Origin of the sequence: Pseudomonas sp. B21-035, assembly GCF_024748945.1 — a bacterium.
Lineage (GTDB): Bacteria > Pseudomonadota > Gammaproteobacteria > Pseudomonadales > Pseudomonadaceae > Aquipseudomonas.
Window position 1 is genome coordinate 4,708,632 of sequence record NZ_CP087179.1, and the last position, 56,237, is coordinate 4,764,868.

The window sequence follows — 56,237 nt, forward strand, 5'->3', positions numbered from 1 at the left end:
ACCGCATCCAGCGTGCCGACCTGTTCCCGGCGGTTTCGGCCAATGGCAGCGGCAGCCGCCAGCGGATGCCGGCGAACATGTCGCAAACCGGCGAATCGGGCATCACCAGCCAGTACTCGGCGACCCTCGGGGTCAGCGCCTATGAGCTGGACCTGTTCGGCCGGGTGCGCAGCCTGACCGAACAACAGCTGGAGAACTACCTGTCCAGCGAAGAAGCCCGGCGCTCGACGCAGATCAGCCTGGTGGCCAGTGTGGCCAACGCCTACTTCACCTGGCAGGCCGACCAGGCACTGCTCAAGCTGACCGAAGACACCCTCAAGACCTACGAGGAAAGCTATCAGCTGACCGCGCGTAGCAATGAAGTGGGGGTGGCCTCGGCTCTGGACCTGAGCCAGGCACGCACCTCGGTTGAGGGCGCGCGGGTCAAGCTGGCGCAGTTCCAGCGCCAGGTTGCTCAGGACCTCAACAGCCTGACCGTGCTGCTCGGCACCGGCGTGCCGGCCAACCTGCCGACCGCGCAGAAGCTCGACAGCGACCTGCTGGCCGAAGTGCCGGCGGGCCTGCCGTCCGACCTGCTGCAACGCCGGCCAGACATCCAGGAAGCCGAACACCTGCTCAAGGCCGCCAATGCCAACATTGGCGCCGCCCGCGCAGCGTTCTTCCCGAGCATCAGCCTGACCGCCAATGCCGGCACCCTGAGCCCGGACATGGGCGGCCTGTTCAAGGGTGGTTCGGGCACCTGGCTGTTCCAGCCGCAGATCAACCTGCCGATCTTCAACGCCGGTGCCCTGCGCGCCAGCCTCGACTACTCGAAGATCCAGAAGGACATCAACGTCGCGAAATACGAGAAAACCATCCAGACCGCCTTCCAGGAAGTCTCCGATGGCCTCGCCGCGCGCCAGACCTTCAACCAGCAGTTGCAGGCCCAGCGTGATCTGGTTGCCGCCAACCAGGACTACTACCGCCTGGCCGAGCGTCGCTACCGCATCGGTATCGACAGCAACCTGACCTTCCTCGACGCCCAGCGTCAGCTGTTCAACACCCAGCAGTCGTTGATCAGCGATCGCCTGTCGCAGCTGGTCAGCGAGGTCAACCTGTACAAGGCCCTCGGTGGCGGCTGGTACGAGCAGACCGGTCAGGCGCAGCAGCAGGCAGCGGTCCAGACGCCGAAAGGCTGAGTCCCTGTGCTGTAGAAGAGCCCACCCTTGGCGGTGGGCTTTTTATTATGGTTATTTGGGGAGTTCCGGGTGTAGGGTTTAGATGTGGGTTTGCGAGCTTATCCATTCGTTGTGGCGCTGCTGCTTGCCCCTTCCGCCTTTACGGCGGCCTACTTTTCTCTTGGGAAGAAGTAGGCAAAACCGCTTGCTCCTGCATACGGCCCTACGCTGCGCTTCGGGTCCCCTCGCTACGGCACCTTCCGGGGCATCGCGGCCTACGACTTGCTGCGCCAAGTCTACATCTCGCGTCTTCGGCTGCCGCCGAAGGTGCTGCGCACCGCCCCTACAGGCACCTACGCTCGGCCTCCTGAAGTCGCTTTTCGCGGCGCCTGGAAGTACGTGCATGAAGATCAAGACCAAAACCAAAACCAAGCAAGTCGTTCCTAGCTTTGGCTTCAGTATGACCGCGCCAGAATATGATTTCGCAGATACGCCAGTGCAGGCACCGCCCGTAACTTCGCGACTTCAGGAGGCTGAGCGTAGGTGTCTGGAGGGGGCTGGTGCGCAGCACCCTTCGGCCTGAGCCGAAGTCGCGAGACGTAGACTTGGCGCAGCAAGTCGTAGGCCGCGATGCCCCTGGAAGGCACCGTAGCGAAGGAACCCGGAGCGCAGCGTAGGGCCGTATGCTGGAGCGAGCGGTTTTGGTTCCTTTTGCCAAGAACAAAAGGGACCCGCCGTAAGGGCGGAAGGGGCCGGCAGCCGCGCCACATCAAATGGATAAGCTTGCAAACCCAACCACAAAAATCATAGATCTCAGGATTGCATGAAGAGCCTTTTGTAACCCCGGGCCAAGGAATTAACCAAACAGTTACCGTTCGATTATCGCCCAATTCCGCCCGTAACGAATTGATTCATCCCCGCCCTCCGCCGCACCATCGCTTCGCAGCTTTTCCAAAGCGTATCCCCAAAGATCGTAGCCCGGCCTGTGACCTCCAAGCGTCGCAGCGGATGGCTTCGGCTTACATAAAAACAAGAGACAACTGACGATGACCACACCCGCACGACACCTGCTTCCCGGCTTGCTGGCCATGACTTGCGCCCTGCCCGCCCTCGCGGCCGAAGGCGGCTTTGTCGAGGACGCCAAGGCCAGCCTCAACCTGCGCAACTTTTACATCAACCGCAACTTCGTCGACCCGGCCAACCCCCAGGGCAAGGGCGAGGAATGGACCCAGAGTTTCATCCTCGACGCCCGCTCCGGCTTTACTCAGGGCCTGGTCGGTTTTGGCGTGGATGTATTGGGCCTGTACTCGGTCAAGCTCGATGGCGGCAAGGGCACGGCGGGTACCCACCTGCTGCCGGTGCACGATGATGGCCGCCCGGCCGACGACTTCGGCCGCCTGGGGGTGGCGCTGAAGGCGAAGATCTCCAACACTGAGCTTAAGGTTGGCGAATGGATGCCGGTGCTGCCGATCCTGCGTTCCGACGACGGCCGCTCGCTGCCGCAGACCTTCCGTGGCGGCCAGCTCACCTCGCAGGAAATCGCCGGCCTGACCCTGTATGCCGGGCAGTTTCGCGGCAACAGCCCGCGTAACGATGCGAGCATGGAAGACATGTCGATGAACGGCCGCGCGGCCTTCACCTCCGACCGTTTCAACTTTGCCGGTGGCGAATACAGCTTCAACGACAAGCGCACGATGATCGGTTTGTGGAACGCCGAGCTCAAGGACATCTACAACCAGCAGTACCTCAACCTGGTGCACAGCCAGCCGCTGGGCGACTGGACCCTGGGCGCCAACCTCGGCTACTTCATCGGCAAGGAAGACGGCGCCGAACGCGCAGGCAAACTGGACAACCGCACTGCCTCGGCAATGCTCTCGGCCAAGTACGGCGCCAGTACCTTCTATGTCGGCCTGCAGAAAGTCAGCGGCGACGATGCCTGGATGCGGGTCAATGGCACCAGTGGTGGCACCCTGGCCAACGACAGCTACAACTCAAGCTTCGACAACGCCCAGGAGCGCTCCTGGCAGTTGCGTCACGACTACAACTTCGCCGCCCTCGGCGTGCCCGGGCTGACCCTGATGAACCGCTACATCAGCGGCGACAACGTGCATACCGGCGCCATCAGCGATGGCAAGGAATGGGCGCGGGAATCGGAGCTGGCTTATGTAATCCAGTCCGGGACCTTGAAGAGCCTGTCGCTGAAATGGCGCAACTCGACCATGCGCCGGGACTACAGCACCAACGCCTTTGACGAGAACCGGCTGATCATCAGTTATCCGATCGGTATTCTCTGAATCTGCTGCTACGCCAGTTCCCACAGGTATTTGGGACACCTGTGGGAGCGGCGGTGCGACGACTCGACTTGACCCGCGATGGCTTCAAGCCCCGCGAGTCGTGCGGCTGCGCTGCCCGGCAACCCCCACCGGCACATCGCCCTGCAAAGTCACCCGGCGCACCACCCGGCCCTGGGTGCCATAGTCGTCCACTGCGTAATGCTGGGTCGCGCGGTTGTCCCAGATCGCTACGTCACCGGCCTGCCAGCGCCAGCGTACGGTGTTTTCCAACCGGGTGACATGGCTTTGCAGCAGGTTGAACAAGTGCGCCGAGTCGCTCTGCGAGTAGCCCTTGATGCGTTTGACGAAGTGCCCCAGCAGCAGGTTTTTCTCGCCGCTGACCGGGTGCACGCGCACTACTGGATGCTCGGTTTCGTACACCGTCGAGGTGAAGACCTTGCGGTAGTTTTCCAGCTGCTCAAGGCTCACGTTGGGTTTGGCGGCGGCGTAGTCGTACTCGTTGCTGTGCACCGCCCAGAGCTGGTCCGCCAAGGCCTGCAGCTCAGCGGAAAGGTCCTGGTAAGCCGTGGCGGTGTTAGCCCAGACGGTATCGCCGCCGGATTCGGGTGCCACCACCGAGCGCAGGATCGACGCCTTGGGGTAGGCATCGACGAAAGTCACGTCGGTGTGCCAGGAATTGGCCCGGCGCCCTTCGCCACCATCAAGCTCAAGCAGGTAGCGGGTGCCTTCGCGCACCGGCACGGTCGGGTGGGCGATCGGCTCGCCGAGCAGGTGCGCGAAGGCCTCCTGCCCCTGGTCATCAAGGTGGGTCTGGGCGCGGAAGAACACCACCTTGTACTGCACCAGCGCAGCCTGGATGGCCTCGATCACGGCCGGTTCAAGGTCGGCGCTCAACTGGACGCCACGAATCTCGGCACCGATGCGCCCGGCCACCGGGTGAATCTCCAGGGTATGGGTGACAGGTACTACGGCGCGTGCGGCATTGCTCATGGTTTGACCCTCATCTGGCTAGGTTGCGCTAAGTGCCGATGAAAGCTCTGCTCTATTAATATGCAAATAAGCTCTAACAAATAAGCAGATGCTTCATTGACGGAATAAGAGCTTGCATTTAAAACCTGAGCCTGCGCGGCGGCAAATACCTTCGCCGTATTTTTGGAATGCCGGGAAAGCATATGGATCTTCGCCAACTGCGTTACTTCATCGCCCTCACCGAACACCGCAGTTTTGTCCGCGCCGCCGATGCCATGGGCATCACCCAACCGGCTTTCAGCCGCAGCATCCAGGGCCTGGAACAAGAGTTTGGCTGCGTGCTGATCGATCGCGGCAACAAGGACCTGCGCCCCACCCCCGAAGGCCAGGTGGTGCTGCAACACGCCCTGCGCCTGGTGCAAGGCGCGGCTCAGCTCAACAGCGAGGTGCAGCAGATGACCAAGCTCGATGCCGGCGAGCTGCGCTTTGGCTGCGGCCCGGCGCCGGCAGTGCACCTGGTGCCGCAGGCGGTGGCGCGCTTTCTCGCCGCCCACCCTAAGGTGCGCACCTGCTTCGACGTGGATAACTGGGAAAAACTCAGCCGCGCGCTAAACCGTGAAGAGATCGAATTCTTCGTCGCCGATATCCGCCACTTCGAGGCCGACCCGAACTTCCAGACCCAAGCGCTGAGCCCGCGCCGCGGCCTGTTCTTCTGCCGCCCGGGGCACCCGCTGCTGGCCAAGGACAGCCTGTCGACCAACGACATGTTCGACTACCCGCTGGCCACCACCCTGATCCCGCCGGGGGTGCGCAAGCTGCTGGCCAACCTCAGCGGCAAGACCGACTTCGCCCCACAGGTGCAAACCGAGCACCTGCCGACCCTGGTGAAAATCGTGCTGGGTACCGATGCCATTGGCATCGGCACCGAAGAAGCCTTTGCCGAGGACATCGACCACGGCCGCCTGGTGCGCCTGCACTGGCGCAACCTGCCGGCCAACCTTGATAGCCTCAACGCCCGCTGCGGCATCGTCAGCCGCAGCGGATACCGCCTCTCGCCCGCCGCCCGGGCAATGATCGAAACCCTGGTCAGCCTCGATCGGCAGCCAGAGGTGCAGGTGCTGGCCGGATAGCCTGCGGTGCCAGCCACTGATCGACCTTGAACCCTTTGCGGATCAGCCGCTGCTCGGCGGCCAGGTCCACTGACGCCTGCAACTTGCTCAGGAAGTCGGCATCCAGGGTCGAGGGGAAGATCTTGCTCAGTTGCTCATCCTGCAAGTCTTGCTGGAGGATCGCCGGCGGGTAGCTGGCCAGCCCCGAAACCAGCTGGATATAAGCGTCCTTGTTGTCGTCCTGGGTCAGCCAGTGCACGGCCTGCTGCTGGGCGGCCAGCAGTTTTTCCACCAGTTCGGGATGCTCGTCGACAAAGCGCCCGGAGCCCACCAGCACCGCCTGGACATTGCCGGCGCCGCCCAGGTCGCGGGTATTCAACGGCAGCTCGGCCAGGCCGCGTTGCTTGAGGGCGCTGATGCCGGTCGAGCCCCAAGTGGCGTCGATCTGCCTGGCGGCCAGGGCGGCAATCGCCGCGTTGAAATCCAGGTTGATGACCTTCAGGTCCTTCTCGCTCAGGCCCTGGCTGGCCAGGGCGGCGTCGAACGACAGCTGGGTGGCGGTGCCGCGGAACACCGCCACGCGCTTGCCCTTGAGGTCTTGCAGGGTCTTGATGTTGCTGCCCGGCGCCACCCCCAGGTAGTGCTTGATGCCGCGCCCGGTGGCGGCCAGCAGGCGGGTGTCGAGGCCATTGGCCTTGCCGATGATCGCCGCCAGGTCGCCAAGGTAGGCGAAGTCGACCTGGCCGTTGGCAAAGGCCTCGTTGATCACCGGACCGGCGCCCTTGAAGTAGTTCCATTGAATGTGGATGCCATCGGCGGCGAAGGCTTTTTCCAGCAGTTGCTGGTCGCGCAGCACGTCGGTCACACCGCCACCGGAATGCTGGGTGCCGGCGCTCAGGTCAGGCACGGCGATGCGGATTTCCTTGACCTCGCCAGCCAGGGCCAGCGGCGGCAGCCAGCCGACCACCGCGGCCAGGGCGGGAACGGCAAACAGGTTGAACACACGGTTGATCGACAGGTTCATGGCACGCGACTCCTGGTAATGGTGCGCCCACGCTACCGACAACCCGAACCATTAAATAAATACTAATAAATTACATTTTAATAACCTGTAAGCATAAATACCGCAGCACGTGCCTTGCAGCGTGCCATGCATCAGACACAAGAAAAATATGCTTCGAATGCATTGGCTGCGGGATATGGCAGCGGCTTTAAATGCAGGTTCTTATCACCTAAACGCATTGAAACTCACAGAATAATTCAATTTAAGAATAAGCAAATAGCCAATGTGCGGAGGTTTTCCATGGCCCGAGCTTCACTTTCCAGCCTGCCACTGGCAAGCCCCTCAGGCCGGACGCGACGGTTCGGCGGCCTGCCCCTGCGCCGCCTGCAAGCCTGGTATCTGCCGCTGTCATTGGCCGCCCTGTGGTGGCTGGCCAGTCGCAACCAGTGGATGAGCGAACAGATACTGCCAGCGCCGAGCCTGGTCTGGCAGAGCGGCCTGGAACTGGCCCAGGGCGAGCTGTGGACACACCTGGCGATCAGCCTGCAACGCCTGGCCCTGGGCCTGCTGCTGGGGGTTGCCAGTGGCGCCTTGCTCGGCGCCTGGCTGGGGTTCAGCCGTCGCGTTGAACGCCTGGTGCTGCCGACCTTCAATGCCCTGGCGCAGATCCCGACCCTGGCCTGGGTGCCGCTGTTCATGGTGCTGTTCGGTATCGGCGAGGTGCTCAAGCTGGTGGTGCTGGTCAAGGCGATCATCGTCCCGGTGACCCTGCACACCCTGGTCGGCGTGCGCGATGCCCAGCCACGCCTGCGCGAAGCGGCGACGGTACTGCGCCTGCCGCCGCACCTGTTGATCAGCCGGCTGATTTTTCCGGCGGCCCTGCCGGCCTTTCTCGCCGGCGTGCGCCTGGCCCTGGCCACAGGCTGGACTTCATTGCTGGCGGTAGAGCTGCTGGCCTCCAGTGAAGGCATCGGCTACCTGATGGTCTGGGCCCGGCAGCTGTTCATGCTCGATATCGTCTTCGTCTGCATCCTGGTCATCGGCCTGCTGGGTTTTGTCATGGACCGTGGCTTGGCTTGGCTCGACCGGCGCCTGGTGCACTGGCCGCACCCGCCCAGCGCCGAGCTGCGGGTGTCGCGCTTGCAAGGTGGCCAGCGCCTGCAGGCGTTGCTGCTACCGTTGGCGCTGCTGGTGCTGTGGCAACTGGCCAATCAGCTGGACTGGGTCGACACGCAGATCCTGGTCGCCCCGCTGCAGGTCTTGCAGACCACCTGGGACGGCCTGCTTGACGGCTCGCTCAGCGGCGCACTGGCCATCAGTGTCGGCCGGGCACTGGGCGGTTTGCTGCTCGGCGGTGGCCTGGGCTTCGCCCTGGGCCTGTGGCTGGGGCTGTCGACGCCTGCCGAACGCCTGCTCGGGCCCAGCCTGGCCGGCTTGCGGCAGATCGCAATCTTCGCCTGGGTGCCGCTGCTGACCGCCTGGTTCGGCCTTGGTGAACTGGCCAAGTGGGTGTTCGTTGGCCTGGCGGCGTTCTTCCCGCTGTTCATTGCCACCCAGCGGGCGGTGGCCAGCCGTTCGCCACAGCTGGAGGAAGCCGCCCGCGTACTGCACCTCGATCTGCCCCAGCGCTTGCGCCGGCTGGTGCTGCCGGGCGCGGCGCCGGGGATTTTCGCCGGCCTGCGCATCAGCCTGATCTACGCCTGGCTGGGCACCATCGGCGCCGAGTATTTCATGCCTTCGGGCGGCGGTATCGGCAGCTTGATGATCGGCGCCCAGCAACTGCTGCGCATGGACATCATCATGGCCGGGATGCTCCTGGTCGGCCTCACCGGCGCCCTGCTGGGCGCCCTCGGACAACACCTCGAATTGCGCGCCACGCGCTGGAGACGAGCATGAACGCCATCGCCCCTGCCCTGGTCAGTTTCAATCAGGTCGGCAAACACTTCGCCGTTGCTGGCGGCGAGCTGGAAGCCATCCGCGACTTCAACCTGCAGATCGCCGACGGTGAATTCGTCGCCATCGTCGGCGCCAGCGGCTGCGGCAAATCCACCCTGCTGCGCCTGCTGATCGGCCTGGACAACGACTACCAGGGGCAGATCCTGATCGATGGCAAGCCGCTCGATGGCATCGGCAGCGAACGCGGCATCGTCTTTCAGGAGCACCGGCTGTTCCCCTGGCTAACCGTTTCGCAAAACATCGCCCTGGGCCTGGTCAACGACCCCTTGAACAACGAGCAGCGCCAGCAACGCATCAACCAGTACATCGCCCTGGTGGGCCTTGAGGACTTCAGCCAGGCCTACCCGCACCAGCTGTCCGGTGGCATGGCCCAGCGCGTGGCGATTGCCCGCGGCCTGGTGGCCAGCCCGCGCATTCTTCTGCTCGATGAACCCTTCGGCGCCCTCGACGCGCTGACCCGCCAGCAGATGCAGGACGAGCTGCTGGCGATTCGCGAGCGCGCGCGCATCACCACCCTGCTGGTGACCCACGATGTCGAGGAAGCGCTGTTTCTTGCCGACCGCGTGGTGGTGCTGGAGCCGCGCCCGGGGCGGATCAAGCGCATCGTCGAGATCGACCTGGCGCACCCGCGCCAACGCGCAAGCCTGGCCTTCCACCGCCTGCGCGAAGACCTGCTGCACGAACTGACCGCCGACGCGCGCTACCTGCCACCGGCGCAGGAACAGATCCGCGACCTGCCCTTGACCTACCTTGCCTACTGAGAACCGACCATGAGCCAACGCCCCAACTTTCTGGTCATCGTTGCCGACGACCTGGGTTTCTCCGATATCGGCGCCTTCGGCGGCGAAATCGCCACGCCGAACCTCGACGCGCTGGCCACTGCCGGCCTGCGCCTGACCGACTTTCATACCGCGCCGACCTGCTCGCCCACCCGCTCGATGCTGCTCACCGGCACCGATCACCATATCGCCGGCATCGGCACCATGGCCGAGGCGCTGACCCCGGAGCTGATCGGCAAGCCGGGCTACGAAGGCTACCTCAACGACCGCGTGGTGGCCTTGCCGGAGCTGCTGCGCGATGCCGGATACCAGACCCTGATGAGCGGCAAATGGCACCTGGGCCTGACCGCCGAGCTGGCGCCCCAGGCCCGCGGCTTCGAGCGCTCCTTCGCCCTGCTGCCGGGCGCGGCCAACCACTATGGCTTTGAACCGACCTACGACGAACACACCCCGGGCCTGCTCAAATCAACGCCGGCGTTGTACATCGAAGACCAGACCTTCATCGACGAACTGCCCAAGGATTTCTATTCTTCCGACGCCTTCGGCGACAAGCTGCTGCAGTACCTGAAGGAGCGCGACCAGAGCCGGCCGTTCTTCGCCTACCTGCCGTTCTCGGCGCCGCACTGGCCGTTGCAGGCGCCGGCCGAAGTGGTGGCGCGCTACCAGGGCCGCTACGACGCCGGCCCCGAAGTGCTGCGCCAGGAGCGCCTGGAAAAACTGCGCACGCTCGGCCTGATCGCCGCCGACACCCAGGCCCACCCGGTCGACACCCAGGCCCACCCGGTCGACAACCACTGGCACAGCCTCAGCGACGAGCAACGCCAGCGCTCGGCGCGGGCCATGGAGGTGTACGCGGCGATGGTCGAGCGCATGGACTGGAACATCGGCCGGGTGCTCGACTACCTGCGCAACCAGGGCCTGCTCGACAACACCCTGGTGCTGTTCATGTCCGACAACGGCGCCGAAGGTGCGCTGCTCGAAGCCTTCCCCAAGTTCGGCCCGCAACTGGCCAGCTACCTCGACCAACATTATGACAACAGCCTGGACAACATCGGCCGGGCCAACTCCTATGTTTGGTATGGCCCGCACTGGGCCCAGGCGGCCACCGCACCGTCGCGGCTGTACAAGGCCTTTACCAGCGAAGGCGGGATTCGCGTACCGGCGCTGGTGCATTACCCGGCATTGGCACGCCAGGGTCAGATCAGCCAGCAGTTCAGCACGGTGATGGACATCACCCCGACCCTGCTCGATCTTGCCGGCGTGCGCCACCCCGGCAAGCGCTGGCGCGGCCGTGAGGTAGCGCCGCTGCGCGGTAAATCCTGGCTGGGTTACCTGTCGGGCGAGACCGAGCAAGTGCACGACGAAAACACCGTCACCGGCTGGGAGCTGTTCGGGCGCCGGGCCATTCGCCAGGGCCATTGGAAAGCGCTGTACATTCCCGGCCCGGTCGGCCCGGCCACCTGGCAGTTGTACGACCTGGCCAGCGACCCGGGCGAAATCAACGACCTGGCCGCAGTACAACCGGCGAAGCTGCAGGCGCTGCTGGGCGAATGGCAGAAGTATGTCGAGGAGACCGGAGTGATCCTCAGTCAGTCGCCGTTCCAGCCGGACTAGCCAGGGCCTGCAGGCGTGCCGGGTCGAGGATCTCGATCTCGCCATAGCCCAGGCGCAAGGCGCCTTCCTGCTGCAGCGACTTGAGGATCTGGTTGGTGGTCTGGCGCGACAGCGAGAGCATCAGCGCCAGTTGCTCCTGGGACAGTTGCAGCACGCGCCGGCTGCCAAGCAACTCGCCATAGCCGGCGGCGATCTGCAACAGCCTGTGGGCCACCCTCGGTGCGGCGGCCAGCAGGCTCTGCTGCTCCAGCGCAACAAACACCACGCGCAGTTTATGGCTCATCAACAAGGCCACGTCGCGCCAGTGCCGGGGCTGTTGATCGAGCAACTTCAACAGCGGCGCCTGGGGGATCCACAGCAACTGGGTCAGTCCTTCGGACTGGGCGTCGTGGGTGCGCGGCTGGCCGTCGAACAGGCTGATCTCGCCGAACCAGTGCGGCGCTTCGATCAGGGTCAGCAGCGCCTCCTTGCCATCGGTGGCCACCGCGCCCACGCGCATCGCCCCGTCGAGCACCGCATACAGCCCGCACGGCGCATCGCCGCGCTGGAACAGGTATTGCCCGGCCGCCAGCTGACGCGGCCGGGCCAGTGCCAGCAGGCTATCCTGAAAGCTGGGAGGCAATGCCTGGAACCAGTGACCTTGCAGCAGGGTTTCGCGCATAGCGCCTCGAAGCTGAACTCTGTCGGCTAGCCGACAGACAGGTGGATATCTGTAGGACATGCTCACGTTACCTACAGGAGGAACAACAATGAAAAACCTGGTCGAACACCTGAGTCAATACGCCGCCTACCACCGCGACCCGCGCAACATCGCCACCCACTTCATCGGCATACCGCTGATCGTGCTGGCGATAACGGTTTTGCTGTCACGCCCGGGCACCGAACTAGCTGGCGTCTGGCTGTCGCCAGCACTGCTGGTGGCGCTGGTTACCGGCTGGTTCTACCTGCGCCTGGACCAACGCCTGGGCCTGCTGATGGCGTTGTTGCTGGGCTTGTGCCTGTGGGCCGGGCAGGCGCTGGCGGTGCAAAGCACCCTGGTCTGGCTGAGTGCCGGGCTGGTGTTGTTCGTGATCGGCTGGGTGATCCAGTTTGTCGGCCACCACTATGAAGGCCGCAAGCCGGCGTTTGTCGATGATCTGATGGGCTTGATCATCGGGCCGTTGTTCGTGGTGGTGGAGCTGGGGTTCTTGCTGGGGTTGCGCCCGGAGCTGAAGAAGGCCATCGAGGAAAATGTCGGGCCGGTGGCGGTTCGGCAGAAGAAGGCAGCGGTCTGAGCGGGGCTGCTTTGCAGCCCTGCTCTTACACCAAACCTGTTGGAGCGGGCTTGCCCCGCGATGAGGCCCTGAGGGTCAGCCCCTGGACTCAACCCCCAACTCATCCCACACCGACTCGGCCAGGTGGAAGGTGGCATTGGCCGCCGGAATGCCGCAGTAGATCGCGCTCTGCATCAGCACTTCCTTGATCTCCTCACGGGTCACGCCATTGTTGGCCGCCGCGCGCAGGTGCAACTTCAGCTCCTCGTTGCGGTTCATGCCAATCAGCATGGCAATGGTGATCAGGCTGCGGGTATGCCGCGGCAGGCCCGGGCGGGTCCAGATGTCACCCCAGGCGTGGCGGGTGATCATTTCCTGGAACTCGCTGTTGAACTCGCTCAGGTTGCTCAGGCTACGGTCGACATGGGCATCGCCGAGCACCGCGCGGCGCACTTGCATGCCGGCGTCATAACGTTGTTTCTCGTCCATGGTCAGCCCTCTCGGCCCAGCAGAAAATCAATTACCCGGCGGCTGAACGGCGCACCGACTTCGACGTTGGAAAGGTGCGCAGCGTGGAATTCGGCGTACTGCGCGCCCGCCACGTTCTCCTGGATGAAACGCCCACCGGCCGGCGGCGTCACCGCGTCGTGGCTGCCGGAGATCACCAGCAGCGGAACCTTGATCTGGCCCAGTTGCTCACGAAAATCAGCATCGCGCACCGCCCCGCAGTTGGCCGCATAGCCTTCAGGCGAGGTGGCGGCGAGCATATCGGTAATCCGCTTGGCCTGGTCGGGATTGCCCTCGGCATAGGTTTTGGTGAACCAGCGCTCGATCGAGGCATCACGCAAGCCGACCATCGCGTCTTGACGATCACGCAATACCAGCTCGATGCGCGGGTTCCAGGTGTCCGGCGCGCCGATCTTGGCCGCGGTGTTGCACACGATCAGGCGGTTCAGCCGCTCGCCGGCGTTGATCCCCAGCCACTGGCCGATCAGCCCGCCCATCGACAGACCGCAGAAATGCGCCTGTTCGATGTGCAAGGCATCGAGCAACGCCACTACATCCTGCCCCAGTTGTTCGATGCTGTACGGCCCCGGGGTCACCAGCGAACCGCCATGGCCGCGGGTGTCGTAGCGCAGCACGCGAAAATGCGCGGTCAGGGCCGGGACCTGGGTGTCCCACATGTGCAGGTCGGTACCCAGAGAATTGGACAGCACCAGCACCGGCAGGTGTTCCGGGCCTTCGAGTTGATAGTTGAGTACGCCATCGGCGAGTTGTACCTGTGCCACTGCAGCCTCCTTCAGGCATTGACGCGGTGATGTTCAGCCAGCGCCCGCTCGACCCAGGCACGGGCCTGGCCGAGGTAGTGGGCTGGGTCGAGCAGACGATCGAGCTCGTCTGGCGAAAGTTCGGCACTGACCTGCGGCTCGTCGCCCAGCACGGCGCGCAGATGGCGCTGCTCGGCCACGGCCCGCTTGCAGCAGGTTTCCAGCAGATGGTGGGCATGGTCACGGCCCAGGCGCTGGGCCAGGACGATACTCACCGCTTCCGCCAGTACCAGGCCCTGGGTCAGGTCGAGGTTGCGGCGCATGCGCTCGGCGTCCACTTCCAGGCCATCGGCGATGATCTGTGCCTGGCGCAGCGCCCCGGAGACCAGGCAGCAGATCTCCGGCAGGGTTTCCCATTCGGCATGCCACAGGCCGAGGCTGCGCTCGTGCTCCTGGGGCATGGCGGCATACAGCGTGGCCAGCAGGCCCGGGACCCGGGTGGCGGCGCCGATCAGCACCGCAGCGCCGACCGGGTTGCGCTTGTGCGGCATGGTCGAGGAACCGCCCTTGCCCGGCGCCGAAGGCTCGAACACCTCAGCCGCTTCAGTCTGCATCAGCAGGCTGACGTCACGGCCGAGCTTGCCAAGGCTGCCGGCAATCATGCCGAGCACCGCCGCGAACTCCACCAGACGGTCGCGCTGGGTGTGCCAGGGTTGTTCAGGCAGCGTCAGCTGCAAATCTGCGGCCAAGGCTTCGGCGACCGGCAAGGCCTTGTCGCCCAACGCCGCCAGGGTCCCGGAGGCGCCGCCAAACTGCAGGGTCAGCAGGCGCGGCTTGAGTTCCTGCAGGCGCTGGCGATGGCGATTCAAGGCGCCCAGCCAGCTGGCAATCTTCATGCCCAAGGTGACCGGCGTAGCATGTTGCAGCCAGGTGCGCCCGGCCAGGGGCGTCTCGGCGTGAATCTCGGCCTGGCGCGCCAGGGCGTTGGTCAGTTGCGCCAGGTCGGCCTCGATCAAGGCCAGCGCCGCCCGCAGTTGCAACACCAGGCCGGTGTCCATGGCATCCTGGCTGGTGGCGCCCAGGTGCACATAACGCTCGGCCTCCGGTACGCCACTGGCAATCACCTTGCCCAGCGCCTTGACCAGCGGGATCGCCGAGTTGCCGGCCACGGCAATCGCCTCGGCCAGCGCGGCAAAGTCGTAGCGCTCGGCATGGCAGGCGGTTTCGATCGCCGCCACCGCCACCTGGGGGATCACCCCGGTGGCCGCTTCGGCACGAGCCAGGGCCGCTTCGAAATCAAGCATGCCCTGCACCCGGCCACGGTCAGAGAAAATCTCGCGCATTCCCTGCGCGGTGAAATAGGCATCGAACAGCTGATTGCCCGGACGCGGGTTCATTGGCAGTTCCTTGAACAGGTCAATGGTCGTGGTGCAGGTACGCAGCCTGCTTCGGCAAGCGCAGGCTGAACAGGAAGGCAATCGCCATCATCGCCGTAACGTACCAGTAAAAGGTGTTTTCCATGCCCATGGATTTCAGCCCCAAGGCGACGTACTCGGCCGAGCCGCCAAACAGCGCGTTGGCCACCGCATACGCCAGGCCGACGCCCAGGGCGCGTACCTGCGGCGGGAACATTTCGGCTTTGACCAGACCGCTGATCGAGGTGTAGAAGCTGACGATGCACAGCGCCAGGGTAATCAGCACGAAGGCCAGGAACGGGCTGGTGACGGTTTTCAGCGCCAGCAGGATCGGCACGGTGAACAGCGTGCCCAACGCGCCGAACAGCAGCATCGAATTACGCCGGCCGATACGGTCCGAGAGCATGCCGAACAACGGCTGCATGCACATGTACAAAAACAATGCGCCGGTCATGATGAAGCTTGCGGTCTTGGCGCTCATGCCGGCGGTGTTGACCAGGTACTTCTGCATGTAAGTGGTGAAGGTGTAGAAGATCAGCGAGCCGCCGGCGGTGTAGCCGAGCACGGTGATGAACGCCGCCTTGTGGTTGCGAAACAGCCCGGCGATGCTGCCGGCGTCCTTGTCGTTGCGGGTTTCGGCGCTGCTGGTTTCTTCCAGCGAGCGGCGCAGAAACAACGAGATCAGCGCAGCAATCGCACCGACCACAAACGGGATGCGCCAGCCCCAGGCGCGCAGTTCGTCTTCACTGAGCAACTGCTGGAGGATCACCACCACCAGCACCGCCAGCAACTGCCCGCCGATCAGGGTCACGTACTGGAACGAGGCAAAAAAACCGCGCTGGCCGCGCAGCGCCACTTCACTCATGTAGGTGGCGGTAGTGCCATATTCACCGCCCACCGACAGGCCCTGGAACAGCCGCGCCAGCAACAGCAGCGCCGGCGCCCAGGCGCCGATCGAGGCATAGGTGGGCAGGCAGGCGATGACCAGCGATCCGGCGCACATCATCAGCACCGAGATCATCATCGAATTCTTGCGGCCATGACGGTCGGCGACGCGGCCGAACAGCCAGCCGCCAATCGGTCGCATCAGAAAGCCGGCGGCGAACACTCCGGCGGTGTTGAGCAACTGTACCGTCGGATCGTCGGAGGGGAAAAAGGCCGGGGCGAAATAGATGGCGCAGAAGGCATAGACGTAAAAGTCGAACCATTCGACCAGGTTGCCCGAGGACGCACCGACAATGGCAAAGATGCGTTTACTACGCTCCTCACCGGTGTAATAGGCTGAAGTCATGGCTGCTTACTCTTGGTGGGTTCTGAGAGTCTAGACACACTCAGTAACACTCACGTTCCACAGAACAATCACGCCGGCCGCGCCGCCTTGCGTGGAGGCGGCGCGGCCGGGCCATTGGTTTACACCCGCTCGATGGCCAGGGCCAGGCCCTGGCCGACGCCGACACACATGGTCGCCAGGCCTTTGCGTCCGCCGGATTTCTCCAGGTGGTGCAAAGCGGTAAGGACCAGGCGCGCGCCGCTCATACCCAGCGGATGGCCAAGGGCAATGGCGCCGCCGTTGGGATTGACCTGCGGCGCATCGTCGGCCAGGCCGAGTTCGCGCAGCACGGCCAGGCCCTGGCTGGCAAAGGCTTCGTTGAGTTCGATGACATCAAAATCAGCCACCGCCACGCCCAGGCGCTCGGTCAGTTTGCGCACCGCCGGCACCGGGCCGATGCCCATTACCCGCGGCGCCACACCGGCACTGGCCATGCCCAGCACCCGCGCCCGCGGGGTCAGGCCATGCTTTTTCACTGCGTCTGCCGAGGCCAGGATCAGCGCCGCAGCACCGTCGTTGACCCCCGAGGCATTGCCGGCGGTGACGGTCTTGTCCGCGCCGTTGACTGGCTTGAGCCGGGCCAGGGCTTCGAGGGTGGTGTCGGCGCGCGGGTGCTCGTCGTGCTCAACGACCGTCTCGCCCTTTTTATGGGCGATGCGCACCGGCACGATCTCTTCGGCAAAGAAGCCCGCAGCCTGGGCGGCAGCCGTGCGTTGCTGGCTGCGCAGGGCAAAGGCGTCCTGGTCGGCACGCGAGACCTGGTAATCGTCGGCAACGTTTTCGGCGGTCTGCGGCATGGCATCGACGCCGTACTGGGCCTTCACCAGCGGGTTGATGAAGCGCCAGCCGATGGTGGTGTCTTCCAGCTTCATGTTGCGCGAGTAGGCGTTGTCGGCCTTGCCCATGACGAACGGCGCCCGGGACATCGACTCGACGCCGCCGGCAATCGCCAGCTCCATCTCGCCGCTGGCGATGGCGCGAAAGGCCGTGCCCACCGCGTCCATGCCCGAGGCGCAGAGGCGGTTGAGGGTCACCCCCGGCACGCTGTCCGGCAAGCCGGCCAGCAGCAGCGCCATGCGCGCGACGTTACGGTTGTCTTCACCGGCCTGGTTGGCGCAGCCGAGGAACACCTCGTCGAGCTGATCCCACTGTACCTGCGGGTTACGCTCGATCAATGCCTTGAGCGGCACTGCCGCCAGGTCGTCGGCGCGCACGCTGGCCAGGGCGCCGCCAAAGCGGCCAATGGGGGTGCGAATGGCATCGCAGATAAATACGTCACGCATCAGGCTTCTCCTGGCGCTTGGCCGTGGGCGGCGGCGGTGCGCGCTTCAAGGTCGCGCAGGGCGTTGAGCTCGACATCGCTCGGTGCGACGGTGGTTTGCACGTTGTCGGCAAAACGGATGGCCCAGCCGGTGGCAGCGATGATCTGCTCGCGGGTCACACCCGGGTGGATCGAGGTCACCACGAACTCATGAGTACCGGCTTCCGGCTCCATGATGCACAGGTCGGTAATAATGCCTACCGGCCCCTCGCCTGGCAGGCCCAGGCGCTTGCGTGAATCACCGCCTTCGCCGTGGCCGACCGAGGTAATGAAGTCGAGCTTGTCGACAAAGGCACGGTTCGACTGCTTGAGGATGATCAGCACCTGCTTGGCGGAACCGGCGATCTCCGGCGCGCCACCGGCACCTGGCAGGCGAACTTTGGGCTGGTGATAGTCACCGACCACGGTGGTGTTGATGTTGCCGAAGCGGTCGACCTGGGCCGCGCCGAGAAAGCCCACATCGATGCGCCCGCCCTGCAGCCAGTAGCGAAAGATCTCGCCGGTCGGCACCACGGTGTCGGCGGTTTCCGCTAGCTCACCGTCACCGATCGACAGCGGCAGCACGCTTGGCTTGGCGCCGATCGGGCCGGACTCGTAAATCAGCACGACATCGGGCGACGAGGTCAGGCGCGCCAGGTTGGCGGCCTTGGACGGCAGGCCGATGCCGACGAAGCAGACGGCGCCATTGCGCAGGCGACGGGCTGCGGCAACGGTCATCATTTCATTGGTGGAGTAGCTCATTGTGCAGCCTCCGCGCTGGCCAGTTTTGCCTTGAATTCAGTGAAGTCGGCGGTGCCGCGAATGTACTGGTCGACCCACGCCGTGAAGCTTTCGCGGCTGCGGGCAATCGGGTCCCAGGCCTGGTAGAAGCGATTGTCCCGCTCGTAGTAACCATGGGCGTAGGACGGATGCGCGCCGCCCGGCACCAGGCACACCGCAGACAGCGCCCAGGTCGGCAGCACGCAGGCGTTCATCGGCGCCTGGAGGTCGTCGACAATTTCCTCGACGGTGACGATGCAGCGCTTGGCCGCCAGGGCTGCTTCCTTCTGCACACCGAGAATGCCCCAGAGCAGCACGTTGCCCTTGCGGTCGGCCTTTTGCGCGTGAATCACGGTGACGTCCGGGCGTACCGAAGGCACGGCGGCGAGAACTTCACCGGTGAACGGGCAAGTGACGCTCTTGATCAGTGGGTTGACATTCGGCAGGTCGGAACCTGCGTAGGCACGCAGCACCGCGAAGGGCAGGCCCGAGGCGCCGGCGACGTAGGCGTTGGCCAGGTCGGCGTGGCTGTGTTCTTCGATCTCGATAGCGTGCGGCCAGTGTTTTTCAACCGCGTCGCGCAGGCGATGGAGGGAGCCGACACCCGGGTTGCCGCCCCAGGAGAAAATCAGCTTGCGGGCGCAACCGGCGCCGATCAGCTGGTCGTAGATCAGGTCAGGCGTCATGCGTACCAGGGTCAGATCTTTCTTGCCCTGACGAATGATTTCATGCCCGGCGGCAGTCGGAATCAAGTGCGTGAAGCCTTCGAGGGCGACGCTGTCTCCGTCGTTGACGAACTGCTTCACGGCGTCGTGGAGCGAGAGGATTTCAGCCATTGCAGACTCCTGGATATGCTGAGTCGGGGTCGGTTTCAAGGCGCCTCGGGCGGCGCCGGTCATGGGTTCAGATTAAGATGGGCTGGGGGGCTGTTCAATCCGATAATCGACTAACTGTTCGATTATCGAACTGATTGTTATCTTGCTAACAACACGTGCGAGGGCTGTCAGGTCGCATCTGCGTGACTGACCATGCCCTTGATAATCACCGCCGTGGTGGCCAGTGCCGCCGGGATCACCAGCGCGGTCAGCACTTGTTCGAAATTCCAGCCCAGGCCCAACAGGGTTGCGCCCATCCACGCCCCGAGAATCGCCCCGAAACGGCCGATACCGAGCATCCACGACACCCCGGTGGCGCGCCCCTGGGTCGGGTAGAAGCGGGCCGCCAGCGACGGCATCGCCGACTGCGCACCGTTGACGCACATACCGGCAATCAGCACCAGGGTCGCGAGTAGGGTGATGTTGCCCAGGCTCTGCCCTACCGCGTAGGCAAACACCCCGGCCAGCAAGTAGAAGGTGCCGATAACCTTGTGCGGGTTGTAACGGTCCATGGCCCAGCCCACCGCCACGGCGCTGAGCACCCCGCCAAACTGGAACAGCGCACCGATGAAGGCGGCCTGCTCCATGCTCGCGCCACTGTCGCGCATCAGGGTTGGTAGCCAGCTGGTCAGCAGGTAGACGATCACCAGGCCCATGAAATAGGTCAGCCACAAGAGCAGAGTGCCGACGCTGTAAGTCCCGGAGAAGATCACCGCAAACACGTTGCGGGCTTTGACTGTCTTTTGCTCCGGCACGCTGAAGCTCGATGCCTGGCCGACGATGGCCGGCTCGATCGGCGCCAGGGTCTTGCGTACCTTGTCGGTGCCGCGGTTGCGCACTACCAGGTAACGCGCCGACTCCGGCAGCCAGAACACCAGCACCACCGCCAGCACCAGTGGCAGAACCCCGCCGATCAGCAGCAGGCTGTGCCAGCCGAACGCCGGGATCAGCTTGGCAGAAATGAAGCCACCCCCGGCCATGCCCAGGTTGAAGCCGCAGAACATGCTGGTCACCAGCAGCGACTTGTGCCGCTCCGGGGTGTATTCGGACAGCAGCGTCGTGGCATTGGGCATGCCCGCGCCCAGGCCCAGCCCGGTGAGAAAACGCAGCACCAGCAACTGGTCAACATTGGTGCTGTAGGCCGACGCCAGGCTGAACGCGCCGAACAGCAGCACTGCCCCCACCAGTACGACTTTGCGCCCGAAACGATCGGCCAGCGGCCCGGACCCCAGCGCACCGAAGACCATGCCGATCAACGCAGCGCTCATCACCGGGCCGAGGCTGGCCCGGTCAATGCCCCAGTCCTGGGACAGGGCCGGGGCGATAAAGCCCATGGCCGCCGTATCGAGGCCGTCGAGGAAGACGATCAGAAAGCACAGGATCACCACCCGCCATTGGTAGCGCGACAGCGGTTGGCTATTGATAAAGGACTGCACATCAAGGCAGTTTCCGACAGCAGCTTGAGGACTATTCATTATTTTTATCCAGAAGAAGCGCGCGCGTGTGCGGGTGCGCGCGTGAACGGCACGGACGAACAGGGACGGGATCGAAAAACTGGATCAGCTGCCGCGCAGTCCCGCGTAGGACAGGTGCAAACCGTGCAGGGACAGGAAGTCGGTCATGGGGCGTTTGCCTCTCGCTCATTATTATGGGCGGCCAGGGCAGGCTGACCGCTGCGAGGGACATTAATAAGCAGGCGGGCGCGGCGCAATTCGATAAACGCATCTCTGTGCGTTTATCGAACAGGAACGTTCAGGCGAACAATTGCGCGCTGAGGTCACGACTGGCGGCAAGCATGATCGGCAGGAAGCGCTGTTCAAGCTCGGTGCGGCTGACCCGTCCGGCATGGGTACTGACGTTGAGCGCCGCCAGCACCTGGCCGGAGGCGTCGTAAACCGGAACGGCAATCGAGCGCAAGCCCTGCTCCAGCTCCTGGTCGACCACGCACCAGCCCTGCTGGCGAACCAGCTGCAGGCACTCGAGCAAGGCCACCGGGTCATGGAGGGTGCGGCTGGTCTTGGCCTGCAGGTCGGCGTGCTCGAGGTATTCGTGCAGGGTTGCGTCGTCCAGCGCCGCCAACAGGATACGGCCCATGGAGGTGCAATAAGCCGGCAGGCGCCCGCCAACCGACAGGTCGACCGAAATCAGGCGCTGCACCGTGGCCGAGCGGGCGATGTAGAGAATGTCGTCGCCCTCCAGGGTGGCCATGTTGCAAGCCTCGTGCAACTGGTCGCTCATGCGGTCCAGATAAGGCTGCGCTGATACCGCCAGCGGCGTCGACGACAAGTAGGCGTGACCCAGGGTCAGCACCTTGGGCAGCAGCGAATAGGTGCGCCCGTCGGTGGTGGCGTAGCCGAGCTTGATCAGCGTATGCAGGCAGCGGCGTACCGCGGCGCGGGGGATTTCCGTGCGGTGGCTGATCTGGGCGATGGTCAGGTGGCGCTTGCGCTCCTGGAACGCCTGAACTACCGCCAGGCCCCGGGCCAGCGAGGTCATGAAATCGGGGTCACCGGTAAAGGCCTGGATACGCTTGGCCGGCGAGGCAACGATAGGCGGCGCCAGGGACGCAAACGAGCTACGCACGTTGTCGTTCAATCCTGGCCCTTTGGGCGTGGTTTCTTCTGTCATGGCTAGCCTCGGCAACACGGTCACTGGGGCGATTATCGAACCATCGACCGATAATCGCAATTGACCGCTACCCTCAATTGCTTATACCTTTCTCCCGCCACCATGTGGCTTCTTGGAGAGACTGGTCAGGTACCCACCGTAGAAGTCCCAGGCACGGCCTTGCCCACGAAGCGAGGCCGTTTTTCCTTCCTCCGTAAAAGACGGGGTCGGTGGCCAGAGAACTTTTTCTCGGCGCCCGGTTCAAATTTCATACTCGGCGGACTGAGCGCATTCATAACTTCGTAACAAAACCGCCGCTCTATTGTTCTTATCAACAATAGAGAGTACTAGTGTCAGACAATCTGCTTGCTATAATAAAACTTCGTATCCACGCCCTTGGGCGGGGATAGTGCGGATCCAATCCGCTGCTGCCCCCAGGCAGACACAACCGGATCGCTGCAAGTGCCATTAACGTGAACACCTCGATGTTCACTTTCGCTTGCACCACCACAACCTACTGTTGCTGCGACAGTTATGCCGCTCTGGCCGCGTAGCCGTGTGCATGTTGTGCCCCGCGCACTCAATTGCCCGCGTAAACGCCAGGGTTTATATCCATACAGGTAATACTGTGACCAAAGATGAACTGCGCGCCGAACTAGAGCGCCAGGAACAACGTTACAAGGACGTCTATGGCGGTGAAGTCACCACTTATGCCGCGCAACCCGACCCGGAACGCAAGCCATGGCGCAAACGCGCAAGCGTGCTAGACCAGGCCTTCGCCCAGGAACTGGAAAAAATCCAGAAAGAACTCAAGGACCAGGCGCCCTGAGCCACGCCTGATGGCGATCGCAACACGCCGCGCCACGGCGTGCGGGGATGCTTTTAGCTGAGCACGATGCAGCTGATTTTTGCGCCGTCATACGCATGCGGTAACGGAATTTCACAAATTTCATACGGCCGTTTGATTTTTTTCTGATACGCATGAAATCATGCAAATGTTTAATTTTTCTCGATTTTTTTCGATTTTAGCCGACGATCACCGAAGCATCGCCGACTCAGCGGCTTGGGCAATGGGGTAGAAAAGTCGTCGAGCGGTCCGTCGCAGGGGCATCGATTACCGGGGATTTCTGGCATAATCGCGCCCCCTTATGACCGGGTCAGAATTCCTTCATGATCGATTTATTCAGCGGACTTGATGCCTGGGTACTGGTGAGCTTGCTGCTCGCTCTGACCTTCGTACTCGCCTTCGAGTTCATCAATGGCTTTCATGACACCGCTAACGCGGTAGCTACAGTCATCTATACCAAAGCCATGCCGCCGCACCTGGCCGTGTTCTTCTCCGGCGTGTTCAACTTCCTCGGGGTTCTGCTCGGCGGTGTCGGCGTGGCGTATGCCATCGTTCACCTGCTGCCGGTCGAACTGCTGATCAACGTGAACACCGGCCACGGCCTGGCGATGGTCTTCTCTCTATTGGCTGCCGCCATCACCTGGAACCTGGGTACCTGGTACTTCGGGATCCCGGCGTCCAGTTCGCACACGTTGATCGGCTCGATCCTCGGCGTGGGCCTGGCCAACGCCCTGATCAGCGACATTCCGCTGGGTGACGGGGTCAACTGGCAGAAGGCAATCGATATCGGCATGTCGCTGGTACTGTCGCCGATGGCCGGTTTCGCTGTCGCCGCGCTGGTGCTGCTGGGCCTGAAATGGTGGCGACCACTGTCGAAGATGCACAAGACGCCGGAACAGCGCCGCAAACTCGACGACAAGAAGCACCCGCCATTCTGGAACCGCCTGGTGCTGGTAATTTCGGCGATGGGTGTGAGCTTCGTGCACGGTTCCAACGACGGTCAGAAAGGTATCGGCCTGATCATGCTGGTACTGATCGGTATCGTTCCATCGGCGTTCGTTCTCGACCTCAACAGCACCACCTACCAGATCGAGCGGACCCGCGACGCCACGCTGCACCTGAACCAGTTCTACCAGCGCAACGAAGCGACCCTGGGCGAATTCCTGGCCCTGGGCAAAGCCAAAGAAGGCGACCTGCCAGAACAGTTCAGTTGCAACCCGCAGCAGACCGAGCCGACCATCAATGCCTTGCTCGATTCGCTCAAAGGCGTGGCCGACTACCGTTCGCTGACGCCGGAAAAACGCATTGAAGTACGTCGTTACCTGCTCTGCCTGGACGACACGGCCAAGAAGGTCGGCAAGCTGCCAGGCCTGCAGGCACGCGAGAAGGCGGACCTGGACAAACTGCGCAAGGACCTCACCGCCACCACCGAGTACGCACCGTTCTGGGTGATTCTCGCGGTCGCCCTGGCCCTGGGCCTGGGTACCATGGTCGGCTGGAAACGCGTAGTGCTGACCATCGGCGAGAAGATCGGCAAGCAGGGCATGACCTATGCCCAGGGCATGTCGGCGCAGATCACCGCAGCCTGCGCCATCGGCATGGCCAACATCTTCAGCCTGCCGGTCTCGACCACCCACGTACTGTCCTCGGGTGTGGCCGGTACCATGGTGGCGAACAAGAGCGGCCTGCAAGGTGGCACCGTGCGCACCATCCTGCTGGCCTGGGTACTGACCCTTCCGGCTACCGTGGGCTTGTCGGCAGCTTTGTTCTGGCTGGCGACCAAAGCCATCGGCTAACCCCCCCGCAGTAAAAAGGCGCCCCGAGGGGCGCCTTTTTTATGCCTGATGCAATCAGCGGCGCTTGCTGCCGCCGAGCAACGAACCCATCAGGCCCCGTACCAACTGGCGCCCGAACTGGTTGGCCGCCTGGCGTACCGCCGACTTGATCGCCTGCCCTGCTGCGCTTTGCAGGAACTCGCCGGCTTTGTCGGCCAAGCTCTCTTCAGCCGCAGCCGGCGCCTGCTCAGGCTCAGCGGCGCCGCCTTTACGGGCATTGAGCATTTCATAGGCCGATTCACGGTCGATCGGTTTGTCATAACGCCCGACCAAGGGCGAAGCGGCAATCAGCGCTGCCCGTTCGGCGGCGCTCAGCGGCCCGATGCGCGACTGCGGCGGGGCAATCAGTACACGCTGGACCATACCCGGCGTGCCCTTTTCCTGCAGGGTACCGACCAGGGCCTCACCGATGCCCAGCTCGGTTAGCACGCTCAAGGTGTCGAATTGCGGGTTGGGGCGGAAACCATCGGCCACGGCCTTGAGGGATTTCTGCTCCTTGGCGGTGAATGCCCGCAGGCCGTGCTGGACGCGCAGGCCCAACTGCGCGAGGACATCATCCGGCAGATCGCCCGGCGACTGGGTGACGAAGTACACACCTACGCCCTTGGAACGGATCAGCCGCACCACCTGCTCCAGCCGGTCCTGCAGGGCCTTGGGGGTGCCATTGAACAGCAAGTGGGCCTCATCAAAGAACAGCGCCAGCAACGGTTTTTCGGCATCGCCACGCTCGGGCAATTGCTCGAACAGTTCGGCCAACAGCCACAGCAGGAAGGTCGCATAGACCTTCGGCGCCTCATGCACCAGGCGGCTGGCGTCGAGCAGGTGAATGCGTCCGCGACCATCGACATCCGGCTGCAGAATGTCTTCCAGTTGCAAGGCCGGCTCGCCAAACAGCGCCTCAGCGCCCTGCTGCTCGAGGGTTGCCAGGCGCCGCAACAGGGCCTGGCTGGAGCCGGTGGTCATCAGCGCACTGTCTTCACCGAGCAGTTGCGGGTTGTCCTTCAGGTGCGCCAGCAGCGCCTTGAGGTCCTTGATGTCGAGTAGCAACAGGCCTTCGCGGTCGGCGACCTTGAACGCGGCATACAACGCCGCCTGCTGGCTGTCGGTCAGCTCCAGCAAATTGCCCAACAACAACGGGCCCATTTCGCTGAGGGTGGTGCGCAGCGGATGACCAGACTGACCGTGAATATCCCACAAGCTGACCGGATAAGCCTGAGGCCGATGGTTCAGCCAGGGCATGCCGGCAATGCGCTCGGCCACCTTGCCCTGGGGGTTGCCCGCCGCGCCCAGGCCGCACAGATCGCCTTTGACGTCAGCGGCAAACACCGCCACGCCAGCGTCACTGAAGGCTTCGGCCATGTGTTGCAGGGTCACGGTCTTGCCGGTACCGGTCGCCCCGGCCACCAGGCCGTGACGGTTGGCCAGGCGCATGGCCTGGGCCACCGGCTGCCCGGCGAGGTCGGCGCCGAGCACGAATTGCGAAGAGTCAGGCATGTTTTTTCACCCTCTGTTTAAAGCTTTGGCTTGAAACGGCCGATATTAAATAGCGATAGACCACCAGGAAGACAGGAATAGCCCGACAAGGAATTGGGACCTGCACTGCTTTCACGCTGTTCTTTGTGCGAACGACCCGGATAACAAGACCTTAGCGGACCGACACGTTATGAACAAAAGCCTCCGATTCAGCCACAAGATCCTATTGGCCGCCTCGCTGATCGTCATGATCGCCTTTACCCTGTTTACCTTGTACAACGATTTCTTGCAGCGTAATGCCATTCGCGAGGATCTGGAAAACTATCTTGAAGAAATGGGCGAAACCACTTCGACCAATATCAAGAACCTGTTTGACGGTCGTATTCTGCTGGTACAAAACGTTGCACAAAACATTGCCGCGTTTCCCGAGGCTGACAAAGTCGGCACGCTGCTCGGCCAACAAGCGCTGGTCTCAAGTTTCCTGACCATTTACCTGGGTGACGTCAACGGCGGTTTCACCATCCGCCCACAGACCAAGATGCCCGACGGCTACGACCCGCGCGTACGCCCCTGGTATAAAGACGGCATGGCCGCCAACGGGCCGATCCTGACCGAACCTTATATTGATGTCAGCACCGGCAAGATGGTCATTTCGGTGGTGGCGACCGCTGCGCGCAACGTTGGCGTGGTCGGTGGCGACCTGGCCCTCGACGGCCTGACCGAGATCATCAACTCGCTGAACTTCGGCGGCATGGGCTACGCCTTCCTGATCAACGATCAAGGCAAGATCCTCGTGCACCCGGATAAAAACCTGGTGATGAAGTCGCTGTCGGACCTGTTCCCACAGAACACCCCGCGCATCAGCAAGGAGCCGAGCGAGGTCGAACTTGACGGCAAGACCCGGATCCTCAGCTTCGCCCCGGTCAAGGGCCTGCCTTCAGCCAACTGGTACATCGGCCTGTCGGTAGACAAGGACGAGGCCTACTCGATGCTGAGCAAATTCCGCACCTCGGCGGTGATTGCCACCCTGGTCGCCGTGGTCATCATCATTGCCCTGCTCGGCCTGCTGATCCGCGTACTGATGCAACCGCTGCACACCATGACCCGGGCCATGGAGGACATCGCCGAAGGTGAGGGCGACCTGACCAAGCGTCTGGCGATCCATAACCACGACGAATTCGGCATCCTCGGCACCGCCTTCAACCGCTTCGTCGAGCGCATCCACGGCTCGATCCGCGAAGTGTCCTCGGCCACCGAGCAGGTCAACGAAGTGGCCCTGCGGGTCGTCAGCGCCTCCAACTCGTCGATGGTCAACTCCGACGAGCAGTCCAACCGCACCAACAGCGTTGCCGCGGCGATCAACCAGTTGGGCGCCGCCGCCCAGGAAATCGCCCACAACGCCGCGCAAGCCTCGCAACAGGCAAGCTCGGCACGGCATCTGGCTGAAGAAGGCCAGCAGGTGGTCGATCGCAGCATCCAGGCGATGAACCGTCTGTCGGACCTGATCTGCACTTCCAGCGCACACATCGAGACGCTCAACAGCAAGACGGTGAACATCGGCCAGATCCTCGAAGTGATCACCAGCATCTCGCAGCAGACCAACCTGCTGGCGCTCAACGCCGCCATCGAGGCGGCACGCGCAGGGGAAGCCGGTCGCGGTTTTGCCGTGGTCGCCGATGAAGTACGCAACCTGGCGCACCGCACCCAGGAGTCGGCGCAGCAAGTGCAGAACATGATCGAAGAGCTGCAGGTCGGCGCCCGTGAATCGGTCGACACCATGGGCCAAAGCCAGCGCCACAGCCAGGACAGCGTCGAGATCGCCAACCAGGCCGGTGAGCGCCTGGGCAGCGTAACCCTGCGCATCGGCGAGATCGACGGCATGAACCAGTCGGTGGCCACCGCCACCGAAGAACAAACCGCCGTGGTCGATTCGATCAACATGGACATCAACGAAATCAACATGCTCAACCAGGAAGGGGTCGAGAACCTGCAGTCGACCCTGCGCGCCTGCGCCGACCTGGAGCAACAAGCCAGCCGCCTGAAACAACTGGTGGGCAGCTTCCGTATTTGAGCTTGAGCGGCAAGCTACAAGTTGTAAGGTGCAAGAAGAAACAGAGCCTCGTGCGCTTGGCTTTTTCTTGCAGCTTGTAGCTTGCCGCTAGCCGCTACCGAACCCAATCGAACAAACTATCCTTCATAGAGGTCAACCTTAGGGCGCGTCTCCAGCGGCGAAAAGCCGCCTGGTGACACACTCTGGAGACGATCTCGGAGGGATGCTGATCGTGCACATCGCTGACATCACCATGTTCTACGCGCCCGCCAGCGGCGGCGTGCGTACCTATCTTGATGCCAAACACCGCCGCCTGGGCCTTACCCCGGTGTTCGTCACAGCCTGTTGATTCCCGGCGCCAGCGCCAGCCACGATAACGGCATCTACAAGGTGCCGGCCCCGGCCCTGCCATTCGGCAACGGCTATCGCTTCCCCCTGCGCCTGGCACCTTGGCGCAATGTCCTGCACGATCTTCAGCCGGACCTGATCGAGGTCGGTGACCCCTACCTGACCGCCTGGGCGGCGCTGGATGCCCGGCGCCAGCTGGATGTGCCGGTGATCGGCTTCTATCACTCCGACCTGCCGTTGCTGGTGAGCAACCGCATGGGCAACTGGTTCACGCCCAACGTCGAAGCCTATGTCAGCAAACTCTATGGCAATTTCGACCGGGTGCTGGCGCCGAGTCAGGTAATGGCCGACAAGTTGCGCGGCCTGGGTATCGACAATGTCCATGTGCAGCGCCTGGGCGTCGACCTGGCAACCTTCCACCCGCAGCACCGTGACCTGTCGCTGCGCCGGCAACTGGGTCTCGCCGATACCACGCGCCTGCTGGTGTTCGCCGGACGCGGCTCGCGGGAGAAGAACCTGCCGGTGCTGCTCGACTGCATGAAACGTCTGGGCAAGCACTATCACCTGCTGCTGGTGGGCTCGCACATGCCGGCCACCGTGCCGGCCAACGTCAGCGTCATCGATCACTTCTGCCCGGCCGCTGAAGTCGCCCGCCTGCTGGCCAGCGCCGATGCCCTGCTGCACGCAGGCGACCAGGAGACCTTCGGCCTGGTGATTCTCGAAGCCATGGCCAGTGCCATTCCGGTCATTGCCGTGGCCGCCGGGGCCTTCAGCGAAATCGTCAACGAGCACTGCGGGCGCCTGTGCCCGCCCAACGATGGCCAGGCCATGGCCCGCACGGTGCGCGAGGTGATCGAGGCCGGTGCCCGGCAAATGGGCCTGCAGGCCCGCGCCCATGTCGAGCAGCACTACGGATGGGACAGCGTAGTCAATGGCCTGCTCGAGCATTACCGGGCGGTGCTCGGCCACCCGATGCCGGTACGCGCTCATGCCTGAGCCTGCCGATCGCCCGAGCCTGCTGCTGGTGCTGCATGATGTTGCGCCGGAAACCTGGCCGGACTACCAACCCTTCGTCGAAGCCATCGACGCTCTGGGCAACATTCCCATGACCTGGCTGGTGGTGCCGGACTTTCACAAGCGCAATGCCCTGGAGCAGGCCCCCGGATTTCGCCTGATGCTCGACCGGCGCTTGCAGCGTGGCGACGAAATGGCCCTGCATGGCTACTTTCATGCCGATGACAGCCCGCCACCGCGCTCGCCGCGGGACTACTTCATGCGCCGCATCTATACCTGGGAAGGCGAGTTCTACAGCCTCGACCAGCCCCAGGCGCGGCAACGCCTTGAAGCCGGTATCGACCTGTTCCGCCGCTATGACTGGCCCCTGGCGGGTTTTGTCGCCCCGGCCTGGCTGATGAGCGACGGCACCCGCCAGGCCTTGCGCCAACTCCCGCTGCGTTACACCAGCGACCCGCAGCACATCTTTCAATTGCCCGACTTCAGCCCGATCGCGGCCCCCGGCCTGGTCTGGAGCGCCCGCAGCCGTTGGCGCCGCGGGCTGTCGAAAGTGTTGTGCGACGTACGTGAGGCGCGCCTGCGCCAAGCGCCGGTGATCCGCCTGGGCCTGCACCCGGTGGACATGCGCCATGGCTTTTCCCGCCGCTACTGGCTGCAAACGGTCCAGCGCTTGCTGCGCCAGGGCCGCGAGCCGATGACCAAATCCGCCTGGCTGGCCAGCAGGCACCCTCGGTGAACCGCCTGCCCTGGCTGCTGATGGCGCTGATCGGGGCGCTGCTGGTGCCAGCCCTGCTCGGAGGCAGCGAGCTGTTGCCGCGCCTGCGTGGTTTTGCCCCGCAACTGCTGCTGGGCCTGTTCGCCATGATTGTAGTGTGCTGGATCATCAACGCCATGCGCCTGCGTCTGCTGCTCGGCAGCCAGGGCGCGGCGCTGGGGCGCTTGCGCAGCCTGGGGGTGATCATGGCCACCGAGTTTGCCATCTGTACAACGCCGGGCGGCAGCGGCGGGCCGCTGGCACTGATGGCCTTGCTGGCCCGCGATCGCATCGGGCCGGCGCGCAGCAGCGCGGTATTTGCTGCCGACCAGCTCAATGATCTGCTGTTCTTTTTCTGCGCCATGCTGGGGATCGCCGGCTACGCGCTGTTCCACAGTCTCAACCGCAGCCTGGAGGGCCTGCTGCTCAGCAGCGCGCTGTTGATGTTCACCGCCTTCGCCACCCTGCTCGGCTTGCTGCGATACCGTCGCGCGCTACTGCGCCTCAATGGCCGGTTGCTGCACAGGCTCAAGGTGTCCGCCCGCAGGCGCCGACGCTGGACGCGCAAGCTGCTGCACTTCTTTCGCGCCCTGGGCGAAACCTGGCGGCTACCCAAACGCACCCTGGCGCTGGTGTTTGCCCTGACCTGCGTGCACTGGGGGCTGCGCTACAGCGTGCTGTACCTGGCGTTGCGCGGGCTTGGGGTCGATCTGCAGTGGATACCGAGCTTCCTGGTGCAGATGCTGTCGCTCAGCGCCGGGCAATTCAGCCTGCTGCCGGGCGGTGCAGGCGCGGCTGAAATGACCTCGGCCGCATTGCTTTCGCCTTTGGTGGGCACATCGACCGCGGCGGCGGCCATCCTGATCTGGCGGCTGGTGACCTACTATTTCTACCTGGTCGCCGGTGGCCCGGTGTTCCTCTGCCTGCTGGGTCGGCCGCTGCTGGAGCGCTGGCGGCTCAGTCAGGCGCGGGTTCGTCGCTAGCCGGCTTGAGCTGCTCCCAGAGCTCGGCGGCACCGGGAAAATCGGTGCCGTCTTCGCTGTCCAGCGCATCCGGGTCGTAGCGGCTCAGGCAGCCCTCGCCGAGGGTCGGCGGGGCCTTGGAGGTAGCCTTGTCGAGTGGATCGGCCATTGGCCAACCTCCGGCACTGAGGCTTAGTTGAACACCACGGTCTTGTTGCCGTGGACCAGCACGCGGTCTTCCAGGTGATAACGCAGGCCGCGGGCCAGGACCATTTTCTCGACGTCACGGCCGAAACGCACCATGTCTTCGATGCTGTCGCTATGGCTGACGCGAACCACGTCCTGCTCGATGATCGGGCCGGCATCGAGTTCTTCGGTGACGTAGTGGCAGGTCGCGCCGATCAGCTTGACGCCGCGCAGCGACGCCTGGTGGTACGGTTTGGCGCCGACGAACGAAGGCAGGAAGCTGTGGTGGATGTTGATCACCTGCTGGGCGTATTCCTGGCACAGTTGCGGCGGCAGGATCTGCATGTAGCGCGCCAGTACCACCACGTCGGCACCGTGCTCCTTGACCAGGCGCGAGACTTCGGCAAAGGCCGGCTGCTTGTTCTGCGGATCGACCGGCACATGGAAGAACGGGATGCCGTGCCACTCGACCATGCTGCGCAGGTCGTTGTGGTTGGAAATCACACAGGGAATGTCGCAGTCCAGTTCCTTGGCATGCCAGCGGTGCAGCAGGTCGGCCAGGCAGTGGGACTCGCGGCTGGCCATCAATACTACGCGCTTCTTCTGGTCGGTATCGGTGATGCGCCAGACCATCGAGAACTCTTCGGCGATCGGTGCGAAGGCTTCACGAAATTCCTCGATACCGAACGGCAGGGTTTCGGCGCGGATTTCGTGGCGCATGAAGAACCAGCCGCTCTGCTCGTCGGAGTGGTGGTTGGCTTCGTTGATCCAGCCGTTATAGGACGCCAGGAAATTACTGACTTTGGCGACGATGCCAACGCGGTCGGGGCAGGCAATCACCAGCCGGTAGGTGCGCATGAAATGGACTCCAGAAACTTTCGCAAAGGCGCACATTCTAGCGAGTGCCCGGCAAAACTGCAGTACTCATTGCACGCGCCCTGTCGCCTGCCCGGGTGGCGCGGTAGAGGGCACTGCCGTGTAGCGCTGCGGGCTGGCGATCAAGTTAACTATTGGAAAAACCACTTAGTTTGTAAATTTTTCTTAACCTAATCCCTCAAGGTGTTTAAGCATTCATTGAGCTAATTGCCTGCTTAAATGTTTACTTGGGGGTACTGTCTGATTATTATTGCCGCACTGTCTGTCCAAAATCCTTCATTTCCAAGGAACGCCTCATGTCCCTGATCAACGAATATCGCGCTACCGAAGAAGCCATCAAAGAACTGCAAGCGCGTCTGCAGAACCTGTCGCAAGACGACAAGCTGCAAACCGAGCTGGAATTCGAAGGCAAACTGCGTGCACTGATGGGCGAATATTCGAAGTCCCTGCGTGACATCATTGCGCTGCTGGATCCAGAAGCCAAACTGAACAAAGCCCCGCGCGGCGCGGTTAAAACCACCGGCACCAAACGTGCGCGCAAGGTCAAGCAATACAAAAACCCGCACAACGGTGAAGTCATCGAAACCAAAGGCGGCAACCACAAAACCCTGAAAGAATGGAAAGCCAAATGGGGTGGTGACGTGGTTGAAGGCTGGGCAACCCTGCTGGGTTAATAAGCCCGCTGGTAACCTTGTGTTACTCGCTAAAAACGCCAGCCTTGCTGGCGTTTTTTATTTTCAACGTTTGCTTACATTCCCAATTGCAACTTAAGCGCCTGCAGATGGTTACGCCACTGGCCGAGCAACAGCTGTTGCTGGGCGTCGGCGTCCAGCCAGCATTCCTGCAGGGCCCGCTCGAAATCCCCAAGGGTATTGGGCGCGCCCATCAACGGGTCGCTCAGGCGTTGCTGGCAGAAGGTTTGCCAACGCTGGCGTTCCTCGGCATTCAAGGTTTCGCTGAAATTGCGTGCGCGATAACGAAACAACAATTCTGGCAAACGTTCATCATCGAACATCCACTGCCCCTGCCCTAGTTGCTGCGGATCGACACTGCGCACTTGCTCGCACAAACGCCGATCACGATCGCCAAGAAAGCCATCATACAACTGCTGTTCCGGGTCTTCGCTGGGAGCAAACTCCTCGGCGCTATAAACCAGCGGCAATTTCTCCTGCCATTGCCCGGCGGCGGCAATCAGACTCGCCGCGCGCGCCTGATAAACAGCCATATCCAGTTGCAAACGCTGCTGATCTTCGCCACGCAATACACTCAACGGGGCGACCACCGGGCAGCGATTGATATGGATTAATTTCAACGGCACCGGCAATTGTCCGTCAGGCATTTCCTCACGACGAGTGTATAAACGCTGACGCAGTGAATCAGCATCCTCATCTATCAAGGGCTGAACATCCAGGTGCAGGTCACAGACAATCAAGGCATTGCGATTGCGCGGGTGCCAGGCCAGAGGTAATACCACCCCCAGATAATTGCGTGCCGCAGAGAAACGGCCAGAGATATGCACCATCGGTTGTAATAATCGAATCTGGTCGAGGACTTTCTGCTTGCTGCGCAGTTGAAACAACCAGTCATAAAGCTTGGGCTGTTTCTGTCGGATCAATCGCGCAAGTGCAATGGTGGCGCGCACGTCAGACAACGCTTCATGGGCCTGGCCATGGTCGATGCCATTGGCGGCAGTGAGCAACTCCAGGCGCAAACTGGTGCGCCCGTCCTGTTGTGGCCACTCGATACCGTCCGGGCGCAGGGCATAAGCAGTGCGTACGATGTCGATCAAGTCCCAGCGGCTGTTGCCGCCCTGCCACTCGCGGGCATAGGGATCAAAAAAGTTGCGATACAGGCTGTAGCGGGTGACTTCGTCGTCGAACCGCAAGCTGTTGTAGCCGGCGCCACAGGTGCCGGGGCGGGCCAGTTCGGCATGCACCCGGGTCATGAACTCGGCTTCGCTCAAGCCGTTGGCGGCCAGTTGCTGCGGAGTGATGCCGGTGACCAGGCAAGCCTTGGGATGCGGCAGGATATCGGCGCTGGGCTGGCAATAGAAGTTGATCGGCGCCTCGATCTCGTTGAGGTCAAGGTCGGTGCGCACCCCGGCGACCTGCAAGGGCCGGTCGTTGCGCGGGTTGATACCGGTGGTTTCGTAGTCGTGCCAGAAAATGCTGGAGCTCACGGGGTCGTCCTGAACAGAAGGTCGCCCAGAGTCTAGGGCCAGCAGCCCGTCACGGCCAGCGTCAGGCCGAAGCGTTCAACGGATGGAAGCTGAAATAGTTGCGCAGGGCACGCACCAGTTGCTCGTAGTCACGTGGCGCCTGCAGCAGCATGAAACCCGAGTCGTAATGCCCGGGCGTCTGGTCTTCATGGCTCCACAGGCAACTGGCGGTGAGGTTGATCAGGTGCACTGCGCCATCGCGGCCCGGGACTTTGAGCTGCAACTCGAAATCCGGGCCGACCAGCATCGGCAGCTGGCTGATCAGCATCAGGCCGTCTTCGGACACATTTCCCAGGTAGCCGATGGGCTGGTCGGTGAAGCGGTTGAAGACTTTGAGAAAATAAGGGAGCTGGTGACGCTCGATGCGGCGCTCGTCAAACATGGTCGGGATCGCTGTCGAAGACCCTTTTAGCAGGGCCGCGCTAGGGCTGCTGTTTTTCATTCATTTCAGCAACAAGATTAGCGCACCCTGACCCGCGCGTCACAATCAGACCTGCTGACTTTAGTATTAACGCCAAGGCGTGGTGGTTGCCGGGCGGGCAATCGCCGCTTCGCCGCTGCGGTAGTGGCCCAGTTGTTCGAGGGTCTGCAGCCGGGCACGGGCACGGAACGCGTACTCGCTCTGCGGGTAGCGCTGAAGAATGAACTGGTAGGTCTGCGCCGCATCGACGAACAATTTCTGCCGTTCCAGGCACTGGCCACGCAGCAGCGACACTTCCGGCTGGATGAACGGTCGGGCACGGCTGGTGCGCTCGACCTGGGACAGCTCGAGCATGACCTTCTCGCAGTTGCCCCGGTCATAGGCGCGGTAGGCGTTGTTCAAATGATGGTCCATCGACCAGCGGGTGCAACCGACGACGCTGGTGGCCAGGGCTAAAACGATCAAGGCTCGCATGGGGGATCTCCTGTATTGAGCAGTGTATCGGCTTTGTGCGGAAAATCTGTAGACATGGCTGGCTGCACTGGCCTCATCGCGGGTCAAGCCCGCTCCCACACCAGCGGCCGTTCAAATGCCACTCGCGCTAACCGCCAGGTAGTGCAAAGGAACAATGACTACAGCGATTTTCCGGAGTAGCCTTTCGCTGCGCTTCACTATAGGAGTCTGTGCATGACCATCCGCCGTACCAAAATCGTCGCCACCCTTGGCCCCGCCAGCAACTCGCCGGAAGTGATCGAGCAACTGATCCTCGCCGGCCTGGATGTCGCTCGCCTGAACTTCTCCCACGGCACGCCTGACGAGCACAAGGCTCGCGCGCGCCTGATCCGCGATATCGCTGCCCGCCTGGGCCGCCACGTGGCGCTGCTCGGTGACCTGCAAGGGCCGAAGATCCGTATCGCCAAGTTCAGCAACAAGCGTATCGAACTCAAGGTCGGTGACCGCTTCACCTTCTCCACCGCCCATCCGCTGACCGAAGGCACCCAGGATATCGTCGGCATCGACTATCCGGACCTGGTCAAGGACTGCGGCGTCGGTGATGAACTGCTGCTCGACGACGGCCGCGTGGTCATGCGCGTAACCAGCGCCACCGCCGACGCCCTGCACTGCGAAGTGCTGATCGGCGGCCCGCTGTCCGACCATAAAGGCATCAACCGTCGCGGCGGCGGCCTGACAGCTCCGGCGCTGACCGAAAAAGACAAGGCCGACATCAAGCTGGCAGCCGAAATGGACCTGGACTACCTGGCCGTTTCCTTCCCGCGCGACGCCTGCGACATGGAATACGCCCGTCGCCTGCGCGACGAAGCCGGCGGTAGCGCCTGGCTGGTGGCCAAGATCGAGCGCGCCGAAGCGGTCGCCGATGACGAGACCCTCGACGGCCTGATCGCCGCCAGTGACGCGGTCATGGTTGCCCGTGGCGACCTGGGCGTGGAAATCGGCGATGCCGAGCTGATCGCGATCCAGAAGAAGATCATCCAGCACGCCCGCCGCAACAACAAGGCGGTGATCGTGGCGACCCAGATGATGGAGTCGATGATCCAGAACCCGATGCCGACCCGCGCCGAAGTGTCCGACGTGGCCAACGCCGTGCTGGACAACACCGATGCGGTGATGCTCTCGGCCGAAAGCGCCGCCGGCGCCTACCCGATCGAAGCAGTACAGGCCATGGCACGCATCTGCCTGGGCGCGGAAAAGCACCCGACCAGCCAGAAGTCCAGCCACCGTCTGCACACCCGCTTCGAGCGCTGCGACGAAAGCATCGCCCTGGCGGCCATGTACACCGCCAACCACTTCCCCGGCGTCAAGGCGATCATCGCCCTCACCGAAAGTGGCTACACCCCGCTGATCATGTCGCGCCTGCGTTCCTCGGTGCCGATCTACGCGTTCTCGCCGCACCGCGCCACCCTGGCTCGCGCTGCGATGTTCCGTGGCGTGTACCCGGTGGCTTTCGATCCGGCAGCCCTGCCGGCGGAGAAAGTCAGCCAGGCGGCAGTCGACGAGTTGCTGCAGCGCGGCGCGGTCGAGCCAGGTGACTGGGCGATCCTGACCAAAGGCGACAGCTACCACACCATCGGTGGTACCAACGGCATGAAGATCCTGCACGTCGGTGATTCGCTGGTCTGATGCTCAGGCCCTGCTGAACAAAGCCCCGTAGCCTGTGCTGCGGGGCTTTTTTTTGCCTGCTGGAATCAGGCGTGGCCGGTGAACACATCGGCAAGCAACTGATTGCGCGGCAGGCCGGCGAGAAACATGCGCCGGGCAAACTGCTCGACACTGGCCGCCGAGCCACAGGCCAGGGTCACAGTCTGGCGTGACGGCAGGCGTAGCGCCGCCAGAGCCTGGGGCAACTGCGGCGGGGTCAGCAGCTCGACCTGCAACTGCGGGTGCCGGCTGGCAAGCGCCATCAATGCCTGCGCCAGATAGTGCTCCTGCTGGTCATGGGCCAGGTGCAGCAGGCGAATCGGGCCGTGGTGTTCCTGGCGCAAGGCTTCGCGCACAATCCCCCATAACGGCGCCAGGCCAGTGCCGGCGGCCAGCAGCCACAACGGGCGCTCCTGCCAGTCCGGATCGTAATGCAAGGCGCCGCCGCGCAACTCGCCCAAGCGCAACGTCGAACCGATAGTCAGTTGCCGGGCGGCATCGCAGAAGGCACCGGGTCGCCGGCAATCGAGGTGAAACTCGAGAAAGCCGTCCTCCCCCGGCAGGCTCGCCAGCGAATAAGGTCGGGCGACCCCGTTCGGGCTCCACAACACCAGGTGCTGGCCGGCCTGGTAGCGTAGTGCCCTTTGCGGCTCAAGCCGCAGGCGCAGCACCGTCGGGCTTAGCCAGTCGAGGCCGCTGACCTCGGCCGGCAGGCCATCTGCGAGCGGGTCGAACAAGGCCACCTGCAAATCTTCTTCGACACTGCATTGGCACGCCAGGCGCCAACCTTGCTGGCGTTTGTCCGCCGCCAGGGCATCGGGCCGGGCATCCCCCGGCCGGCCTTGCAGGCAGCGCACCAGGCAGGCGTGGCAGCTGCCGGCACGGCAACTGTAGGGCACCGCCAGCCCGGCATCATTAAGGGCATCGAGCAGGTTGCTGCCCGCGGCCACCTGCCATTGTCGCTCAGCGACCCGCAACTCAGGCATCGACGGCCTCCCAGGCGGCCAGGCAGCGGTTGCGCCCACAGTGTTTGGCCCGGTACAAGGCCTGATCGGCACGTTGCAAGGCGTCATCGAGATCATCGCCAGGCGCCAACAGGGTCAGCCCGGCCGACAGGCTTAACGGTTCGACGCGCAAGCCGACCGCTGGCGGCTGGGCCAGGGCAAAGGCCTTGCGCAAGCGTTCACAACAGCTGAACAGCTGCGCTTGGCTGCAATCGGGCAGCAACAGCACGAACTCTTCGCCACCGTAACGGGCCAGCACCGCAGTGTCGCCCAGGCAATCGCTGGCGATCGAGGCGAAGGCTTGCAGCACCTGGTCGCCGGCGGCATGCCCATAGACATCGTTGATGCGCTTGAAATGATCGAGGTCGATCAACGCCAGGCCGTGGCTGCTGTCTGCGCGCATGTGCGCAAGCTCGCGGCTGGCCAGACTGAGAAAATGCCGACGGTTGAACAGCCCGGTCAGTTCGTCGGTGGCCACCAGGTCTTCAAGCTGGCGCATCATGCCGCGCAAGGTGTCCTGATGGGCTTGCAAGGCATAGCGGCGTTGGCGCATGCGCTGGCGAGCGGCCTGCACATAGCGGGCATACAGGCACAACCAGCACAGCACCACCAGCAAGGCACTGGCCTGCAACGCCAGCAGCGAACCGGCGAAATGCGGCACCTGCCAGGCCTCCCAGGCAATCAGGCCGAAGAAGCTGCACAGCACCAGCAGCGCGCAGCGCACGAACACCCGCCCCCTCAGGTGAAACAGGCCGAACATCAGAATCAACGGATAAAACATCAGAAAAGTACCGCGGCCCTGGTCAAGCTGGGCCAGCAGCCAGGTTTGCCAGGCAATCGCCAGCAACACCTGGAATTCGGTCAGGCTCGGGTCGCCAAAGCGCAGGTTGCGGCCACTGGCAAACACCCAGCCGAGCAGCAACTGGCTCATCAGCAACAAGCCGCTGCCCAGCAACAAGACATCCAGGGAGGCTTGCAGATGGCCATTCAACAGCGCAACCCAGACCAGCGCCAGCACCAACAGATAGGTGCCGGCCGCCATGAGAAAACGTTTGAGGAGAAGCTTCTGCAGCGCTGTTTCGGTCACAGGTGGCTCACCGTGCTCTGGCCAGGGCAGAGGAATAAGGCATGGCCAACCGCCACTTTAGGGTGTGTGAAGAATAATTGCCATGTTTGCACATATCGGCCCTGACAGGCATTCAAGCAAGAACAGTGCCCGGCCACTGCCGACCTTGGTGGGGACCTTTGGTACGTGTGCCAACCGCGGATGCGCGCTATACTGCCGCGCCTTTTTTGCGCCGACAGCCTTGCGTTGGCGCCTGTTGAAGGTCGTTTCGACACCTCGGCCAGTCCGCGTCGGAATACCTTAATGAATGTTCCCGTCTTTAAGAGGAGCGCGCTGCATGACCGTGATCAAGCAAGACGACCTGATTCAGAGCGTTGCCGACGCCCTGCAGTTCATTTCGTACTACCACCCCGTTGATTTCATCCAGGCCATGCATGAGGCCTATCTGCGTGAAGAGTCGCCGGCTGCGCGCGATTCCATCGCCCAGATCCTGATCAACTCGCGCATGTGCGCCACCGGCCACCGGCCGATCTGCCAGGACACCGGTATCGTTACCGTGTTCGTGCGCGTCGGTATGGATGTGCGCTGGGACGGCGCGACCATGAGCCTGGACGACATGATCAACGAAGGCGTGCGCCGCGCCTATAACCTGCCGGAAAACGTCCTGCGTGCATCCATCCTGGCCGACCCGGCCGGCGCGCGTAAGAACACCAAGGACAACACCCCGGCGGTCATCCACTACTCCATCGTCCCGGGCAACACCGTGGAAGTGGACGTAGCGGCCAAGGGCGGCGGCTCCGAGAACAAGTCGAAGATGGCCATGCTCAACCCGTCCGACTCGATTGTCGACTGGGTACTCAAGACCGTTCCGACCATGGGTGCCGGCTGGTGCCCACCGGGCATGCTCGGTATCGGCATCGGCGGTACCGCCGAGAAAGCCGCGGTGATGGCCAAGGAAGTCTTGATGGAGTCCATCGACATCCACGAGCTCAAGGCCCGTGGCCCGCAGAACCGCATCGAAGAGATCCGCCTGGAACTGTTCGACAAGGTCAACCAGCTGGGTATCGGCGCCCAGGGCCTGGGCGGCCTGACCACCGTGCTCGACGTCAAGATCATGGATTACCCGACCCACGCCGCCTCGTTGCCGGTGTGCATGATCCCCAACTGCGCCGCCACCCGTCACGCCCATTTCGTGCTCGACGGTTCCGGCCCGGCCGACCTGGAAGCGCCATCGCTGGACGCCTACCCGGAGATCGTCTGGGAAGCCGGCCCATCGGCCCGCCGCGTCAACCTCGACACCCTGACCCCGGAAGACGTGCAGAGCTGGAAGCCGGGCGAGACCATCCTGCTCAACGGCAAGATGCTCACCGGTCGCGACGCTGCGCACAAGCGCATGGTCGAGATGCTCAACAAGGGTGAAGAACTGCCGGTCGACCTCAAGGGTCGCTTCATCTACTACGTCGGCCCGGTTGATCCGGTCGGTGACGAAGTGGTTGGCCCGGCCGGCCCGACCACCGCAACGCGGATGGACAAGTTCACCCGGCAGATCCTCGAGCAGACCGGCCTGTTGGGCATGATCGGCAAATCCGAGCGCGGCCCGACCGCCATCGAAGCGATCAAGGACAACAAGGCCGTGTACCTGATGGCCGTCGGCGGCGCTGCCTACCTGGTGGCCCAGGCGATCAAGAAGTCCAAGGTCCTGGCCTTTGCCGAACTGGGCATGGAAGCGATCTACGAGTTCGAGGTCAAGGACATGCCGGTCACCGTCGCGGTCGACAGCAACGGCGAGTCGGTACACATCACCGGCCCTGCGATCTGGCAGCACAAGATCGCTGAAAGCCTGGCGGTGGAAGTGAAGTAAGCCTCAGGGTTTGCTGGTACAAGAAAGCGGCAGGTGGATTACTCCCCTGCCGCTTTTTTATTGCCTGTACGGGCCTCATCGCTGGCGAACAAGGTCACCATAGACCGCCAACCGGCCTCAGGCTCAATCGCGCCGATCGAGCAGGTTGACCACCAGCCGGTCGAGCCAGCCCCACAAGCGTTGCTGCACCCGCTTCCACAACGGTCGCGCATGCCAGTGGGCAAGGTCCACGGCCAGGCTCTGGGCAAAGTCGCGCTCAAAGCTCGCCGCCACGTCGGCGGTCAGGGGTGGGTCGATGGCTTCGACGTTGGCTTCGAGGTTGAAGCGCAGGTTCCAGTGGTCGAAGTTGCACGAGCCGATGCTCACCCAGTCATCCACCAGCACCATCTTCAGGTGCAGGAAGCACGGCTGGTACTCGAAGATCTTCACCCCGGCGCGCAACAGCCGCGGGTAATAGCGATGGCCGGCATACCGCACCGACGGGTGATCGGTACGCGGCCCGGTCAGCAGCAAACGCACATCGACGCCGCGGGAAGCAGCACGGCGCAGGGAACGGCGCACTTTCCAGGTCGGCAAGAAGTACGGCGTGGCCAGCCAGATGCGCCGCTGGCCGCTGTTCAGCGCACGCACCAGCGACTGCAGAATGTCCCGGTGCTGGCGGGCGTCGGCATAGGCCACGCGGCCCAGGCCGGCGCCACTGAGCGGGATCGGCGGCAAACGCGGCAGGCCGAAGTGGGTTGGCGGCCGCCAGGCGGTGCGGCGCAGGTTGGCCCGCCACTGGCGGTCGAAGAGCATCTGCCAGTCGGCCACCAACGGGCCTTGCATCTGCACCATCACTTCGTGCCATTCGCTGACGTCTTCAGTGGGCGTCCAGAACTGGTCGGTAACGCCGGTGCCGCCGACCACCGCCCAGCGCTGGTCGACCAGCAGCAGCTTGCGGTGATCGCGATACAGGTTGCGCAAGCCCCGGCGCCAGCGCAAGCGGTTGTACCAGCGCAGCTCGACGCCAGCGGCCAGCAAGCGCTGGCGCAGGCTCAGGGTAAAAGCCAGCGAGCCGTAGTCATCGAACAGGCAACGCACTTGCACACCGCGCTCGGCGGCCTGCACCAGGGCCTGGACCATGGTTTCGGCGCAGGCGCCCGCCTCCACCAGGTACAGCTCTAGGTCCACCTGGTGCTCGGCGCGCACGATTGCGGTAAGCATGCGCGGGAAAAACTCGGGACCGTCGATCAATAGCTCGAACTGATTGCCATCGCGCCAGGGAAAGACCGGTCCGGCCATATCAGCGCGCCGTAAAGATCAGCACCGCAGCCACCGGCACCGACGGGCTGATGGACTTGAGCCCGGCCAGCTTGCGCAGGGTGGCAAGGCCTGGGAGCAGATCGAAATCATCGGCGCGCAGCATCAACGGCTCCAGGGTGACCACCTGAAAGCGCCGCTCATCCAGGCGGGTCGCCAGCAACAGGGCGCTGTAGCTGTGCTGCTTGCCATGCAGGCTGACCGTCACCGGCAGGCGCAGTTCGACCTGGGCGCCATTGGCCAGGTCGTTGATCGGACGCAGGTCGATCTGTGCGTTGACCTTGGCCTCGGGAAATTTGCTGAACTCGAACAGTTCCTTGCGCATGCGCTCGTCACGCAGCGGCACACTGCTGCTGTTGGAGTCCATCTCGATCAGCAGCTCGGCGGCGCCCTTGCGATCGACTTTGCCATGCAGGACGAGGAAGCGATGCACCTCGGCGGTGTCGCCATTCTTGCTGGAGACGAACGACAGGCGCGACGATTCGCCGTCCAGGTGCCAGTTGGCCTGGGCAGGGAGACTCAAGACGACCAGCAGGGCAAGCAGAAGACGCGGCAGACTGAACATGTGAAATCCTGTAACACAATGGTCGTCAACCTTACCCGGCTGTCTTCACGGCAGCAAGCGACAGCCCTCGCGCGGCCCCAGCCACTGCGCATGATTCTCCACCCCCAGGCCGGCAGCGCTGATCAGCCGCTGCTGCGCGTCTTCGTCCAGGCGGCTGAGCGGCAGGTACTGCTGCACGTAGCTGCGACAGTACTGCGGATCGAAACCCATGACATAACGGCACGAGCAGTACTCCTTGGCCGAGTAGGCACTGAGAATGCCTGGGAAATCCATCAGTGCCTGGCGCTCATACCAGGCCCAGGCGCCAGCCAGCAGCACCAGCACCAGCAACACGCGCTTCATGGCCGCACCTCATCGACCGCAGCCAGTACCCGCTTGAGCAGTTCGTTGTGGGCGTAACTGGCATCGCGATCATCGGCGTAGCGCACGATCACCAGCTTCTGCGCCGGCAGCACATACAGCGCCTGCCCCCAGTGCCCGAGGGCTGCGTAGGTATCGGCCGGCGCATCCGGCCAGGGTCGCGGACTGCCGGGCAGCGGCTGGTTGAGCCACCAGTGCCCACCCGGGTTGGCTTCACCCGGCTGGGCGGTGGCCGGCAGGAACGGCTGGCGATTGAACGCCACCCAGTCGCTGGACAGTAGCTGGCGCGACTGCCAGCGACCTTCGCGCAGCATCAACAGGCCGATACGGGCCAGGTCGCGGGCGCTCATGTACAGGTAGGAGGAACCCACCAGGGTGTTTTTAGCGTCACGCTCCCAGACCGCACTGCTGATGCCCAGGGGCTCGAACAAGGCGTGCCAGGGATAATTCGCATAGTCAGCTTCGCCGAGCATGCCGCGCAAGGCCGCCGCCAGCACATTGCTGTCGCCACTGGAGTAAAGAAAACGCTGCCCGGCGCTGGCCGCTTCGGGTCTGGCTGCGGTGTAGCCGGCCATGTCGCCGCGCCCGCGGGTATAGAGCATTGCCACCACCGACGACTTGAGCGGCGCGTACTCGTAAACTTCCTGCCAGTCCAGGCCGCTGGCCCAGTGCAGCAGGTCTTCGATGCGCACCTGGGGATGGGCGCGCATCGGCGGGTAGAAACGCGCCAGCGGATCGTGCAGGTCAAAGCGGCCTTCGCCGTGGGCGACGCCGAGCAGGGTCGCCAGCACGCTCTTGCTGATCGACCAGGTCAGGTGCGCGGTTGCAGCGCTGCTGGGCGCGGCATAGCGTTCATAGACAATGCGCCCGTCGGCGATCACCAGCAGCGCGTCGGTGCGTACGCCCTGGCGCTGCTGATCATCGCGAGGGGCGAAGGCATAACGCTCCACCGCCTGCCAGGCGCTACGGTTGGCCACGGGCGCAACGGTCCAGTCAGGTACAGGCCACAACTCCTGCGCTGGCACGGCCTTGCTCAAGGCCAACAGCGCCAGCATCCACCACGCCACGTTGCTCATGCCGCTTACTCAAGGCCAGGGTTTGCACAGCCTGCCAGCGTTTCATGACAGTCCGGCGGCAGCCCAGGCCTTGGCCAAACGCTTGGCCCGGGCGGCGCTGGCGATTTCCAGCAGGCCCTGGTCGCGCTGCCACAGGCTTGCCCATTCACCAGGGCTGGCCAGCAGCGCCTGGTTGATCTCCTCCTTCATGGCGTTGAACTGCGCGAACAGGCCGCCCAGCAATAAATGGCTGGCTGAAGCCTCCGCGCATTGGCGGGTGCTTTCGGCACAGGCGCCGAGCAAGCCGATCAGGCGCAGTTGCAGGTTTTGCGCCCAGCCCGATTCCTGGCCGACGCCATACAGCCAGGCGCACAGGGCACTGAGCACGTAGAGGTCTTCCAAGGAGCGGAAGGGTTTGACGTAGGCATCCCAACCATCGCCCGCCAGCCGTTCGCACAACGCCCCTTGCAGGTGCAGGCGGGCATGGCCGACCTCCGGCATCAATGGCAAGGCCGGCAGCGGTTCGAGGCGCACCCCGGGCTCGCCGGCATAAACCACCGCCAGGCTCAGCTCAGGCGCCTGCCCTTGTGGCTCGCAGCGCGCCGCCACCAGCAGCCATTCGGCATCCAGCCCGGCGGTGACGAAGTCCTTGCTGCCGCTCAGGCGCAGGTCATCCAGGCGCACCTGCATGTCGGCCGGACGCACGCTGCGCCGCTCGCTGGCGCACAGGGCGCCGAGGCTCGGCGGCGCGCTCGGCCACAGTACCCGCAGGGCCGCCTGGTAGCCGAGCAGAAACGCCAGGCCCGGGGTGGCCATGGCGCGTGCGCCGAGCACCGCCAGCTCGAACGGGCTGACCGTGCCCAGGCGTGCCAGCAAGGTGGAATAGGTATCGGCCAGCGTGGCCGCCTGGGGGTGTCGCTGTCGGTCGTTGAGTCGTTGCAGCCAGGCCATCGAAGCGCTCCTTGGGGGCTGTCATACAAGCATCACCAATTGTTCACGGGGGTGACACCGCATCTACCTAGGCTGACTTTGCACAACAAAGTCGACCGGCCGCAACCCCATGGCTGGCTTATGGAGACACGCAATGACTCGGATCGCTCGCTCTGGCGACAACAGCACTGAACGCCGTCTGCAAGCCGAACGCCTGGTCGGCCCGGCAGCCCTGCAGGAAGCCCAGGCCCTGAGGTTCAGCGTATTCAGCGGTGAATTCAAGGCCAAGCTCAAAGGCGCCGAACTGGGCCTGGACATGGATGACTACGACATTCATTGCCGCCACATCGGCGTGCGCGACTTGACCAGCGGGCGCCTGGTCGCCACCACCCGCCTGCTCGACCATCAGGCTGCCAGCAGCCTGGGGCGCTTCTACAGCGAAGAGGAATTCAGCCTGCACGGCCTCGGCCACCTGCAAGGGCCAATCCTCGAACTGGGGCGCACCTGCGTCGACCCGGCCTACCGCAACGGCGGCACCATCGCCGTGCTCTGGGCGGAACTCGCCGAAGTGCTCAACGAGGGCCGCTACAGCTACCTCATGGGTTGCGCCAGCATCCCCATGCAGGATGGCGGCGTGCAGGCCCATGCGATCATGCAACGCCTGCGCGAACGTTACCTGTGCACCGAGCACCTGCGCGCCGAACCGAAAAACCCGCTGCCAAGCCTGGCCCTGCCGGGTAACGTCATCGCCGAGATGCCGCCGCTGCTCAAGGCGTATATGCGCCTGGGGGCGAAGATCTGCGGCGAGCCGTGCTGGGACGAAGACTTCCAGGTCGCCGACGTGTTCATCCTGCTCAAGCGCGACGAGCTGTGCCCGCGCTATGCCCGGCACTTCAAGGCGGCGGTCTGATGCAGCGCCTGCGCGTCTATGGGCGCGTGGTCCGGGTGCTGCTGGTGGTGCTGTTCGGCCTGGCCATGGCCGCGCTGTTCACCCTCTACGAGCGCCTGCGCGTACCGGCCTCGACCGAGCGTCGGCAGCGCTGGTCGCAGCTGTTCATGGGCAGGCTGAGCAACGCCCTGCCGTTCAAGGTGCGGGTGGTGGGCCAGGTGCCGCAGCAACCGATGCTGTGGGTCAGCAACCATGTGTCCTGGACCGACATCCCGTTGCTGGGCATGCTTGCGCCGCTGTCGTTCCTGTCCAAGGCCGAAGTGCGCACCTGGCCGATTGCCGGCTGGCTGGCGCTCAAGGCCGGCACTCTATTTATCCGCCGCGGTGGTAACGACAGCCAGCTGCTGCGCCAGCAGATCAGCCAGCACCTGCAACAAGGCAGCGCATTGTTGATTTTCCCCGAAGGCACCACCACCGACGGGCGCAGCCTGCGCACCTTTCATGGGCGCCTGCTGGCCAGTGCCATCGATACACAAACCCCGTTGCAGCCGGTCGCCCTGCGCTACCTGCGCAACGGCCAGAGCGATGCGATCGCACCGTTTATCGGTAATGACGATTTGCTCTCGCACCTGTTCCGGCTGTTTGCCAATGATTGCGCCGAGGTCGAGATCCATCTGCTCGCGCCAATTGCCAGCGCCGGCGAAGAACGCGCCGCCCTGGCGTTCAAGGCGCAGCAGGTAATCCAGCAGGCACTGTTCGGCAGCGAACCGGTTGCCCATCCACAACGCCGGGCCAGGGCCGCCTAGGTATTGGCCCTGGCAAAGCGCTGAAGCTCTGGGTAGAAATTGCGAAAGTCATTCAGCAATGGCTGGTACAGCGCCGTCACCTCCTCTATCGCACCGTCCATGCCTTCGGGCCGTGACAGGCGCCGGGCAATGCCGCGAAACACTTGTTCGAGCACCGCGAATTCGCGGTAAGACCCCAGCCAGTCATCGGCGGCCATGTACGGCGCGATTTGCGCCAGGCGCCCGGGCAAGGCCGGCTCGGCGGCGAGGACCTGGTACACGCGGTCGGTGAACTGGCCCAATGGCTGCTCAGCGTAGTCCTGCCAGTGCAAGGCCAGGCAGTGGTCGAAAAACACATCGAGGATGATCCCGGCATAACGCCGCCGCTGCCGCGGAAAACGCGCCAGCGCCGCCAGCACCAGTGGATGGCTGTCGGTGTAGACGTCGATCTGCCGGTGCAAACGAATCGCCGCTTCCAGCGACGGGGCAAAGCGCCCCTGCAACGGCCCTTTGACGAAATCGCCATAGAGGCTGCCGAGCAATTGCTCGGGCTGCTGACCGCCGAGGTGAAGGTGTGCGAGGTAGTTCATGGACTGGGATTCTAGCACCCCGGCATCTATATCGTTATAACCCGATATAGCGATTTACGCTGAACTCAGAACCACATCATATTTGTATATCGCGAAATACCGATTTATATTTCGCCACATCGCGATATACCGCTACACAACCACGAGCCCAACCATGCCTCTCGATCTCGACGAAATAATAAAAGCCCTGGCCCACCCAGTACGGCGAGAAATCCTCAACTGGCTGAAGGACCCCGACGCGCAGTTCCCCGACCAGCACCACAGCACCGAACACGGTGTGTGTGCCGGGCAAATCGATCAACGCTGCGGCCTGTCGCAGTCGACCGTTTCTGCCCACCTGGCGACCCTGCAGCGCGCGGGCCTGATCAGCAGCCAGAAGATTGGCCAGTGGCATTTTTTCAAACGCAACGAGGAAACCATCCAGGCCTTCCTCCAGCAGATGAGCCAAGAGCTCTGACAAGGACCTTGCAATGCCCCTTTCGCTGATAATCCTGGCGCTCAGCGCCTTCGCCATCGGTACCACCGAGTTCGTCATCATGGGTCTGCTGCCCGACGTGGCGGCAGACCTGGGTGTGTCGATTCCCGGGGCCGGCTGGCTGGTCACCGGTTACGCCCTGGGCGTGGCCATCGGTGCGCCGTTCATGGCTCTGGCCACCTCGCGCCTGCCGCGTAAAGCGGCGCTGATTGCGCTGATGGGCGTGTTCATCGTCGGCAACCTGCTGTGTGCGGTGGCCAGCGACTACAACCTGCTGATGTTCGCCCGGGTGGTGACCGCCCTGTGCCACGGTGCCTTCTTCGGAATCGGCTCGGTGGTCGCGGCCAGCCTGGTGCCGGCCAACCGCCGCGCCTCGGCCGTGGCCTTGATGTTCACCGGCCTGACCCTGGCCAACGTGCTGGGTGTGCCGCTGGGCACCGCGCTGGGCCAGGAATACGGCTGGCGCTCGACTTTCTGGGCGGTAACCGTGATCGGCGTGATTGCCTTGATCGGCCTGATCCGCTTCCTGCCGTTTCGCCATGACGAAGAAAAACTCGACATGCGCGCCGAACTGGCTGCGCTCAAAGGCGCCGGCATCTGGCTGTCGCTGTCGATGACCGTACTGTTCTCAGCCTCGATGTTCGCCTTGTTCACCTATGTCGCGCCGCTGCTTGGCGACGTCACCGGCGTTTCGCCACGGGGCGTGACCTGGACCCTGCTGCTGATCGGCGTCGGCCTGACCCTGGGCAATATCGTCGGCGGCAAGCTGGCCGACAAGCGCCTGGGCGCCACCCTGGTCGGCGTGTTCGCCAGCATGGCGGTGGTCTCCACCGTGCTGAGCTGGACCAGCGTCGCGCTGATTCCGGCCGAAATCACCCTGTTCCTCTGGGCCACCGCCGCCTTTGCCGCCGTGCCTGCCCTGCAAGTCAACGTGGTGACCTTCGGCAAGGCCGCGCCGAACCTGGTCTCGACCCTGAACATCGGCGCCTTCAACCTGGGCAACGCCCTTGGCGCCTGGGTCGGCGGCACCGTCATCGCCCAGGGCCTGGGCCTGACCCGCGTGCCCCTGGCCGCCGCAGCGCTGGCGGTACTGGCGCTGATCGTCACCCTGATCACCTTCAGCCAGAGCGGCAAAAAAGCCGAACTGGCACCTGCCACTCACTGATAAGCCTTGAGGTATTTATGACGACGCTTTTTGATCCGATCACCCTCGGCGACCTCGTGCTGCCGAACCGCATCATCATGGCCCCACTGACCCGCTGCCGCGCCGATGAAGGCCGGGTGCCCAACGCACTGATGGCCGAGTACTACGTGCAGCGCGCCAGCGCCGGGCTGATTCTCAGCGAAGCGACCTCGGTGACGCCCATGGGCGTCGGCTACCCGGACACCCCGGGCATCTGGTCCAACGACCAGGTGCGCGGCTGGACCAACGTGACCAAGGCCGTGCATGGCGCCGGCGGGCGGATTTTCCTGCAGCTGTGGCACGTAGGGCGGATCTCTCACCCCAGCTACCTCAATGGTGAAACCCCGGTCGCGCCGAGCGCCATCCAGCCCAAAGGCCATGTCAGCCTGGTGCGTCCACTGGCCGATTACCCGACCCCGCGGGCACTGGAAACCGCAGAAATCGCCGACATTGTCGAGGCTTACCGTACCGGCGCCGAGAATGCCAAGGCGGCCGGTTTCGATGGCGTTGAAGTGCACGCGGCCAACGGCTACCTGATCGACCAGTTCCTGCAGAGCAGCACCAACCAGCGCGATGACCAGTACGGCGGTTCGCTGGAGAACCGTGCTCGGCTGTTGCTGGAAGTGACTGACGCGGTGAGCGAAGTCTGGGGTGCGCAACGGGTGGGTGTACACCTGGCACCGCGCGCCGACTCCCATGACATGGGCGACGCCAACCGCGCCGAGACTTTCACTTATGTGGCGCGCGAACTGGGCAAGCGCGGCATCGCCTTCATCTGCTCGCGGGAGAAGGAAGCCGACGACAGCATCGGCGCACTGATCAAAGAAGCCTTTGGCGGCCCGTATATCGTCAACGAGCGCTTCACCAAGGCCAGCGCCAACACAGCGCTGGCCAGCGGTAAAGCCGATGCGGTGGCCTTCGGCATTCCGTTCATTGCCAACCCGGACCTGCCGGCGCGGCTGGCGGCGGATGCGCCACTGAACGAAGCGCATCCGGAGACCTTCTATGGCAAGGGGCCAGTGGGTTACATCGATTATCCGCGGCTGTAGGTGCTGAACGCGATGAGGCCCTCAAGGCCGGGCGTTGATCTGCTGCTGCAGGTTCTGCACCTGGCTTTGCAGGGTATTGATATTGCGCGTCACCTGGCCACGAAACGCATCAAACTCCGCCGTCGAGGCACCGCTGCTGGCCGCCGGCGCCGGGCGGTTCTCCTGCTCGCTCTTGAGCACGATCAGGTCCTGCTCCAGGCGCTGAATCGCCGCTGAAGGGTTGCCCTGCTTCTTCAAGGCTGCCACATCAGCGTTCAGGCTCTTGAGCTCACCTTCAAGCTTGCCGCCATCCACCTGGGCCGTCTTCAATGCGGCCAGCTCCTCGTTCACACGCTTGAGCTGGGCCTGCAACTGCTCCTGCAATTTGGCATTGGCCGCTTGCTGTTCGCTGGCCTGCGCCAGCACTTGCTCCAGGCGTTTACCCAGGTCACCGGTCTGCCCGGCTACACCCTGCTGTTGCTTGCCCTGCTCGGTCAGGCTCGCCTGCAACTGCCTGATCTGCAGCTTCAGGGCTTCGCTGTCGGTGCTGACACTGCTCTCGCTGGCCGCCACCTTGCCGCTGATCGCCTGCAGGCGCCCCGCCGCTTCTTCACTGATGCGGGCAAAGCTCTCCTGGGTGGCAACCAGTTGCTGCTCCATCAGCGAAATCTGCTGAAAGCTCCACCAACCAAGGCCCGCCAGGGCAATGAACGAGGCGCCGAGCAACGCCCACAACGGGCCGCTGCTGGCCACCTTGGGCTGGGCATGCGCGGCCGCCGCACCGCCACGACGCACGCCGGCAACCGGGACAACATCATCGTCGTCACGGCTACCGGCACTCAAGGTCGGTACGTTATCGAAATCATCTGGGGCATTGTTACGCATGGGATCCCTTCAACCACGGTGATAGCAAATGGTCATTAGTATAAAGCCTGATCTGCGCACTGATCGACCGCAAAGCCGTGATCGGGTTCAGTGCTGGCCGGACGCAAGGTCCTGGGCTTTCCACCAGCCGCAGAACTCATCCAGTGCCGACCACAGGCTGACGCTGGGGCGGTAATCAAGAAACTGCCGGGCGCGGCTGATGTCGAGGGTGAAGTCCTTGCTCATCACCTGCATCCCCAAGCGTGACAGGGTCGGCTGCGGGCGGCCCGGCCAGAGCAGGCAGGCGCCTTCGTTCAAGGCTGCAAGGCTGTAGGCCAGGCCGTAGGAACGGTAGCGGGTGACTTGCGGCAGGTGCATTTGCCGCATCACATAATTGACCACATCCCACAGCGGCAAGGGATGACCGTTGCTGATGTTGTAGGCCTGGCCAAGCGCCGCGTTATCGGCGAGCAAGGCACTGATCAGCGCTTCGTTGAGGTTCTGCACGCTGGTGAAGTCGACCTTGTTCAGGCCATTGCCGATGATCGCCAGGCGCCGCTTGCGTTGCATCTGCAGCAAGCGCGGGAAGATGCTCACATCACCCGCGCCGGTGACAAAGCGCGGACGCAGGGCCAGCACTTCGAGGCCAAACTCCTGGGCGCCGAAGACCTTCTGTTCGGCCAGGTGCTTGGTGGCCCCGTAATGGTCATGAAAGCGCCGTGGCACCTGGTCTTCAGTAATGCCCAGCTGCGAGCGGCCATTGAAATAGATCGACGGCGAAGACAGGTGCACCAAGCGCCGTACATGCTCCTTCAGGCAAGCCTCGACAACGTTTTCAGTGACCACCACGTTGCCTTGGTAAAAGTCCTGGTAACGCCCCCAGTTGCCCACCGCACCGGCGCAATGCACCACCGCCTCGACGCCCTGGCACAGGCGTCGGGCCAGGTCCGGATCGCCAAGGTCACCCGGGATGAACTGCGCGCCGCGTCGCACCAGGTGCTCGACGCCTTCGGCGCGGCGGCCGTTGACCCGAACGTCAAAGCCCTGCTCCAGGGCAAAGCGCGCAAAGCGCCCGCCTGTGAAGCCGCTCGCGCCGGTGACCAGAATTTGCATGTAACACTCCGCCTAAAACAGGTTTTTCAGATACTGCTGACGCCGCCAATGCCTACAAGGGCACCAGCCACTGCCCGGCCGTCAGGCGCAGGTGATCCGTCAGTTGGCCGAGCAACTGCCCGCCATTGCGCCAATGATGCCAGTACAAGGGCACGTCGATGGGTTTATCCGCGGATATTTCTACCAGGCGCCCGCTGGCCAGCTGATCGCGCACCTGCAGTTCCGGCACCAGGCCCCAGCCCAGGCCCGCTTCGGTCATGCGCAAGAAGCCTTCGGATGACGGGCACAGGTGATGGAGGAAACCGTCCTGAATACCTAACGAGGCCAGGTAACGGTGCTGAAGAAAGTCATCCGGCCCGAACACCAGCGCCGGCGTGCGCGACAGCCGCGCGGCAGCGAAACCGGCTGGAAAGTAGCGGGCCATGAACGCCGGGCTGGCCAGCGCCCGGTAGCGCATGGCGCCGAGCAACAGGCTGCGTGCGCCGGCCACCGGCCGCTCGCTGCCGCACAGGCAGGCTGCCACTTCGCCGGCACGCATGCGTTTGAGGCCGACTTCCTGGTCTTCGACCACCAGGTCGAGCAACACCTGCTGATCGGCACAGAATTCGCCCACAGCGCCTGCCCACCAGGTCGCCAGGCTGTCGGCATTGAGGGCGATGCGCAGGCGCTCGGGCATGCCCTCTGCATCCAGCGCTGGCACCTGGCTCTGCAGATCGCGCTCAAGCAGGCGCACCTGTTGCACATGGTTGAGCAGGCGCCGGCCGACATCGGTGGGGCTCGGCGGATTGGCGCGCACCAGCACCGGCTGGCCAACGCGCGCCTCGAGCAACTTGATGCGCTGGGAAATCGCCGACTGCGACAAGCCCAGCACCTGGGCGGCGCGCTCGAAACCGGCCTGTTCAATCACGGCGGCGAGGGCAGACAGCAGTTTGTAATCGAACATTATTTTTCCTAATGCCAGATCAGCTTTATTTGTTTTTCTTATACAGAGGAAATCCCCACAATGGCCAGCATCTTCTTTGTATTTGCGCCCGCGCCCTGCGGGTGTCTTGTGGAGTTCCCCTTATGTGGCAAAGCTACCTGAACGGCCTGTTGGTCGCCTTCGGCCTGATCATGGCGATCGGCACGCAAAACGCCTTTGTCCTGGCACAGAGCCTGCGCCGCGAACATCACCTGCCGGTGGCGGCGCTGTGCGTGGTCTGCGATGCCATCCTGGTGGCCGCGGGCGTGTTTGGCCTGGCCACGGTGCTGGCGCAAAACCCGACCCTGCTGGCGGTGGCGCGCTGGGGTGGCGCGGTGTTTCTGATCTGGTACGGCGCCAAGGCGCTGCTGCGCGCCTGCTCGCAACAAAGCCTGCAACAGGGCGAAGGCCAGGGCTTGCGTTCGCGTCGGGCGGTGCTGCTCAGCGCCCTGGCGGTAACCCTGCTCAACCCCCATGTGTACCTCGACACGGTATTGCTGATCGGCTCGCTGGGCGCCCAGCAGACCGTGCCCGGTGCTTACGTGGCCGGCGCCGCCAGCGCCTCGCTGCTGTGGTTTTTCACCCTCGCCCTGGGCGCCGCCTGGCTGGCCCCGTGGCTGGCGCGCCCAGGCACCTGGCGGCTGCTCGACCTGATGGTGGCGGTGATGATGTTTGCCGTGGCGGCGCAGCTGATCTTTACCTGAGGCGCCGCTCGTCCGGCACCGGCAAAGGCTCTGGAACCTCTTTCCCGTACACTTGTTGCGTGGTTATGCACCGGGCCCGGTGCTATGATCCAGCCCTTGCGTCGCAAAGAGTACAAACTCGCCGACGCACACCGGCCGCCCGTGATCGGCCTTGCGCTCACCGCAACAGACCTGATTAGGAGAATCACCATGGCTTTTGAATTGCCGCCGCTGCCTTACGCCCACGACGCCCTGCAGCCGCACATTTCCAAGGAAACCCTGGAATACCACCACGACAAGCACCACAACACCTATGTCGTGAACCTGAACAACCTGGTGCCAGGCACCGAGTTCGAAGGCAAGACCCTGGAAGAGATCGTCAAGACTTCCTCGGGCGGTATCTTCAACAACGCCGCTCAGGTCTGGAACCACACCTTCTACTGGAACTGCCTGGCGCCAAACGCCGGCGGCCAACCAACCGGCGCCCTGGCTGAAGCCATCAACGCCGCGTTCGGTTCGTTCGACAAGTTCAAGGAAGAGTTCACCAAGACTTCGGTCGGCACCTTCGGTTCCGGTTGGGGCTGGCTGGTGAAAAAATCCGACGGTTCCCTGGCCCTGGCCAGCACCATCGGCGCCGGCAACCCGCTGACCAACGGCGACACCCCGCTGCTGACCTGCGACGTCTGGGAACACGCCTACTACATCGACTACCGTAACGTGCGTCCGAAGTACGTCGAGGCGTTCTGGAACCTGGTCAACTGGAAGTTCGTCGCCGAGCAGTTCGAAGGCAAAACCTTCACTGCCTGAGCCGGCTGCTGAGCAATACCTTGCACAAGGTATTGAGCGCGCGAAAAGCCCACCCTAGCGGTGGGCTTTTTTATGCGCGTCTGCGCTGCAACATTTTTCATCCTATTCAGGCGCCGTGCATCTTGCCGCGCACGCAGAGCACGCTAACATCAAACGTTGGGAAACTCGTTGCCACGGATTAAAGTCGCGAGGCCGGGCAACCGATACAGTGACGGCAGGCAGCCAACCTGCTCCTGGTGCAAAATGCACCGTCAAGGAGCTGGAGAAGTCCTGTTGACGGCCGATAGTGGATTGCCAAGTTTGATGGCAAAATGATGCCATGCGCATGGATTAAGGAAACCCCATTGAAGCTGGAACTCAAGAACAGCTTATCGGTCAAGTTGCTCAGGGTAGTACTGCTCTCGGCGTTGGTCGTCGGTGTAGTTCTCAGTTGTGCGCAGATCGTCTTTGATGCCTACAAGACCCGCCAGGCCGTCGCCAATGACGCCCAACGGATCCTCGACATGTTCCGCGACCCTTCGACCCAGGCGGTGTACAGCCTGGACAAGGAAATGGGCATGCAGGTCATGGAGGGCTTGTTCCAGGACGAGTCCGTGCGCATGGCCTCCATCGGCCATCCCAACGAGACCATGCTGGCGGAAAAATCCCGCCCGCTGCAGGAGGTTTCCAGCCGCTGGCTGACCGACCTGATTCTCGGCCAGGAGCGCAACTTCACCACCCAGCTGGTCGGCCGTGGCCCCTATAGCGAATATTACGGCGACCTGAGCATCACCCTCGACACCGCCTCCTACGGCGAGGGCTTCCTGGTCAGTTCAGTGATCATCTTCATTTCCGGCGTGCTGCGCGCCCTGGCCATGGGCCTGGTGCTGTACCTGGTCTATCACTGGATGCTGACCAAGCCGCTGTCGAAGATCATCGAGCACCTCACCCAGATCAACCCCGACCGTCCCAGCCAGCACCAGTTGCCGCTGATCAAGGGCCACGAAAAGAACGAGCTGGGCCTGTGGGTCAATACCGCCAACCAGTTGCTGGCCTCGATCGAGCGCAATACCCACCTGCGCCATGAAGCCGAGAACAGCCTGTTGCGCATGGCCCAGTACGACTTTCTCACCGGCCTGCCGAACCGCCAGCAACTGCAGCAGCAACTGGACAAGATCCTCGTCGACGCCGGGCGCCTGCAACGCCGGGTGGCGGTACTGTGCGTGGGCCTTGACGACTTCAAGGGCATCAACGAGCAGTTCAGCTACCAGGCCGGCGACCAGTTGCTGCTGGCCCTGGCCGACCGCCTGCGCGCCCACAGTGGCCGCCTCGGTGCCCTGGCCCGCCTGGGCGGCGACCAGTTCGCCCTGGTCCAGGCCGATATCGAGCAGCCCTACGAAGCGGCGGAGCTGGCCCAGAGCATTCTCGATGACCTCGAAGCACCGTTCGCCCTCGACCATCAGGAAATCCGCCTGCGCGCGACCATCGGCATCACCCTGTTCCCCGAAGACGGCGACAGCACCGAGAAGCTGCTGCAAAAGGCCGAGCAGACCATGACCCTGGCCAAGGCCCGCTCGCGCAACCGCTACCAGTTCTACATCGCCAGTGTCGACAGCGAGATGCGCCGGCGCCGCGAGCTGGAAAAAGACCTGCGCGAAGCGCTGCCGCGCAACCAGCTGTTCCTGGTCTACCAGCCACAGATCAGCTACCGCGACCATCGCGTGGTCGGTGTCGAGGCGCTGCTGCGCTGGCAGCATCCGGAACTGGGCATGGTCCCGCCGGACCAGTTCATCCCCCTGGCCGAGCAGAACGGCAACATCATCAGCATCGGCGAATGGGTGCTCGACCAGGCTTGCCGGCAACTACGCGACTGGCACGATCAGGGCTTCA

Annotated in this window: 51 protein-coding genes and 3 pseudogenes (2 of these 54 cut by a window edge); 25 read left to right on the top strand and 29 right to left on the bottom strand. The window is 63.5% G+C overall.

Going from position 1 to position 56,237, the window contains the following annotated elements:
* Positions 1 to 1,178 carry the 3' portion of an AdeC/AdeK/OprM family multidrug efflux complex outer membrane factor gene (locus LOY22_RS21430; protein WP_045197503.1) on the top strand. Its footprint begins 277 nt before the window's first position, so the window shows 1,178 of its 1,455 coding nt (coding positions 278-1,455); the start codon falls outside the window, past its left edge; its stop codon occupies positions 1,176 to 1,178.
* Between the two features lie 1,025 nt (positions 1,179 to 2,203).
* Positions 2,204 to 3,451, top strand: a complete 1,248-nt coding sequence (locus LOY22_RS21435) for an OprD family porin (RefSeq protein ID WP_408980534.1) — start codon at positions 2,204 to 2,206, stop codon at positions 3,449 to 3,451.
* A gap of 84 nt (positions 3,452 to 3,535) precedes the next feature.
* Here LOY22_RS21435 and LOY22_RS21440 read toward each other — a convergent pair whose 3' ends face one another.
* Positions 3,536 to 4,441 (bottom strand): TauD/TfdA family dioxygenase, encoded by a 906-nt coding sequence (locus LOY22_RS21440; protein ID WP_093379944.1) that lies wholly within the window; start codon positions 4,439 to 4,441, stop codon positions 3,536 to 3,538.
* Positions 4,442 to 4,623: 182 nt separating this feature from the next.
* On the opposite strand from LOY22_RS21440, the gene LOY22_RS21445 reads away from it, so the two are divergent.
* On the top strand, positions 4,624 to 5,550 hold the full coding sequence (locus tag LOY22_RS21445) for a LysR family transcriptional regulator (protein WP_093379941.1): 927 nt from the start codon (positions 4,624 to 4,626) through the stop codon (positions 5,548 to 5,550).
* Here the strand turns inward: LOY22_RS21445 and LOY22_RS21450 are convergent.
* Complete coding sequence (locus tag LOY22_RS21450; RefSeq protein WP_093379938.1) at positions 5,507 to 6,553, bottom strand: ABC transporter substrate-binding protein; 1,047 nt, start codon at positions 6,551 to 6,553, stop codon at positions 5,507 to 5,509. The genes LOY22_RS21445 and LOY22_RS21450 overlap by 44 nt on opposite strands.
* A gap of 279 nt (positions 6,554 to 6,832) precedes the next feature.
* On the opposite strand from LOY22_RS21450, the gene LOY22_RS21455 reads away from it, so the two are divergent.
* The 3 genes from LOY22_RS21455 to LOY22_RS21465 are packed head-to-tail and all read left to right on the top strand — an operon-like array spanning position 6,833 to position 10,881.
* Positions 6,833 to 8,428, top strand: a complete 1,596-nt coding sequence (locus LOY22_RS21455) for an ABC transporter permease (protein ID WP_258594737.1) — start codon at positions 6,833 to 6,835, stop codon at positions 8,426 to 8,428.
* Entirely contained in the window at positions 8,425 to 9,249 is an 825-nt protein-coding gene (locus LOY22_RS21460; protein ID WP_045197491.1) for an ABC transporter ATP-binding protein, read from the top strand. Before LOY22_RS21455 ends, LOY22_RS21460 begins: the two co-directional genes overlap by 4 nt.
* 9 nt (positions 9,250 to 9,258) lie before the next feature.
* The gene (locus tag LOY22_RS21465; RefSeq protein WP_258594739.1) at positions 9,259 to 10,881 is read left to right on the top strand and encodes an arylsulfatase; all 1,623 of its coding nucleotides are present in this window, start codon (positions 9,259 to 9,261) and stop codon (positions 10,879 to 10,881) included.
* Here LOY22_RS21465 and LOY22_RS21470 read toward each other — a convergent pair.
* Complete coding sequence (locus LOY22_RS21470) at positions 10,853 to 11,542, bottom strand: Crp/Fnr family transcriptional regulator (RefSeq protein ID WP_258594741.1); 690 nt, start codon at positions 11,540 to 11,542, stop codon at positions 10,853 to 10,855. The two genes, LOY22_RS21465 and LOY22_RS21470, sit on opposite strands and share 29 nt — an antisense overlap.
* A gap of 88 nt (positions 11,543 to 11,630) precedes the next feature.
* Here LOY22_RS21470 and LOY22_RS21475 point away from each other — a divergent pair, with 88 nt between their 5' ends.
* Complete coding sequence (locus LOY22_RS21475) at positions 11,631 to 12,155, top strand: DUF962 domain-containing protein (RefSeq protein WP_258594743.1); 525 nt, start codon at positions 11,631 to 11,633, stop codon at positions 12,153 to 12,155.
* A gap of 75 nt (positions 12,156 to 12,230) precedes the next feature.
* On the opposite strand, the gene pcaC is transcribed toward LOY22_RS21475, so the two are convergent.
* The 9 genes from pcaC to pcaR form a co-directional block, all read right to left on the bottom strand.
* Positions 12,231 to 12,623, bottom strand: a complete 393-nt coding sequence (gene pcaC, locus LOY22_RS21480) for a 4-carboxymuconolactone decarboxylase (protein ID WP_045197482.1) — start codon at positions 12,621 to 12,623, stop codon at positions 12,231 to 12,233.
* A gap of 2 nt (positions 12,624 to 12,625) precedes the next feature.
* Positions 12,626 to 13,423, bottom strand: coding sequence for a 3-oxoadipate enol-lactonase (gene pcaD, locus LOY22_RS21485; RefSeq protein WP_213603363.1), 798 nt, complete (start codon positions 13,421 to 13,423; stop codon positions 12,626 to 12,628).
* An 11-nt stretch (positions 13,424 to 13,434) separates the two neighbouring features.
* Positions 13,435 to 14,799 (bottom strand): 3-carboxy-cis,cis-muconate cycloisomerase, encoded by a 1,365-nt coding sequence (locus LOY22_RS21490; protein ID WP_045197477.1) that lies wholly within the window; start codon positions 14,797 to 14,799, stop codon positions 13,435 to 13,437.
* A gap of 19 nt (positions 14,800 to 14,818) precedes the next feature.
* Complete coding sequence (locus LOY22_RS21495; protein ID WP_045197475.1) at positions 14,819 to 16,108, bottom strand: MFS family transporter; 1,290 nt, start codon at positions 16,106 to 16,108, stop codon at positions 14,819 to 14,821.
* A 119-nt stretch (positions 16,109 to 16,227) separates the two neighbouring features.
* Positions 16,228 to 17,433: a 3-oxoadipyl-CoA thiolase gene (gene pcaF, locus LOY22_RS21500; protein WP_258597836.1), complete on the bottom strand. Its 1,206-nt coding sequence runs from the start codon at positions 17,431 to 17,433 to the stop codon at positions 16,228 to 16,230.
* Entirely contained in the window at positions 17,430 to 18,209 is a 780-nt protein-coding gene (locus LOY22_RS21505; protein WP_045197471.1) for a CoA-transferase subunit beta, read from the bottom strand. The genes pcaF and LOY22_RS21505 overlap by 4 nt, the downstream gene beginning before the upstream one ends.
* Entirely contained in the window at positions 18,206 to 19,063 is an 858-nt protein-coding gene (locus LOY22_RS21510; RefSeq protein WP_258594747.1) for a CoA transferase subunit A, read from the bottom strand. The genes LOY22_RS21505 and LOY22_RS21510 overlap by 4 nt, the downstream gene beginning before the upstream one ends.
* 167 nt (positions 19,064 to 19,230) lie before the next feature.
* Positions 19,231 to 20,577, bottom strand: a complete 1,347-nt coding sequence (locus LOY22_RS21515; RefSeq protein ID WP_093379926.1) for an MFS transporter — start codon at positions 20,575 to 20,577, stop codon at positions 19,231 to 19,233.
* Positions 20,578 to 20,854: 277 nt separating this feature from the next.
* Positions 20,855 to 21,730: a pca regulon transcriptional regulator PcaR gene (gene pcaR / locus LOY22_RS21520; protein ID WP_176794222.1), complete on the bottom strand. Its 876-nt coding sequence runs from the start codon at positions 21,728 to 21,730 to the stop codon at positions 20,855 to 20,857.
* Positions 21,731 to 22,337: 607 nt separating this feature from the next.
* Between pcaR and LOY22_RS21525 the strand changes: the two genes are divergently transcribed.
* Entirely contained in the window at positions 22,338 to 22,538 is a 201-nt protein-coding gene (locus LOY22_RS21525; protein ID WP_258594750.1) for a hypothetical protein, read from the top strand.
* A 341-nt stretch (positions 22,539 to 22,879) separates the two neighbouring features.
* Positions 22,880 to 24,352, top strand: coding sequence for an inorganic phosphate transporter (locus LOY22_RS21530; RefSeq protein ID WP_045197461.1), 1,473 nt, complete (start codon positions 22,880 to 22,882; stop codon positions 24,350 to 24,352).
* Positions 24,353 to 24,406: 54 nt separating this feature from the next.
* Here the strand turns inward: LOY22_RS21530 and LOY22_RS21535 are convergent, their stop codons facing one another.
* Positions 24,407 to 25,885, bottom strand: coding sequence for a helicase HerA-like domain-containing protein (locus tag LOY22_RS21535; protein WP_093379920.1), 1,479 nt, complete (start codon positions 25,883 to 25,885; stop codon positions 24,407 to 24,409).
* 313 nt (positions 25,886 to 26,198) lie between these two features.
* Between LOY22_RS21535 and LOY22_RS27145 the strand changes: the two are divergent.
* The 5 genes and pseudogenes from LOY22_RS27145 to LOY22_RS21555 all read left to right on the top strand — a co-directional run.
* Positions 26,199 to 27,077, top strand: a pseudogene (locus tag LOY22_RS27145) (cache domain-containing protein); the annotation flags it as partial.
* A gap of 261 nt (positions 27,078 to 27,338) precedes the next feature.
* A pseudogene (locus LOY22_RS27150) lies at positions 27,339 to 27,935 on the top strand (methyl-accepting chemotaxis protein); the annotation flags it as partial.
* Positions 27,936 to 28,137: 202 nt separating this feature from the next.
* Positions 28,138 to 29,258 (top strand): annotated as a pseudogene (locus tag LOY22_RS21545) (glycosyltransferase family 4 protein).
* The gene (locus tag LOY22_RS21550; RefSeq protein WP_045197453.1) at positions 29,251 to 30,012 is read left to right on the top strand and encodes a DUF2334 domain-containing protein; all 762 of its coding nucleotides are present in this window, start codon (positions 29,251 to 29,253) and stop codon (positions 30,010 to 30,012) included. Before LOY22_RS21545 ends, LOY22_RS21550 begins: the two are co-directional and overlap by 8 nt.
* Positions 30,009 to 31,013, top strand: coding sequence for a lysylphosphatidylglycerol synthase transmembrane domain-containing protein (locus tag LOY22_RS21555; protein WP_093379914.1), 1,005 nt, complete (start codon positions 30,009 to 30,011; stop codon positions 31,011 to 31,013). The genes LOY22_RS21550 and LOY22_RS21555 overlap by 4 nt, the downstream gene beginning before the upstream one ends.
* Here the strand turns inward: LOY22_RS21555 and LOY22_RS21560 are convergent.
* Positions 30,988 to 31,161, bottom strand: a complete 174-nt coding sequence (locus LOY22_RS21560) for a hypothetical protein (protein WP_176794221.1) — start codon at positions 31,159 to 31,161, stop codon at positions 30,988 to 30,990. The genes LOY22_RS21555 and LOY22_RS21560 overlap by 26 nt on opposite strands.
* A 23-nt stretch (positions 31,162 to 31,184) precedes the next feature.
* On the bottom strand, positions 31,185 to 32,036 hold the full coding sequence (gene purU, locus LOY22_RS21565) for a formyltetrahydrofolate deformylase (RefSeq protein ID WP_045197450.1): 852 nt from the start codon (positions 32,034 to 32,036) through the stop codon (positions 31,185 to 31,187).
* A 314-nt stretch (positions 32,037 to 32,350) separates the two neighbouring features.
* Here purU and mvaT point away from each other — a divergent pair, with 314 nt between their 5' ends.
* Complete coding sequence (mvaT, locus tag LOY22_RS21570; protein ID WP_045197447.1) at positions 32,351 to 32,728, top strand: histone-like nucleoid-structuring protein MvaT; 378 nt, start codon at positions 32,351 to 32,353, stop codon at positions 32,726 to 32,728.
* A gap of 74 nt (positions 32,729 to 32,802) precedes the next feature.
* Here mvaT and sbcB read toward each other — a convergent pair whose 3' ends face one another.
* The 3 genes from sbcB to LOY22_RS21585 all read right to left on the bottom strand — a co-directional run bounded on the left by sbcB (position 32,803) and on the right by LOY22_RS21585 (position 35,167).
* Entirely contained in the window at positions 32,803 to 34,233 is a 1,431-nt protein-coding gene (gene sbcB / locus LOY22_RS21575) for an exodeoxyribonuclease I (RefSeq protein ID WP_258594755.1), read from the bottom strand.
* 61 nt (positions 34,234 to 34,294) lie between these two features.
* Entirely contained in the window at positions 34,295 to 34,654 is a 360-nt protein-coding gene (locus LOY22_RS21580) for a PilZ domain-containing protein (RefSeq protein ID WP_045197442.1), read from the bottom strand.
* Positions 34,655 to 34,780: 126 nt separating this feature from the next.
* Positions 34,781 to 35,167 (bottom strand): tol-pal system YbgF family protein, encoded by a 387-nt coding sequence (locus LOY22_RS21585; RefSeq protein ID WP_045197440.1) that lies wholly within the window; start codon positions 35,165 to 35,167, stop codon positions 34,781 to 34,783.
* 213 nt (positions 35,168 to 35,380) lie between these two features.
* Between LOY22_RS21585 and pyk the strand changes: the two genes are divergently transcribed.
* Positions 35,381 to 36,832, top strand: coding sequence for a pyruvate kinase (gene pyk, locus LOY22_RS21590; RefSeq protein WP_045197438.1), 1,452 nt, complete (start codon positions 35,381 to 35,383; stop codon positions 36,830 to 36,832).
* A 65-nt stretch (positions 36,833 to 36,897) separates the two neighbouring features.
* On the opposite strand, the gene LOY22_RS21595 is transcribed toward pyk, so the two are convergent.
* The gene (locus LOY22_RS21595) at positions 36,898 to 37,836 is read right to left on the bottom strand and encodes an iron-sulfur-binding ferredoxin reductase (protein ID WP_258594757.1); all 939 of its coding nucleotides are present in this window, start codon (positions 37,834 to 37,836) and stop codon (positions 36,898 to 36,900) included.
* Positions 37,829 to 38,941 (bottom strand): diguanylate cyclase, encoded by a 1,113-nt coding sequence (locus LOY22_RS21600; RefSeq protein ID WP_045197434.1) that lies wholly within the window; start codon positions 38,939 to 38,941, stop codon positions 37,829 to 37,831. The genes LOY22_RS21595 and LOY22_RS21600 overlap by 8 nt, the downstream gene beginning before the upstream one ends.
* A 316-nt stretch (positions 38,942 to 39,257) precedes the next feature.
* Here LOY22_RS21600 and LOY22_RS21605 point away from each other — a divergent pair, with 316 nt between their 5' ends.
* Positions 39,258 to 40,781, top strand: coding sequence for a fumarate hydratase (locus LOY22_RS21605; protein WP_045197431.1), 1,524 nt, complete (start codon positions 39,258 to 39,260; stop codon positions 40,779 to 40,781).
* Between the two features lie 123 nt (positions 40,782 to 40,904).
* Here LOY22_RS21605 and LOY22_RS21610 read toward each other — a convergent pair whose 3' ends face one another.
* The 5 genes from LOY22_RS21610 to LOY22_RS21630 all read right to left on the bottom strand — a co-directional run bounded on the left by LOY22_RS21610 (position 40,905) and on the right by LOY22_RS21630 (position 45,011).
* Complete coding sequence (locus tag LOY22_RS21610) at positions 40,905 to 42,062, bottom strand: phosphatidylserine/phosphatidylglycerophosphate/cardiolipin synthase family protein (protein WP_213603354.1); 1,158 nt, start codon at positions 42,060 to 42,062, stop codon at positions 40,905 to 40,907.
* Position 42,063: 1 nt separating this feature from the next.
* On the bottom strand, positions 42,064 to 42,645 hold the full coding sequence (locus LOY22_RS21615; protein WP_045197427.1) for a YceI family protein: 582 nt from the start codon (positions 42,643 to 42,645) through the stop codon (positions 42,064 to 42,066).
* 45 nt (positions 42,646 to 42,690) lie between these two features.
* A complete protein-coding gene (locus LOY22_RS21620) occupies positions 42,691 to 42,987 on the bottom strand; it encodes a hypothetical protein (RefSeq protein WP_045197425.1) in 297 nt (98 codons plus the stop codon).
* A complete protein-coding gene (locus LOY22_RS21625; protein WP_408980604.1) occupies positions 42,984 to 44,060 on the bottom strand; it encodes a serine hydrolase domain-containing protein in 1,077 nt (358 codons plus the stop codon). The genes LOY22_RS21620 and LOY22_RS21625 overlap by 4 nt, the downstream gene beginning before the upstream one ends.
* A gap of 63 nt (positions 44,061 to 44,123) precedes the next feature.
* Positions 44,124 to 45,011 carry an acyl-CoA dehydrogenase gene (locus LOY22_RS21630; RefSeq protein WP_093379897.1) on the bottom strand — a complete coding sequence of 296 codons (888 nt, stop codon included), beginning with the start codon at positions 45,009 to 45,011 and terminating at the stop codon, positions 44,124 to 44,126.
* Positions 45,012 to 45,144: 133 nt separating this feature from the next.
* Between LOY22_RS21630 and olsB the strand changes: the two genes are divergently transcribed.
* Both olsB and LOY22_RS21640 read left to right on the top strand, forming a co-directional pair.
* Positions 45,145 to 45,900, top strand: a complete 756-nt coding sequence (gene olsB / locus LOY22_RS21635; RefSeq protein WP_093379894.1) for an L-ornithine N(alpha)-acyltransferase — start codon at positions 45,145 to 45,147, stop codon at positions 45,898 to 45,900.
* Positions 45,900 to 46,685, top strand: coding sequence for a 1-acyl-sn-glycerol-3-phosphate acyltransferase (locus LOY22_RS21640; protein ID WP_258594763.1), 786 nt, complete (start codon positions 45,900 to 45,902; stop codon positions 46,683 to 46,685). The genes olsB and LOY22_RS21640 overlap by 1 nt, the downstream gene beginning before the upstream one ends.
* Here LOY22_RS21640 and LOY22_RS21645 read toward each other — a convergent pair.
* The gene (locus LOY22_RS21645) at positions 46,682 to 47,254 is read right to left on the bottom strand and encodes an ACP phosphodiesterase (protein ID WP_093379886.1); all 573 of its coding nucleotides are present in this window, start codon (positions 47,252 to 47,254) and stop codon (positions 46,682 to 46,684) included. The genes LOY22_RS21640 and LOY22_RS21645 overlap by 4 nt on opposite strands.
* Before the next feature lie 154 nt (positions 47,255 to 47,408).
* On the opposite strand from LOY22_RS21645, the gene LOY22_RS21650 reads away from it, so the two are divergent.
* From LOY22_RS21650 to LOY22_RS21660, 3 genes are read left to right on the top strand one after another with little or no spacing between them, the layout of a single operon-like run.
* A complete protein-coding gene (locus LOY22_RS21650) occupies positions 47,409 to 47,711 on the top strand; it encodes a helix-turn-helix transcriptional regulator (protein ID WP_038998919.1) in 303 nt (100 codons plus the stop codon).
* A 13-nt stretch (positions 47,712 to 47,724) separates the two neighbouring features.
* Positions 47,725 to 48,894: an MFS transporter gene (locus LOY22_RS21655; protein WP_093379882.1), complete on the top strand. Its 1,170-nt coding sequence runs from the start codon at positions 47,725 to 47,727 to the stop codon at positions 48,892 to 48,894.
* A gap of 17 nt (positions 48,895 to 48,911) precedes the next feature.
* Complete coding sequence (locus tag LOY22_RS21660; protein WP_093379878.1) at positions 48,912 to 49,961, top strand: alkene reductase; 1,050 nt, start codon at positions 48,912 to 48,914, stop codon at positions 49,959 to 49,961.
* 21 nt (positions 49,962 to 49,982) lie between these two features.
* On the opposite strand, the gene LOY22_RS21665 is transcribed toward LOY22_RS21660, so the two are convergent.
* From LOY22_RS21665 to LOY22_RS21675, 3 genes are all read right to left on the bottom strand, one after another.
* Complete coding sequence (locus LOY22_RS21665; protein ID WP_045197411.1) at positions 49,983 to 50,825, bottom strand: hypothetical protein; 843 nt, start codon at positions 50,823 to 50,825, stop codon at positions 49,983 to 49,985.
* A gap of 87 nt (positions 50,826 to 50,912) precedes the next feature.
* Complete coding sequence (locus LOY22_RS21670; RefSeq protein ID WP_258594766.1) at positions 50,913 to 51,917, bottom strand: NAD(P)-dependent oxidoreductase; 1,005 nt, start codon at positions 51,915 to 51,917, stop codon at positions 50,913 to 50,915.
* Positions 51,918 to 51,969: 52 nt separating this feature from the next.
* The gene (locus LOY22_RS21675) at positions 51,970 to 52,860 is read right to left on the bottom strand and encodes a LysR family transcriptional regulator ArgP (RefSeq protein WP_045197407.1); all 891 of its coding nucleotides are present in this window, start codon (positions 52,858 to 52,860) and stop codon (positions 51,970 to 51,972) included.
* A gap of 122 nt (positions 52,861 to 52,982) precedes the next feature.
* Between LOY22_RS21675 and LOY22_RS21680 the strand changes: the two genes are divergently transcribed.
* The 3 genes from LOY22_RS21680 to LOY22_RS21690 form a co-directional block, all read left to right on the top strand.
* Positions 52,983 to 53,582, top strand: a complete 600-nt coding sequence (locus LOY22_RS21680) for a LysE/ArgO family amino acid transporter (RefSeq protein ID WP_045197405.1) — start codon at positions 52,983 to 52,985, stop codon at positions 53,580 to 53,582.
* A gap of 189 nt (positions 53,583 to 53,771) precedes the next feature.
* A complete protein-coding gene (locus LOY22_RS21685) occupies positions 53,772 to 54,368 on the top strand; it encodes a superoxide dismutase (RefSeq protein WP_045197403.1) in 597 nt (198 codons plus the stop codon).
* Between the two features lie 314 nt (positions 54,369 to 54,682).
* Positions 54,683 to 56,237: the 5' portion of a putative bifunctional diguanylate cyclase/phosphodiesterase gene (locus LOY22_RS21690; protein WP_404944436.1), read on the top strand. Its footprint extends 527 nt past the window's final position; 1,555 of the gene's 2,082 nt are visible here — the first part of the coding sequence; it begins with the start codon at positions 54,683 to 54,685; its stop codon lies off the right edge, out of view.

What these genes read in the sequence shown, in the direction of transcription:
- LOY22_RS21435 (WP_408980534.1), top strand. Translation starts at nt 2,204, where the DNA reads ATGACCACACCCGCACGACACCTGCTTCCCGGCTTGCTGGCCATGACT.
- LOY22_RS21440 (WP_093379944.1), bottom strand. Translation starts at nt 4,441, where the DNA reads ATGAGCAATGCCGCACGCGCCGTAGTACCTGTCACCCATACCCTGGAG.
- LOY22_RS21445 (WP_093379941.1), top strand. Translation starts at nt 4,624, where the DNA reads ATGGATCTTCGCCAACTGCGTTACTTCATCGCCCTCACCGAACACCGC.
- LOY22_RS21450 (WP_093379938.1), bottom strand. Translation starts at nt 6,553, where the DNA reads ATGAACCTGTCGATCAACCGTGTGTTCAACCTGTTTGCCGTTCCCGCC.
- LOY22_RS21455 (WP_258594737.1), top strand. Translation starts at nt 6,833, where the DNA reads ATGGCCCGAGCTTCACTTTCCAGCCTGCCACTGGCAAGCCCCTCAGGC.
- LOY22_RS21460 (WP_045197491.1), top strand. Translation starts at nt 8,425, where the DNA reads ATGAACGCCATCGCCCCTGCCCTGGTCAGTTTCAATCAGGTCGGCAAA.
- LOY22_RS21465 (WP_258594739.1), top strand. Translation starts at nt 9,259, where the DNA reads ATGAGCCAACGCCCCAACTTTCTGGTCATCGTTGCCGACGACCTGGGT.
- LOY22_RS21470 (WP_258594741.1), bottom strand. Translation starts at nt 11,542, where the DNA reads ATGCGCGAAACCCTGCTGCAAGGTCACTGGTTCCAGGCATTGCCTCCC.
- LOY22_RS21475 (WP_258594743.1), top strand. Translation starts at nt 11,631, where the DNA reads ATGAAAAACCTGGTCGAACACCTGAGTCAATACGCCGCCTACCACCGC.
- pcaC (WP_045197482.1), bottom strand. Translation starts at nt 12,623, where the DNA reads ATGGACGAGAAACAACGTTATGACGCCGGCATGCAAGTGCGCCGCGCG.
- LOY22_RS21490 (WP_045197477.1), bottom strand. Translation starts at nt 14,799, where the DNA reads ATGAACCCGCGTCCGGGCAATCAGCTGTTCGATGCCTATTTCACCGCG.
- LOY22_RS21495 (WP_045197475.1), bottom strand. Translation starts at nt 16,108, where the DNA reads ATGACTTCAGCCTATTACACCGGTGAGGAGCGTAGTAAACGCATCTTT.
- LOY22_RS21505 (WP_045197471.1), bottom strand. Translation starts at nt 18,209, where the DNA reads ATGAGCTACTCCACCAATGAAATGATGACCGTTGCCGCAGCCCGTCGC.
- LOY22_RS21510 (WP_258594747.1), bottom strand. Translation starts at nt 19,063, where the DNA reads ATGGCTGAAATCCTCTCGCTCCACGACGCCGTGAAGCAGTTCGTCAAC.
- LOY22_RS21515 (WP_093379926.1), bottom strand. Translation starts at nt 20,577, where the DNA reads ATGAATAGTCCTCAAGCTGCTGTCGGAAACTGCCTTGATGTGCAGTCC.
- pcaR (WP_176794222.1), bottom strand. Translation starts at nt 21,730, where the DNA reads ATGACAGAAGAAACCACGCCCAAAGGGCCAGGATTGAACGACAACGTG.
- LOY22_RS21530 (WP_045197461.1), top strand. Translation starts at nt 22,880, where the DNA reads ATGATCGATTTATTCAGCGGACTTGATGCCTGGGTACTGGTGAGCTTG.
- LOY22_RS21535 (WP_093379920.1), bottom strand. Translation starts at nt 25,885, where the DNA reads ATGCCTGACTCTTCGCAATTCGTGCTCGGCGCCGACCTCGCCGGGCAG.
- LOY22_RS21550 (WP_045197453.1), top strand. Translation starts at nt 29,251, where the DNA reads ATGCCTGAGCCTGCCGATCGCCCGAGCCTGCTGCTGGTGCTGCATGAT.
- LOY22_RS21560 (WP_176794221.1), bottom strand. Translation starts at nt 31,161, where the DNA reads ATGGCCGATCCACTCGACAAGGCTACCTCCAAGGCCCCGCCGACCCTC.
- purU (WP_045197450.1), bottom strand. Translation starts at nt 32,036, where the DNA reads ATGCGCACCTACCGGCTGGTGATTGCCTGCCCCGACCGCGTTGGCATC.
- mvaT (WP_045197447.1), top strand. Translation starts at nt 32,351, where the DNA reads ATGTCCCTGATCAACGAATATCGCGCTACCGAAGAAGCCATCAAAGAA.
- LOY22_RS21580 (WP_045197442.1), bottom strand. Translation starts at nt 34,654, where the DNA reads ATGTTTGACGAGCGCCGCATCGAGCGTCACCAGCTCCCTTATTTTCTC.
- LOY22_RS21585 (WP_045197440.1), bottom strand. Translation starts at nt 35,167, where the DNA reads ATGCGAGCCTTGATCGTTTTAGCCCTGGCCACCAGCGTCGTCGGTTGC.
- pyk (WP_045197438.1), top strand. Translation starts at nt 35,381, where the DNA reads ATGACCATCCGCCGTACCAAAATCGTCGCCACCCTTGGCCCCGCCAGC.
- LOY22_RS21595 (WP_258594757.1), bottom strand. Translation starts at nt 37,836, where the DNA reads ATGCCTGAGTTGCGGGTCGCTGAGCGACAATGGCAGGTGGCCGCGGGC.
- LOY22_RS21605 (WP_045197431.1), top strand. Translation starts at nt 39,258, where the DNA reads ATGACCGTGATCAAGCAAGACGACCTGATTCAGAGCGTTGCCGACGCC.
- LOY22_RS21610 (WP_213603354.1), bottom strand. Translation starts at nt 42,062, where the DNA reads ATGGCCGGACCGGTCTTTCCCTGGCGCGATGGCAATCAGTTCGAGCTA.
- LOY22_RS21615 (WP_045197427.1), bottom strand. Translation starts at nt 42,645, where the DNA reads ATGTTCAGTCTGCCGCGTCTTCTGCTTGCCCTGCTGGTCGTCTTGAGT.
- LOY22_RS21620 (WP_045197425.1), bottom strand. Translation starts at nt 42,987, where the DNA reads ATGAAGCGCGTGTTGCTGGTGCTGGTGCTGCTGGCTGGCGCCTGGGCC.
- LOY22_RS21625 (WP_408980604.1), bottom strand. Translation starts at nt 44,060, where the DNA reads ATGCTGGCGCTGTTGGCCTTGAGCAAGGCCGTGCCAGCGCAGGAGTTG.
- LOY22_RS21630 (WP_093379897.1), bottom strand. Translation starts at nt 45,011, where the DNA reads ATGGCCTGGCTGCAACGACTCAACGACCGACAGCGACACCCCCAGGCG.
- olsB (WP_093379894.1), top strand. Translation starts at nt 45,145, where the DNA reads ATGACTCGGATCGCTCGCTCTGGCGACAACAGCACTGAACGCCGTCTG.
- LOY22_RS21640 (WP_258594763.1), top strand. Translation starts at nt 45,900, where the DNA reads ATGCAGCGCCTGCGCGTCTATGGGCGCGTGGTCCGGGTGCTGCTGGTG.
- LOY22_RS21645 (WP_093379886.1), bottom strand. Translation starts at nt 47,254, where the DNA reads ATGAACTACCTCGCACACCTTCACCTCGGCGGTCAGCAGCCCGAGCAA.
- LOY22_RS21650 (WP_038998919.1), top strand. Translation starts at nt 47,409, where the DNA reads ATGCCTCTCGATCTCGACGAAATAATAAAAGCCCTGGCCCACCCAGTA.
- LOY22_RS21655 (WP_093379882.1), top strand. Translation starts at nt 47,725, where the DNA reads ATGCCCCTTTCGCTGATAATCCTGGCGCTCAGCGCCTTCGCCATCGGT.
- LOY22_RS21660 (WP_093379878.1), top strand. Translation starts at nt 48,912, where the DNA reads ATGACGACGCTTTTTGATCCGATCACCCTCGGCGACCTCGTGCTGCCG.
- LOY22_RS21665 (WP_045197411.1), bottom strand. Translation starts at nt 50,825, where the DNA reads ATGCGTAACAATGCCCCAGATGATTTCGATAACGTACCGACCTTGAGT.
- LOY22_RS21670 (WP_258594766.1), bottom strand. Translation starts at nt 51,917, where the DNA reads ATGCAAATTCTGGTCACCGGCGCGAGCGGCTTCACAGGCGGGCGCTTT.
- LOY22_RS21675 (WP_045197407.1), bottom strand. Translation starts at nt 52,860, where the DNA reads ATGTTCGATTACAAACTGCTGTCTGCCCTCGCCGCCGTGATTGAACAG.
- LOY22_RS21680 (WP_045197405.1), top strand. Translation starts at nt 52,983, where the DNA reads ATGTGGCAAAGCTACCTGAACGGCCTGTTGGTCGCCTTCGGCCTGATC.
- LOY22_RS21685 (WP_045197403.1), top strand. Translation starts at nt 53,772, where the DNA reads ATGGCTTTTGAATTGCCGCCGCTGCCTTACGCCCACGACGCCCTGCAG.